Source organism: Marinobacter sp. PE14, assembly GCF_053566155.1.
In genome coordinates this window covers 394,212-451,175 of record NZ_JBQXNY010000002.1, presented here as the reverse complement: position 1 = coordinate 451,175, position 56,964 = coordinate 394,212, and the positions used below count along the sequence as shown (strand labels likewise).

Annotated in this window: 52 protein-coding genes (1 of these 52 cut by a window edge); 33 read left to right on the top strand and 19 right to left on the bottom strand. The window is 59.1% G+C overall.

Going from position 1 to position 56,964, the window contains the following annotated elements:
* Positions 1–201: 201 nt before the first annotated feature.
* Positions 202–1,530 (bottom strand): MATE family efflux transporter, encoded by a 1,329-nt coding sequence (locus ACWJ62_RS08000; protein WP_449285703.1) that lies wholly within the window; start codon positions 1,528–1,530, stop codon positions 202–204.
* A 203-nt stretch (positions 1,531–1,733) separates the two neighbouring features.
* On the opposite strand from ACWJ62_RS08000, the gene coxB reads away from it, so the two are divergent.
* Genes coxB through ACWJ62_RS07980 form a run of 4 tightly spaced genes read left to right on the top strand, consistent with a single transcriptional unit; the run spans position 1,734 to position 6,021 of the window.
* Positions 1,734–2,858 carry a cytochrome c oxidase subunit II gene (gene coxB / locus ACWJ62_RS07995; protein WP_449285702.1) on the top strand — a complete coding sequence of 375 codons (1,125 nt, stop codon included), beginning with the start codon at positions 1,734–1,736 and terminating at the stop codon, positions 2,856–2,858.
* Positions 2,859–2,915: 57 nt separating this feature from the next.
* Positions 2,916–4,499, top strand: a complete 1,584-nt coding sequence (ctaD, locus tag ACWJ62_RS07990; RefSeq protein WP_449285701.1) for a cytochrome c oxidase subunit I — start codon at positions 2,916–2,918, stop codon at positions 4,497–4,499.
* Positions 4,500–4,514: 15 nt separating this feature from the next.
* Positions 4,515–5,117: a cytochrome c oxidase assembly protein gene (locus ACWJ62_RS07985; protein WP_449285700.1), complete on the top strand. Its 603-nt coding sequence runs from the start codon at positions 4,515–4,517 to the stop codon at positions 5,115–5,117.
* A gap of 16 nt (positions 5,118–5,133) precedes the next feature.
* On the top strand, positions 5,134–6,021 hold the full coding sequence (locus tag ACWJ62_RS07980; RefSeq protein WP_449285699.1) for a cytochrome c oxidase subunit 3: 888 nt from the start codon (positions 5,134–5,136) through the stop codon (positions 6,019–6,021).
* Between the two features lie 11 nt (positions 6,022–6,032).
* Here ACWJ62_RS07980 and ACWJ62_RS07975 read toward each other — a convergent pair whose 3' ends face one another.
* Entirely contained in the window at positions 6,033–6,236 is a 204-nt protein-coding gene (locus ACWJ62_RS07975) for a twin transmembrane helix small protein (protein ID WP_449285698.1), read from the bottom strand.
* Positions 6,237–6,316: 80 nt separating this feature from the next.
* On the opposite strand from ACWJ62_RS07975, the gene ACWJ62_RS07970 reads away from it, so the two are divergent.
* The 6 genes from ACWJ62_RS07970 (at position 6,317) to hrpB (ending at position 12,984) form a co-directional block, all read left to right on the top strand.
* Positions 6,317–7,054, top strand: coding sequence for an SURF1 family protein (locus ACWJ62_RS07970; RefSeq protein ID WP_449285697.1), 738 nt, complete (start codon positions 6,317–6,319; stop codon positions 7,052–7,054).
* Positions 7,047–7,685 (top strand): hypothetical protein, encoded by a 639-nt coding sequence (locus tag ACWJ62_RS07965; protein WP_449286159.1) that lies wholly within the window; start codon positions 7,047–7,049, stop codon positions 7,683–7,685. The genes ACWJ62_RS07970 and ACWJ62_RS07965 overlap by 8 nt, the downstream gene beginning before the upstream one ends.
* 49 nt (positions 7,686–7,734) lie before the next feature.
* Positions 7,735–8,811 (top strand): COX15/CtaA family protein, encoded by a 1,077-nt coding sequence (locus ACWJ62_RS07960; protein WP_449286158.1) that lies wholly within the window; start codon positions 7,735–7,737, stop codon positions 8,809–8,811.
* A complete protein-coding gene (gene cyoE / locus ACWJ62_RS07955; protein ID WP_449285696.1) occupies positions 8,808–9,728 on the top strand; it encodes a heme o synthase in 921 nt (306 codons plus the stop codon). Before ACWJ62_RS07960 ends, cyoE begins: the two co-directional genes overlap by 4 nt.
* A gap of 81 nt (positions 9,729–9,809) precedes the next feature.
* Complete coding sequence (locus ACWJ62_RS07950) at positions 9,810–10,481, top strand: SCO family protein (protein ID WP_449285695.1); 672 nt, start codon at positions 9,810–9,812, stop codon at positions 10,479–10,481.
* Between the two features lie 22 nt (positions 10,482–10,503).
* Entirely contained in the window at positions 10,504–12,984 is a 2,481-nt protein-coding gene (gene hrpB, locus ACWJ62_RS07945) for an ATP-dependent helicase HrpB (protein WP_449285694.1), read from the top strand.
* On the opposite strand, the gene ACWJ62_RS07940 is transcribed toward hrpB, so the two are convergent.
* Positions 12,938–13,792, bottom strand: a complete 855-nt coding sequence (locus ACWJ62_RS07940) for a translation initiation factor eIF-2B (RefSeq protein ID WP_449285693.1) — start codon at positions 13,790–13,792, stop codon at positions 12,938–12,940. The genes hrpB and ACWJ62_RS07940 overlap by 47 nt on opposite strands.
* 140 nt (positions 13,793–13,932) lie before the next feature.
* On the opposite strand from ACWJ62_RS07940, the gene ACWJ62_RS07935 reads away from it, so the two are divergent.
* Complete coding sequence (locus ACWJ62_RS07935) at positions 13,933–14,751, top strand: hypothetical protein (RefSeq protein ID WP_449285692.1); 819 nt, start codon at positions 13,933–13,935, stop codon at positions 14,749–14,751.
* A gap of 3 nt (positions 14,752–14,754) precedes the next feature.
* Here ACWJ62_RS07935 and ACWJ62_RS07930 read toward each other — a convergent pair whose 3' ends face one another.
* A complete protein-coding gene (locus tag ACWJ62_RS07930; RefSeq protein WP_230706017.1) occupies positions 14,755–14,967 on the bottom strand; it encodes a YjfB family protein in 213 nt (70 codons plus the stop codon).
* A gap of 225 nt (positions 14,968–15,192) precedes the next feature.
* On the opposite strand from ACWJ62_RS07930, the gene ACWJ62_RS07925 reads away from it, so the two are divergent.
* Positions 15,193–16,368 carry a type III PLP-dependent enzyme gene (locus tag ACWJ62_RS07925; protein ID WP_449285691.1) on the top strand — a complete coding sequence of 392 codons (1,176 nt, stop codon included), beginning with the start codon at positions 15,193–15,195 and terminating at the stop codon, positions 16,366–16,368.
* Between the two features lie 169 nt (positions 16,369–16,537).
* On the opposite strand, the gene ACWJ62_RS07920 is transcribed toward ACWJ62_RS07925, so the two are convergent.
* From ACWJ62_RS07920 to ACWJ62_RS07905, 4 genes are read right to left on the bottom strand one after another with little or no spacing between them, the layout of a single operon-like run.
* Complete coding sequence (locus tag ACWJ62_RS07920) at positions 16,538–17,740, bottom strand: MFS transporter (protein ID WP_449285690.1); 1,203 nt, start codon at positions 17,738–17,740, stop codon at positions 16,538–16,540.
* A gap of 12 nt (positions 17,741–17,752) precedes the next feature.
* The gene (locus ACWJ62_RS07915; RefSeq protein WP_138439788.1) at positions 17,753–18,148 is read right to left on the bottom strand and encodes an ectoine synthase; all 396 of its coding nucleotides are present in this window, start codon (positions 18,146–18,148) and stop codon (positions 17,753–17,755) included.
* A 49-nt stretch (positions 18,149–18,197) separates the two neighbouring features.
* Positions 18,198–19,628, bottom strand: a complete 1,431-nt coding sequence (locus tag ACWJ62_RS07910) for a GTPase/DUF3482 domain-containing protein (protein ID WP_449285689.1) — start codon at positions 19,626–19,628, stop codon at positions 18,198–18,200.
* Positions 19,625–21,034: a DUF2868 domain-containing protein gene (locus tag ACWJ62_RS07905; protein WP_449285688.1), complete on the bottom strand. Its 1,410-nt coding sequence runs from the start codon at positions 21,032–21,034 to the stop codon at positions 19,625–19,627. The genes ACWJ62_RS07910 and ACWJ62_RS07905 overlap by 4 nt, the downstream gene beginning before the upstream one ends.
* A 97-nt stretch (positions 21,035–21,131) precedes the next feature.
* Between ACWJ62_RS07905 and ACWJ62_RS07900 the strand changes: the two genes are divergently transcribed.
* On the top strand, positions 21,132–21,494 hold the full coding sequence (locus tag ACWJ62_RS07900; protein WP_449285687.1) for a DUF6164 family protein: 363 nt from the start codon (positions 21,132–21,134) through the stop codon (positions 21,492–21,494).
* Positions 21,495–21,505: 11 nt separating this feature from the next.
* Here ACWJ62_RS07900 and ACWJ62_RS07895 read toward each other — a convergent pair whose 3' ends face one another.
* The gene (locus tag ACWJ62_RS07895) at positions 21,506–22,417 is read right to left on the bottom strand and encodes an alpha/beta fold hydrolase (RefSeq protein ID WP_449285686.1); all 912 of its coding nucleotides are present in this window, start codon (positions 22,415–22,417) and stop codon (positions 21,506–21,508) included.
* Between the two features lie 354 nt (positions 22,418–22,771).
* On the opposite strand from ACWJ62_RS07895, the gene ACWJ62_RS07890 reads away from it, so the two are divergent.
* The 8 genes from ACWJ62_RS07890 to ACWJ62_RS07855 all read left to right on the top strand — a co-directional run bounded on the left by ACWJ62_RS07890 (position 22,772) and on the right by ACWJ62_RS07855 (position 35,454).
* Positions 22,772–24,877, top strand: coding sequence for a 3-hydroxybutyrate oligomer hydrolase family protein (locus tag ACWJ62_RS07890; RefSeq protein ID WP_449285685.1), 2,106 nt, complete (start codon positions 22,772–22,774; stop codon positions 24,875–24,877).
* 142 nt (positions 24,878–25,019) lie between these two features.
* A complete protein-coding gene (locus ACWJ62_RS07885) occupies positions 25,020–26,432 on the top strand; it encodes a sigma-54 interaction domain-containing protein (RefSeq protein ID WP_449285684.1) in 1,413 nt (470 codons plus the stop codon).
* 324 nt (positions 26,433–26,756) lie between these two features.
* On the top strand, positions 26,757–27,809 hold the full coding sequence (locus ACWJ62_RS07880) for a TRAP transporter substrate-binding protein (RefSeq protein ID WP_449285683.1): 1,053 nt from the start codon (positions 26,757–26,759) through the stop codon (positions 27,807–27,809).
* Between the two features lie 116 nt (positions 27,810–27,925).
* A complete protein-coding gene (locus ACWJ62_RS07875; RefSeq protein ID WP_449285682.1) occupies positions 27,926–28,564 on the top strand; it encodes a TRAP transporter small permease subunit in 639 nt (212 codons plus the stop codon).
* Positions 28,564–29,928 (top strand): TRAP transporter large permease, encoded by a 1,365-nt coding sequence (locus ACWJ62_RS07870; protein WP_449285681.1) that lies wholly within the window; start codon positions 28,564–28,566, stop codon positions 29,926–29,928. Before ACWJ62_RS07875 ends, ACWJ62_RS07870 begins: the two co-directional genes overlap by 1 nt.
* 13 nt (positions 29,929–29,941) lie before the next feature.
* Positions 29,942–30,721, top strand: a complete 780-nt coding sequence (locus ACWJ62_RS07865; protein ID WP_148608369.1) for a 3-hydroxybutyrate dehydrogenase — start codon at positions 29,942–29,944, stop codon at positions 30,719–30,721.
* A gap of 16 nt (positions 30,722–30,737) precedes the next feature.
* The gene (locus ACWJ62_RS07860) at positions 30,738–32,726 is read left to right on the top strand and encodes an acetoacetate--CoA ligase (RefSeq protein ID WP_449285680.1); all 1,989 of its coding nucleotides are present in this window, start codon (positions 30,738–30,740) and stop codon (positions 32,724–32,726) included.
* A gap of 484 nt (positions 32,727–33,210) precedes the next feature.
* Complete coding sequence (locus tag ACWJ62_RS07855) at positions 33,211–35,454, top strand: NADP-dependent isocitrate dehydrogenase (protein WP_449285679.1); 2,244 nt, start codon at positions 33,211–33,213, stop codon at positions 35,452–35,454.
* Positions 35,455–35,549: 95 nt separating this feature from the next.
* Here ACWJ62_RS07855 and ACWJ62_RS07850 read toward each other — a convergent pair whose 3' ends face one another.
* Positions 35,550–36,743 (bottom strand): cation:proton antiporter, encoded by a 1,194-nt coding sequence (locus ACWJ62_RS07850; protein WP_449285678.1) that lies wholly within the window; start codon positions 36,741–36,743, stop codon positions 35,550–35,552.
* Between the two features lie 3 nt (positions 36,744–36,746).
* Complete coding sequence (gene ybaK / locus ACWJ62_RS07845) at positions 36,747–37,217, bottom strand: Cys-tRNA(Pro) deacylase (protein ID WP_449285677.1); 471 nt, start codon at positions 37,215–37,217, stop codon at positions 36,747–36,749.
* Between the two features lie 222 nt (positions 37,218–37,439).
* Between ybaK and ACWJ62_RS07840 the strand changes: the two genes are divergently transcribed.
* Entirely contained in the window at positions 37,440–38,627 is a 1,188-nt protein-coding gene (locus ACWJ62_RS07840; RefSeq protein WP_449285676.1) for a sensor domain-containing diguanylate cyclase, read from the top strand.
* Between the two features lie 125 nt (positions 38,628–38,752).
* Positions 38,753–40,039 (top strand): serine hydrolase domain-containing protein, encoded by a 1,287-nt coding sequence (locus ACWJ62_RS07835; protein ID WP_449285675.1) that lies wholly within the window; start codon positions 38,753–38,755, stop codon positions 40,037–40,039.
* 10 nt (positions 40,040–40,049) lie between these two features.
* On the opposite strand, the gene ACWJ62_RS07830 is transcribed toward ACWJ62_RS07835, so the two are convergent.
* Complete coding sequence (locus ACWJ62_RS07830) at positions 40,050–40,394, bottom strand: hypothetical protein (RefSeq protein WP_008176786.1); 345 nt, start codon at positions 40,392–40,394, stop codon at positions 40,050–40,052.
* A 196-nt stretch (positions 40,395–40,590) separates the two neighbouring features.
* Between ACWJ62_RS07830 and ACWJ62_RS07825 the strand changes: the two genes are divergently transcribed.
* A complete protein-coding gene (locus ACWJ62_RS07825; RefSeq protein ID WP_449285674.1) occupies positions 40,591–40,842 on the top strand; it encodes a hypothetical protein in 252 nt (83 codons plus the stop codon).
* Here the strand turns inward: ACWJ62_RS07825 and ACWJ62_RS07820 are convergent.
* Entirely contained in the window at positions 40,839–41,909 is a 1,071-nt protein-coding gene (locus tag ACWJ62_RS07820; RefSeq protein WP_449285673.1) for a hypothetical protein, read from the bottom strand. The two genes, ACWJ62_RS07825 and ACWJ62_RS07820, sit on opposite strands and share 4 nt — an antisense overlap.
* Positions 41,910–42,111: 202 nt before the next feature.
* Here ACWJ62_RS07820 and ACWJ62_RS07815 point away from each other — a divergent pair, with 202 nt between their 5' ends.
* Genes ACWJ62_RS07815 through ACWJ62_RS07805 form a run of 3 tightly spaced genes read left to right on the top strand, consistent with a single transcriptional unit; the run spans position 42,112 to position 46,588 of the window.
* Positions 42,112–45,570, top strand: a complete 3,459-nt coding sequence (locus ACWJ62_RS07815; RefSeq protein WP_449286157.1) for a response regulator — start codon at positions 42,112–42,114, stop codon at positions 45,568–45,570.
* A gap of 32 nt (positions 45,571–45,602) precedes the next feature.
* A complete protein-coding gene (locus ACWJ62_RS07810; protein WP_449285672.1) occupies positions 45,603–46,160 on the top strand; it encodes a hypothetical protein in 558 nt (185 codons plus the stop codon).
* Between the two features lie 14 nt (positions 46,161–46,174).
* Positions 46,175–46,588, top strand: coding sequence for a response regulator (locus ACWJ62_RS07805; protein ID WP_449285671.1), 414 nt, complete (start codon positions 46,175–46,177; stop codon positions 46,586–46,588).
* A 25-nt stretch (positions 46,589–46,613) separates the two neighbouring features.
* On the opposite strand, the gene ACWJ62_RS07800 is transcribed toward ACWJ62_RS07805, so the two are convergent.
* Positions 46,614–46,886, bottom strand: a complete 273-nt coding sequence (locus ACWJ62_RS07800) for a hypothetical protein (RefSeq protein ID WP_449285670.1) — start codon at positions 46,884–46,886, stop codon at positions 46,614–46,616.
* Positions 46,887–47,432: 546 nt separating this feature from the next.
* Between ACWJ62_RS07800 and ACWJ62_RS07795 the strand changes: the two genes are divergently transcribed.
* Entirely contained in the window at positions 47,433–47,672 is a 240-nt protein-coding gene (locus ACWJ62_RS07795; protein ID WP_449285669.1) for a hypothetical protein, read from the top strand.
* 15 nt (positions 47,673–47,687) lie between these two features.
* On the opposite strand, the gene ACWJ62_RS07790 is transcribed toward ACWJ62_RS07795, so the two are convergent.
* A complete protein-coding gene (locus ACWJ62_RS07790) occupies positions 47,688–48,221 on the bottom strand; it encodes a 3'-5' exonuclease (RefSeq protein WP_449285668.1) in 534 nt (177 codons plus the stop codon).
* 185 nt (positions 48,222–48,406) lie between these two features.
* Between ACWJ62_RS07790 and queC the strand changes: the two genes are divergently transcribed.
* Complete coding sequence (queC, locus tag ACWJ62_RS07785; protein ID WP_449285667.1) at positions 48,407–49,072, top strand: 7-cyano-7-deazaguanine synthase QueC; 666 nt, start codon at positions 48,407–48,409, stop codon at positions 49,070–49,072.
* Positions 49,072–49,728, top strand: a complete 657-nt coding sequence (gene queE / locus ACWJ62_RS07780; protein ID WP_449285666.1) for a 7-carboxy-7-deazaguanine synthase — start codon at positions 49,072–49,074, stop codon at positions 49,726–49,728. Before queC ends, queE begins: the two co-directional genes overlap by 1 nt.
* On the opposite strand, the gene ACWJ62_RS07775 is transcribed toward queE, so the two are convergent.
* From ACWJ62_RS07775 to ACWJ62_RS07760, 4 genes are all read right to left on the bottom strand, one after another.
* Complete coding sequence (locus ACWJ62_RS07775) at positions 49,729–50,796, bottom strand: AraC family transcriptional regulator (protein ID WP_449285665.1); 1,068 nt, start codon at positions 50,794–50,796, stop codon at positions 49,729–49,731.
* 156 nt (positions 50,797–50,952) lie between these two features.
* Positions 50,953–51,840 carry an alpha/beta fold hydrolase gene (locus ACWJ62_RS07770; protein ID WP_449285664.1) on the bottom strand — a complete coding sequence of 296 codons (888 nt, stop codon included), beginning with the start codon at positions 51,838–51,840 and terminating at the stop codon, positions 50,953–50,955.
* A gap of 128 nt (positions 51,841–51,968) precedes the next feature.
* The gene (locus ACWJ62_RS07765) at positions 51,969–53,729 is read right to left on the bottom strand and encodes an ExeM/NucH family extracellular endonuclease (RefSeq protein WP_449285663.1); all 1,761 of its coding nucleotides are present in this window, start codon (positions 53,727–53,729) and stop codon (positions 51,969–51,971) included.
* Between the two features lie 9 nt (positions 53,730–53,738).
* Positions 53,739–54,641 (bottom strand): helix-turn-helix transcriptional regulator, encoded by a 903-nt coding sequence (locus ACWJ62_RS07760; protein ID WP_449286156.1) that lies wholly within the window; start codon positions 54,639–54,641, stop codon positions 53,739–53,741.
* 271 nt (positions 54,642–54,912) lie between these two features.
* Between ACWJ62_RS07760 and ACWJ62_RS07755 the strand changes: the two genes are divergently transcribed.
* The 3 genes from ACWJ62_RS07755 to ACWJ62_RS07745 all read left to right on the top strand — a co-directional run.
* Positions 54,913–56,196, top strand: coding sequence for an MFS transporter (locus tag ACWJ62_RS07755; RefSeq protein WP_449285662.1), 1,284 nt, complete (start codon positions 54,913–54,915; stop codon positions 56,194–56,196).
* 162 nt (positions 56,197–56,358) lie between these two features.
* Complete coding sequence (locus tag ACWJ62_RS07750; RefSeq protein ID WP_449285661.1) at positions 56,359–56,784, top strand: MarR family transcriptional regulator; 426 nt, start codon at positions 56,359–56,361, stop codon at positions 56,782–56,784.
* Positions 56,785–56,787: 3 nt separating this feature from the next.
* Positions 56,788–56,964: the start of a DHA2 family efflux MFS transporter permease subunit gene (locus ACWJ62_RS07745; RefSeq protein ID WP_449285660.1), read on the top strand. 1,215 nt of this gene lie beyond the right edge of the window; the window shows 177 of its 1,392 coding nt (coding positions 1–177); the start codon lies at positions 56,788–56,790; its stop codon lies beyond the right edge, outside the window.

Here is a 56,964-nt window from a genome sequence, read left to right as displayed (position 1 = left end):
GAGAAGCCAATGTCTGAACGAATTGAGGTCGCAAGGCGCCTCCCGTTGTTAGCAACTGATAGCAACGAGTTCCGGGGCAGGAGAAGAGGGCTGGCTACCACATCGTGCCTGCCTGTTCAGACAAGTGTAGCCGAGATTTTTGGGGCTGCTTTTCCGCTGTGGTGAAAATACCCGGCTGTAATGTTACAGATTGAATCTGGATCACTGGCTCTGGAACCAACGATCGTTTCTGGTGTGGGACCAGCAGAGCCACCCCATGCTCAGGGCCCGAGCCACCATAAGGGAGATCAGTGCGAACCAGAGCCCGTGGTTGCCCCAACCGGTGGTCAGCCACCATACCGGTGCAAACACGGCCAGGGCCGAAAACAGCATGGTGTTCTGCATGTCCCGGGTCCGGGTTGCTCCGATAAAAATACCATCGAGAAGAAAGCCCCAGACTGCGGCAAAAGGTAGCAGCCAGAGCCATGGCAGGTAACGCCAGGCGGTGCTTCTTACCTCTTCGATACCGGTCAACAGTGCAATGAGCCAATGTCCGCCGGCAACGAAAACAATAGTGAGTAACAGGGCGCCCCAGAGTGACCATCGCAGGGCACTTCGAAAGACGACCCGGAAACGCCGTCGGCTGCCTTTGCCGATGGCCTCGCCAATCAGCGCTTCGGCGGCATTGGCAAAACCGTCCAGGGCGTTGGAGATCAATAGAAGAAAGGTGATCAGAACGGCATTGGCGGCGAGGATGGTGTCTCCCTGGCGGGCGCCCTGGGCAGTAAAGAATGCCAGCACCAACAACAGCGCGATGGTGCGAACCATGATGTAGCGGTTGACCCGGAGGATCTTCAGGTAATCCTCGAGCTTGCCGAACAGAGCCCTCGTCAGCCCTTGTCCCTCAGGCATTCGCCCTAAAACGATCAGGAAACCGATGGTGGCGGCCCCGTATTCGGCGATCACAGTGGCAATGGCCACGCCCCGGCTGTTCCAGCCAAGCACAGTAACAAAAAGGATATCCAGCACGATGTTCAGGCCGTTTGCCGCAATCAGCATGATCATCGGGCCCCGCGGAAACTGGGTGCCGATGAGCCAGCCAACCAGCGTGTACTGGCAAAGAACGGCCGGCGCGCTCCAGATCCGCATCCCCGCATACTCGGCCGCCAGTTCCGTAACGTTGTCGCTGGGGTTCATCAGGCTCAGGCCGGTCTGGATTAGTGGCTGGTGAAACAGAATCAGTAGCAGGCCGATACCGGTTGCCAACAGGATCGAGCGAAGTAGCAATGCCACCTGGCTGAAGCTGTCCCGCTTGCCCCAGGCCTGGGCGGCCAGGCCGGTCGTGCCCATGCGCATGAAGCCAAAGGTCCAGTACAGGATGCTGAACAGATTGGCGCCGACAGCAACGGCCCCCAAAAACTCGGGACTTTCCAGGTGGCCGAGCACGGCAGTATCCACCAACCCCAGAAGAGGAACAGTGAGGTTGGTGAGCATCAATGGCCAGGCCAGAGCCCAGAGACGCCGGTCGGTTGTCGGCAGGTTAAAAGTCATATTCTTTTTAAGTCTTAAAATTCCGCGGTTAGCTTTTTTGGATTTAGCCGATTTTTTAGTCTTTTTTTGATCTGTGTCTATACTCGAATCTGAGGTATCCGTAAGCAGGCTTCCACTCTGGTTTTTCCGGTGTATGCGAGCGCCAGTCAGGCCGGTGGGATAACGCAAAATCCGACAAGAATAACACTCTGTGGAGACACAGTATGCGCGTGCACGCTCAGCGGGCAGGTGCCCTTTTAGGCGGTCTGATGTTCCCCGCCTGGTCCATGGCGGACTGGACACTGAACATGACCCCGGGGGTGACCGGCACCAGTAACGAAATTTTCAGCCTTCACATGACCATACTCTGGATCTGCGTCGTCATTGGCGTCGTGGTCTTCGGAGTCATGTTCTGGTCTATTTTTGCCCACCGAAAATCCCAGGGCGCCAAACCGGCCAACTTTCATGAAAATACTCTGGTAGAGATTCTCTGGACCATCATACCGTTTGTAATCCTCGTTGTTATGGCGATTCCTGCCACCGCAACCCTGGTCGATATGTATGACACCACCGAATCGGAGGTCGACATAAAGGTCACCGGGTATCAATGGAAGTGGCAATACGAATACATCAATGAAGACTTTGGCTACTTTTCCAACCTGGCGACACCACGAGACCAGATTGAGAACCGACAGGCCAAAGGTGAAAACTACCTTCTCGAGGTGGACAACCATCTCGTGATTCCGGTCGGGAAAAAGATCCGTTTTCTGGTGACGGCCAACGATGTTATCCACTCCTGGTGGGTGCCTGACTTCGGCGTCAAGAAAGATGCGATTCCGGGCTTCATCAACGAGACCTGGACTCGGGTCGACAAGCCCGGCATTTATCGCGGTCAGTGCACCGAGCTTTGTGGCAAGGACCATGGCTTCATGCCGGTGGTTGTCGAAGCCGTTCCCGAGGAGGAGTACAACGCCTGGGTTGCGGAGAAGAAGGCAGCTGCCGAGCGCGAGCGCCAGTTGACCCAGAAAGACTGGACCATGGCCGAGCTGATGGAACGGGGCGAAAAAGCCTATCAGACCGCTTGTGCTGCCTGCCATCAGGCCGACGGCAGTGGTGCTCCCCCGGCATTCCCGGCGCTCAAGGGCAGTCCGATTGCGACCGAGGACATGGCGGCGCACATCGATATTGTCGTGAATGGCAAGGCCGGCACCTCTATGCAGGCGTTTGGCAGCCAGTTGAGCGAAGTGGACCTCGCCGCGGTGATTACCTACGAGCGGAACGCCTGGGGTAACAACACCGGTGAAATGGTCACTCCGAAAGAAATTTTTGATTACAAGAACCAGCAGTAATCAACGCCAGATAACAGATATCACCAGCCACAATAAATGGCGGTAACGGGGGTTTTCATGAGTGCGGTTGCAGATACCCACGCCCAGGATCATCATCACGGCCCGGCAAAAGGCATCAGCCGCTGGCTGCTGACCACGAACCACAAGGATATCGGGACCATGTACCTGATATTCAGCTTCGCCATGTTCCTGTTGGGCGGGAGCATGGCCATGGTCATCCGGGCAGAACTCTTCCAGCCCGGGCTGCAAATCGTGCAGCCGGAATTCTTCAACCAGATGACCACGATGCATGGTCTGATCATGGTCTTTGGTGCGGTCATGCCGGCGTTTGTCGGCCTTGCCAACTGGATGCTGCCGCTGATGATCGGCGCCCCCGACATGGCGCTGCCCCGGATGAACAACTGGAGCTTCTGGCTGCTGCCCTGCGCGTTCCTGATTCTGGTTTCCACCCTGTTCATGGAAGGCGGCGGTCCCAACTTCGGCTGGACCTTCTACGCGCCCCTGTCCACAACCTATGGGCCGCCGAGCACTACCTTCTTTATTTTCGCTGTCCACATCATGGGTATCTCTTCGATCATGGGCGCGATCAACGTGATCGCCACCATCCTGAACCTCCGGGCGCCGGGCATGACCCTGATGAAGATGCCCCTGTTCGTCTGGACCTGGCTGATTACGGCGTTCCTACTGATTGCTGTGATGCCGGTCCTGGCTGGTGTTGTGACCATGATGCTGATGGACATCAACTTCGGTACCAGCTTCTTTGACGCCTCCGGCGGCGGCGATCCGGTACTGTTCCAGCACGTGTTCTGGTTCTTCGGGCACCCCGAGGTATACATCATGATCCTCCCGGCCTTCGGAGCGGTCTCCCATATCATTCCGGCATTTTCCCGCAAACCCCTGTTTGGCTATGCCTCCATGGTCTATGCGGTCGGTGCCATTGCCCTGCTGTCTTTCGTGGTCTGGGCACACCACATGTTCACCGTTGGTATTCCCATCGTTGGCCAGCTGTTCTTCATGTACGCCACCATGCTGATCGCGGTGCCCACCGGGGTGAAGGTGTTCAACTGGGTGGCGACCATGTTCCGGGGTTCTCTTACCTTTGAGGCGCCCATGTTGTTTGCCGTGGCCTTTGTGATCCTGTTTACCATTGGAGGTTTTTCCGGTCTGATGCTGGCCATTGCGCCGGCTGACTTCCAGTACCACGACACCTATTTCGTGGTTGCCCACTTCCACTATGTGCTGGTGCCGGGCGCCATCTTCGGGATCTTCGCTTCGGCTTACTTCTGGCTGCCCAAGTGGACCGGTCACATGTATGACGAAACCCTGGCCAAGACCCATTTCTGGCTGTCTTTTATTGGCATGAACCTGGCGTTCTTCCCGATGCACTTCCTGGGACTCGCCGGCATGCCACGCCGGATTCCGGATTACGCGCTGCAGTTCGCTGATTTCAACATGGTTTCCAGTGTCGGGGCCTTCATGTTCGGTGCCACACAGCTGTTGTTCCTGTTTATCGTGGTCAAGTGCATCAGGGGTGGCAAAGAGGCGGCTGCCAAGCCATGGGATGGTGCAGAAGGTCTCGAGTGGACTGTGCCCTCACCGGCGCCTTACCACACCTTCTCGACACCACCGGAAGTGAAGTAACCGGAGGCCGGCACCATGTCGAACCAGCAGGCAAACAAGGCAGGCGCATCCCGTAGCACCAACCGTGTTGTCGGTTGGTGCCTGGCCGGGGTGGTTGGCATGTTTGCCTTCGGCTTTGCCATGGTGCCGCTCTACGACGTGTTCTGTGAGATTACCGGGATAAACGGCAAAACCGGCGGGCGATACGAGTCCACCGAGGTGGCCGAAGCGGACATGAGCCGGACGGTGAAAGTACAGTTTCTTGCGTCCAATGGCCCGGGAATGACCTGGAAGTTTCGCCCGGTTGTGCGTTCCGTGGAGGTGCACCCCGGTGAGCCGACAACGGTGAATTTCTACGCGGAGAACCCCACGACCGAGCCTATGGTCGGGCAGGCGGTTCCCAGCCTTGCGCCCTCGGAGGGCACGCTCTACTTCCACAAGACCGAGTGCTTCTGCTTCAACCAGCAACCACTTCAAGCCGGCGAGAGCACTGAAATGCCTCTGATTTTTATCGTCGATAAAGACCTGCCGGCGCACATCACCAAACTCACCCTGTCCTACACGCTTTACGATCAGGGCAAGCAGCCGGCGGTAACGCAAACTTCCCGGAAAGACACAACAACAAACGATAACGGATAAGCCATCGGAGACTGTCATGGCGGAAAACCAGACCTACTACGTTCCGGAACAGAGCAAGTGGCCCATCATTGCGACCGTTGGCCTCGGCGTGACCCTCTACGGGGTTGCGGCCATCATGGTCAACGGCAAGCAGGGCGAGAGCACCACCGGTGCCTGGATCATGTTCATGATTGGCGCCATCATCATGGCGTACATGTTATTCGGCTGGTTCGGGAACGTCATAAAGGAAAGCCAGGCCGGGCTATACAGTCCGCAGATGGACCGATCTTTCCGCTGGGGGATGAGCTGGTTTATTTTCTCGGAAGTGATGTTCTTCGCCGCCTTTTTCGGGGCCTTGTTTTACGTTCGCGTGTTCGCTGTGCCCTGGCTGGGTGGCGAGGGCGACCGGGGTTCCTCCAACATGCTGTGGGAAGGCTTTCAGTCGAGCTGGCCTCTCGTCAATAACCCTAGCCCGGAGGCCTACCCCGGACCCAAAGAGGTCATCAGTGCCTGGGGTCTGCCGTTAATGAATACCATTCTGCTGGTGACATCTTCCTTCACGGTAACCGTGGCTCACCATGCCCTGAAGGCCGGCAATCGGGCGAAAACCAAGCTCTGGCTCGCCTTGACCATCGCGCTGGCCATCGTGTTCGTGTTTGTCCAGGGCTACGAGTACATGCACGCCTACCAGGACCTCGACCTGACTCTGCAATCCGGGATCTACGGCAGCACCTTCTTTATGCTGACAGGCTTCCACGGGGCGCATGTGATTCTCGGGTCACTGATGTTGATCATCATGCTGATTCGCATAAACAAAGGCCACTTCACGGCCGATAATCACTTCGGGTTTGAAGCGGCGGCCTGGTATTGGCACTTTGTGGACGTGGTGTGGCTTGGTCTCTTTGTCTTTGTCTACATTCTCTGAAAAAAGGCTGATCAGGGCGTCGGGTTCAATGTCAGGGCGCCCTGCCACAGCGAAATCAGAATGACCGCCAGGAGCAGTATGCTGAGTGTGACCCGAACCGCCAGGGAGTTCACCACCCGGTTGGTTTTGCCTCCATCCTTGATGAGAAAGAACAGTCCACTGAACAGACTCACCACGACGGCAAGCATCAGAAAAACGATAAAGCCCTTGAGCATGGGAGTTCCTGTTTTTGTTGGTGCAGTGAATGTACGGGCAGGAACAGGTTCCAGACCCGTTGAGGTCACTATAGCAGAGCATGTCTGATTCGCAGGGCCAACACCGTCAATGGCACTTTGACTGGCGATTGCTGGTTTTCAGCGGCGTCTTCCTGCCCATACTTATAGGCCTCGGTGTCTGGCAGCTGAATCGGGCGGAAGAAAAACAGCTTCTGCTGAACCAGTGGCAGCAGGAAGCGGAAAACCGGGCCTGGCAGGACGTGGTGTCCGGTGATCTGACCCGTGGTCGGCCTTTGACACTGACCGGGATGTACGGAAGCCGAAACTGGCTGCTGGATAACCGGACCCGTGATGGCATCCCGGGTTATGAAGTCCTGACAGAGTTTCGTCCTCTGGACGGGCCGCCGGTGGTGGTTAATCGCGGTTGGGTTCAGGCGCCGCGAACCCGGGATCAGCTCCCGCAGCTGGAAACGCCGGAAGGGATTTTTACCCTGGAAGGACGGGTCAGTGACTATCCGGTGCCGCCGGTGCTGGTGGATCAGCCAGAGGCAGGCGGTCAGTGGCCCCGGCGGGTACAGAGTCTGTCCGAGGAGGCCGCTCGAAAGGAGATTCCGGATCTTCCCGGTAGAATCGTCCGACTCGCCGGCAATCGCCAACCGGGCGCTTACCGGGCTGACTGGGAACCTGACCTGATGGGGCCACAAACCCATTACGGATATGCCACGCAATGGTTTGCGCTGGCCGTGGCGCTGACTATATTGACTATAGTGGCGAGTTACCGAAAGACAGGAGCCAATAATGACAATGACAATGGCTAACCGGATATCCGACGAGGAACAGAACGAAGGGCCCACACCCGAGCAGGCCCGTCGCGGTCGCCGCACGGCGTTCCTGCTGTTTGCGCTGGGTTTTGGCCCGATGATTGTTGCAACCATCATGTTTTACACCGGCTGGCTGAACCCGGCTGGCCACACCAATAACGGCGTTTTGCTTCAGCCAGTGGCCCCGGTCTCAACGCTCAATCTCGAAACGGCTTCCGGTACTCCGCTGGCAGAACGCTTTGGCCCGGACAAAATCGATCCGGACTGGCTTATGATTGTGGCTGCCGGCCAATGTGGCAGTCAGTGTGAAGAGCTGCTCTATCTGGCCAGGCAGGTGAATATCGCCCTTGGCAAGAACGCCAACCGAGTCTCCCGGGCTGCCGCACTGGGTAGTGTGCCCTCCGATCTGCAGGCGCGTTGGTCTTCCGAATACAGCTCCATGGAGCGCCTTGTTCCTGCGGCGGGTACCCGGCCTGACTGGCCATCCGGTATCAATCCGGAAGCGGAGCCGCGCATCCTGCTGGTTGATCCGTTCGGTAATGTGATGATGCATTACGGTTCCGAGCATACCGGTAAGGATATGCTGGAGGACCTGAAACACCTGCTCAAACTGTCGCAGATCGGTTAATGGCCAGAGCGGAGAGTCAGCCTTGAATCAGTCATCTGTTTCCCCAACCATGGCAGCCCACAAGATGGCAAAGTGGGCAACCTTTGCCGTTCTGCTGGCGGTTGTCGTGATCATGCTGGGTGCCTGGACCCGCCTGGTGCACGCGGGGCTCGGGTGTCCTGACTGGCCCGGGTGCTACGGTTTCCTCACGGTGCCCCAGAGCGAATCAAACATTGCCATCGCGAATGCCCGTTTTCCCGACACGCCGGTGGACGTGCAAAAAGGCTGGCCCGAAATGATCCACCGGTACGCCGCCGGCACCCTGGGGCTGGTGGTGTTCGGCCTGGCGGCCTACGCGGTTCGTAACCGGCGCCAGGGTGTTCCGGTAAAGCTGCCTTTGTTTATCGCCGGTTTCATCATTCTTCAGGGCGCTTTCGGCATGTGGACAGTGACTCTGAAATTGTGGCCCCAGGTAGTGGCGCTGCACCTGCTTGGCGGCTTTACCACCCTGAGTCTCCTGACGCTGCTGGCCTTCCGGTTGCGACGTAAGGCCACACAGGCAACGGATCGGGAACCACCGCCATCAAATGCCCTGTCCGGTTTCCGGCCATGGCTCTATGGCGGGCTGCTGTTAGTGGTGATGCAGATCGCCCTGGGCGCCTGGACAGCAGCCAATTACGCGGCCGTTGCCTGTACCGATCTGCCTACGTGCCAGGGCCAGTGGTGGCCTGAGGGCATGGATTTCCGGCACGGCTTTGACGTGACCCAGCACGTGGGCCCGAACTACCTGGGTGGCCAGCTGACGGCGGATGGCCGGGTGGCCATTCATGTCACTCACAGACTCGGTGCCATGCTGGTGCTGGTCTATTTCACCGCTTTACTGGCGTTGATGTGGCGGCGACGTGGTGATTCCGGCCTGGATAACGCCATTCGGCTGGTGGCGGTCCTGCTGGGTGTTCAGATCCTGCTGGGCCTCGCCAACGTTATTTTCCATATTCCGCTGTCCATCGCCGTGGCCCACAACGCCATGGGCGCAGGTCTGCTTCTGTCACTCATTCACCTGATCTGGCGGCATCAGCTATTACTCAAACCACATAGCATCCCGTCAACACACACAACAACAATGAACCAGGAGGTTACGGCATGAGCGAGCAAGTGGAAGCACTGCCGGCCCAGGCAATTGCGAGCGACTCCAGAACAACCATTTCCTGGCGTGACTACCTGGAGCTGACCAAGCCCAGGGTTGTCGCGCTGATGATCCTCACATCGGTTATCGGGATGCTGCTGGCGGCGCCAGGCGTGCCTGGTTGGAGCGTGTTGGTCTGGGGCAATCTGGGTATCGCCCTGTTGGCCGGCGCGGCTGCGGTGGTCAACCATGTGGTAGACCAGAAAATTGACACCGTCATGGCTCGCACCCGCAAGCGCCCGGTGGCCACAGGCAAGATCTCGCCTCTGGATGCGGTCCTGTTCGCAACGATACTCGCGTGTGTTGGTATGGCCGTGCTGATGTGGCAGGTGAACCACCTCACCGCCTGGCTGACCCTCGCGTCCCTGGTGGGCTATGCCGGTGTCTATACCCTGTTCCTCAAGCGGGCTACGCCTCAGAACATCACCATCGGTGGCCTTGCCGGTGCCATGCCACCGCTGTTGGGCTGGACCGCTGTGACCGGCCAGGTTGAGGGCCACGCTCTGCTGCTGGTGCTGATCATTTTTGCCTGGACCCCGCCGCATTTCTGGGCTCTGGCTATCCATCGCAAGGAAGAGTACGCCAAGGCGGGCATTCCCATGCTGCCGGTCACCCATGGCAACAAGTTCACCGAGCTGCACATCCTGCTCTACACCCTGATGTTGCTGGCGGTCAGTCTGCTACCTTTTGTCACAGGCATGTCCGGCGGTATCTACCTGGTGGGCGCGCTGGCCCTTGGCCTGCGCTTTCTACAGTATGCGGTAAGGCTGTTGAAGGGTGACGATCGGCGGGTGGCCCTGAATACCTTCAAGTATTCCATCACTTACCTCATGGCCCTGTTTGTGGTATTGCTTGTGGATCATTTTGTATTCTTCTGAGTCAGAGAGTTGACGCAGGCGGGGATGGCTCTGTGAAAAGCCATCCCCGCCTGCTTATCTGACTATCGAATTGGACGATCCATGAAAACATCCAGCTCTGTTCGCCTTACCCTTTTTTTCCTGCTGTTAATCGTCGTTCTGATCTTCGGACTGGTTGTCGGCCGCCAGGTGTTCCTGGTGGGCAACGAGGAACCGATTCCGGCGCCGGAGCTGACGGATTTCAACACCTATGTTTATGACCAGCCACGGCAGCTGGCGGAATTTACGTTGACGGACGAGAACGGTGAAACGGTCACAAGGGATAGCCTGAGGGGTCGCTGGACCATTGCATTCGTGGGCTACACCAATTGCCCGGATATCTGCCCGGCGGCCATGGCCAATTTGCGCCAGACCGACAAGCTGCTGTCGAAGGAATTGCCCCAGCCTGACTATCTGCTGGTCAGCGCTGACCCGGAGCACGATACGCCGGAGAAACTCAAAGCCTACACGGACTTCTTCGGTGAAAATTTCCATGGTCTGACCGGAGATCTGGACACCCTGCGGGAATTGGCCAAGAGCCTGAACGCCGTGTTTGTCCAGCGCGAGGTGGACGGCGAGCTGCTGGTGGACCACAGCGGCCACTTTGCGCTTCTGAACCCCGACGGGGAACTAGCTGCCGTGATCCAGCCGCCCCATAATCCGCACAACCTGGCCGAGGCCTTTGAGCGGATTTACCAGTGGGCAAAGGCCAATCGTGAACGGGCGAGCTCCTGACGCTGCAGAAACACGGAATCCGATGCTCCCCATTGATGCCATTCTTCCAGACCTGAAAGTGGCCCTGGAAAGCACGACTACCCTACTTCTGCAGGCTCCGCCCGGTGCCGGTAAAACCACCCGTGTGCCTGTTGCCCTTCTGGATGCGCCCTGGCGCGGTGACCGCAAGATCCTGATGCTGGAGCCCCGTCGGCTTGCAGCCCGCTCTGCCGCCCGGTTCATGGCCAGGCAACTCAATGAAAAGCCCGGCCAGACGGTAGGTTATCGCACAAGGCTGGATACCCGTGTGTCCGGGGCCACCCGGATCGAAGTCGTGACCGAGGGCATCCTGACCCGGCTGATCCAGGCCGATCCGATGCTGGAGGAGTACGCGGCGGTCATCTTTGATGAGTTCCATGAGCGCTCACTCCAGGCGGACCTGGGCCTGGCCCTGGTGCGGGAATCGCAGCAGGCGTTGCGGGAGGATCTGCGGTTGCTGGTGATGTCCGCGACCCTGGATACAGGGCCGATTGCGCAAGTGCTTGGAGACGTACCCGTCATAACCAGTGAAGGACGGGCGTTTCCGGTCGATGTTCATTATCGGCCGTTGCCGCGCAGTGGCCGCATGGTGGATCAGGTCACCTCTGTGGTCCAGGAGGCATTGAGTGATCAAAGCGGCTCACTGCTGGTGTTTCTGCCCGGTGTGGGTGAGATACGTCGGGTTGAGCAACAGCTCCGTGCAAACCTGCCGGACCGGGTGATGCTTGCTCCGCTCTACGGCAATCTGAAATCGGAGCAGCAGGACCAGGCAATCTCTCCGGCTCCTGAAGGCCAGCGTAAGGTGGTGTTGGCCACGGCTATTGCCGAAACCAGCCTGACCATTGAAGGAGTGCGGGTTGTTATCGATTGTGGTCAGCAGCGTCGGGCGGTGTTTGACCCCAACAGTGGCATGACGCGACTGGTGACTGGCCGGGTGTCCAAAGCCTCGGCGGAACAGCGGAAGGGGCGCGCCGGGCGGATTGAACCGGGCATCTGCTATCGATTGTGGAGCGAATCGGAACAGTTCGGATTGGCCGATTACACTCCGCCCGAAATTCTGGAGGCCGATCTGGCACCCTTGGTGCTGGAATTGGCCCAGTGGGGCGCGCGGGAAGCCGATGCCGTTGCCTGGATTGATAAGCCCCCCGCCGCTCATTGGCGGCAGGCTGTGGCCCTGCTGCAGTGGCTCGATATGCTCGATTCAGACGGAGCTATTACGGACCACGGCAAAGCGGCCCGGGAACTGGGGATACACCCGCGACTGGCCCATATGGTGCTGAAAGGCCGCGCCGTAGGGCTCGGGGGAGCGGCTGCGACTGTGGCCGCCTTGCTGGAAGAGCGAGATCTCCTGGGCCCCGGTGCTGGTGCGGACATGCACGAGCGGGTTCGGGTGTTCTTCGGTGAACGGCGGGATCGCACGCTGGATGTCGCTCGCCTGAAGGCTGTACGCCAGTCGGCCCGACGCCTTTCCGGGCCCGGGCCGACTGACGCACCTCTGCCCTCGGAGACCGAGATCGGCCGATTGCTTGGCCTGGCCTATCCGGACCGTATTGCCAGGCGGCGATCAGGTAAGGCGGCAAGGTATCAACTCAGTAATGGCAAAGGTGCAGTACTGAGAGAGGATGATCCCCTGGCCCGGCACGAGTGGCTGGTGGCGGCCGAGCTGGATGGCCGTGCTCGCGAAGCCTCGATTTACCTGGCCGCGCCGGTAGACATCCCGGATCTGGAACTTGATCTGGCTGACCATATACAGGAGATCGAAGAGGCGCTGTGGGACGAAAGCCAGGGTAAAATTCTGGCGAGACGTGCGCGGAAACTGGGTGCACTCGTGCTTCAGGAAAAGCCGCTTGCCCGGGTGGATCCGGAGCTGGCCCGGCAGGGGCTGCTCAGTGCCATTCGAAAAAAGGGCCTGGAGAGTCTGCCGTGGAGTGATGACAGTCGCCAGTGGCGTGCCCGAATGAAGTTGCTTGCCAGAACCTTCCCGGATTCCGGCTGGCCGGACACAGATGACGCGGCGTTGCTGGATAATCTCGAGGTTTGGCTGGGCCCGTTTCTGGTCGGTATGGTCCGATGGTCTGATCTGGCCCGGATCGACCTGCTGTCGGCCCTTAACAGCCTGATTGATTACCCGGCCCAGCAGCAGCTTCAGAGTCTGGCGCCAACACACCTGACCATACCGACCGGCCAGCGGGTGAGTCTGGATTACACCGCCGACAATGGCCCGGTTCTGGCGGCCAAGCTCCAGGCGCTGTTTGGCTGGAAAGAAACCCCTGCCGTTGCCGGCGGGCGGGTACCGGTGGTGCTTCATCTACTGTCCCCCGCGCAACGGCCTCTGGCGGTCACCGCGGATCTGGCCAGTTTCTGGCGTAACGCCTACCCCGAGGTGCGCAAGGATATGCGTGGACGGTATCCCAAGCATCCCTGGCCGGAAGATCCGTTTACCGCCGAGGCTCAGCAGGGCACGAAAAAACGCCCAACTCGCTGATGCGTTTGCTGACCAGCGCGTGTGGCACCCGCTCAAAGTAGATATTCCGTGGCGTTATCCAGTCTCCCGCCGGTGCGTTGAGTTCTTCCGCGGGCATTTCCTCGAGTTCAACCGACCCGGGGTCGGCGTCGCTGTTCCGGAAGCTGTCGGCAAGAACCCAGAGGGGCTTCCCGGCCGCATGGGCCGCCAGAGCCAACAAGTGTGTACCGCTTTTGTTGATAAAATGCCCATTGGTAAGCCAGGTATCGCACCCGGTGATCACCAGGTCAGCCTGGGGCACAAACAGCCCCATCTGCGCATCGGTGATCAGGGTGACGGGTATGGCTAGCTCGTTCAGCGCCCGTGCCAGGGAGTGGCCCTCTAAGCCCGGGCTGCTCTGGGTGCAGATGACAGAGAAGGCCTGGCCCTGTTCCGCCATGTTCCGAAACAGCGCCAGCACCGCGGAGCTGGCGCTATGGGTCAGTATCACCGGGGAGCCTGACAGATGATCAAGGGCGTGCCGGGCAATGGTTCCGGTGGCGTTTTCCAGCTGGTCTCTGATGCCCATGACGGCCTGCCGTGCAATCTGAGTACCACTGGATAGCCGCTGCTCGATCATGGACAGTGCATTGCCAATCACGATCATGCTGGGGCGTGCCGCCTGGAGTTCTGCCAGAAGCCTCAGAAATGTCTGGTCCTCTGGCTCGACATCGTCCAGGTAAGATAGCAGTTGATTGAGGGTGCTCAGTGCCAGCTGTGTAGCGCCTGACTGGGAGTCCGCTTTCAGTGCTGCCAGAAGAGACTCTGCCCTCGCATCAAGTTCCTGCATTCCGCCCTCCCATGCTTTTTTCTGCTTCAAGGGTAGCACCTGTGAGGTCTTTTCCTGATGACTGGTCGTGAAAATACCGCTTGCCTGAATGTCATCCCTGTATAAAATACGCGCAATTCAACCCCGAGTGCGCAGTATCCATGCACCTTGTTTCCTTCGATATTTTCCGAACCCTGGGCTTTCCCAGCACCACCGTTCTCAAGCCGGACCAGTTTCTGCGTCATAAAGAACTGTTGCGGGAAGCGGATTGGGTCCTGTTCCCCGAATACTGGCAGTTAAATGCCCTGGTTCACGGTCTCAAGTGCCGGGTGTTTCCAAGCGAAGCCAGCTATCGCATCGGCCACGACAAGGTGGAGATGACTCGTGCATTCCAGGCGGTGGCCCCGGAACACACGCCCTGGACCATGATTGAGGCCAACGGCCCGGTGGAACGTGACATGATCTGGGATGCCATGGTGCATCCGTTCGTGGCAAAGCTCCCCAAGGCCAGCATGGGCGAAGGCGTCTGGCTGATTGAATCCCGTGAGGACTGGCGTCGCTATTGCGAACGCACCGACGTGCTCTACGCCCAGGAATACCTCCCTCTGGACCGGGATGCGCGAGTTGTGGTGGTTGGCGATCGGGTGCTGACGGCTTACTGGCGAACCCAGGCCGATCAGGGCTTCTACAACAATGTGGCCCGGGGTGGCCGCATTGACAACAGTCCGGTTCCCCCGGCGATGACGGAGCTGGCGTTGCGGCTGGCTCGGGATCTGGGTGTTAATCACGCAGGCTTTGATATTGCGATGGTGGATGGCCACCCTTACGTACTGGAATTCAACCGGCTGTTCGGAAACAAGGGATTGGGCCAGGGCACGGAGCTCCAGGAGGCGATTCTCGGCTATCTCCGGGAACAGACCGAACCGGAAGACCCGGACGGCCCCACCGAACCACCGCCGATATGGCCGGTGGCGGTCTGAAGGCTAAGCGCGGACGTCGATCAGACTACCGACGCTGTCAGACGGATTAGCGCCGGCGGTCGCTACTGCCGTTTCCGTCACGCCTTCAAGCAGCTGCAGGGCGCCCTGCTGGGCCATATCGAGGGAGGCTTTCAGGACAGAAAGCTGTGCCTGCTCCTGCACGCGCTGCTGATTCAGTTGAGTGCTGGCGGCGGCAATTGAGCTGATGTCCGACATATAAAAACCATACAGTTCTGATCAAATTATGTTCAGTTTAACATGAGTAGAATAGCCCTCAACGCTCCTTTTCATTCGGTAACAAATTCTCTTCTTTTTATGGGTAAAAGTGCTCATATCCGGGCCCTTAAAAAAGCCCGATGATCGCGCCATCTAACGGGTGCTGCAGCGTTGCTGTAGTGCCTTTTTTTATGCCTGTTTGCCCTGTGGAGGGACACACCACCCATGACCGAAGCCGCTAACGCCAATATTGCCGATTACTACGAAGCCGATACGTTCAAGCGCATCAAGGACTTTGCCGACGGCAAGGAAACTCCATTTGTGGTGATCGATACCGCAACGGTTGATCGTCAGTACGACGAGCTGATCGAGGGCTTTCCCTACGCCAAGGTTTATTACGCGGTAAAAGCCAATCCGGCCCCGCAGATCCTGACTATGCTGCGCGACAAGGGCGCCTGTTTCGATATCGCATCGGTGTACGAGCTGGACAAGGTGATGGCTCTGGGTGTGACCGGTGAGCGGATCAGCTACGGCAATACCATCAAGAAGGCGAAGGACATTCGTACCTTCTACGAGAAGGGCGTTCGTATGTTTGCCACGGACTCGGAGGCAGACCTTCGCAACATCGCCAAGGCGGCACCGGGCTCGAAGGTGTACGTGCGTATCCTGACCGAAGGCACCCTGACCGCGGACTGGCCACTGTCCCGCAAGTTCGGCTGCCAGACCGACATGGCCATGGACCTGCTGATTCTTGCCCGTGACCTGGGACTGGTGCCCTACGGCGTGTCGTTTCACGTCGGTTCCCAGCAGCGCGAGATTGGCGCCTGGGATGCAGCCTTGAACAAGGTGAAGGTCATTTTCGAACGTCTGAAGGAAGAAGACGGTATCGAGCTGAAGATGATCAACATGGGCGGTGGTTTCCCGGCCAACTACATCACCCGCACCAACGAGCTGAAGGTGTACGCCGAGGAGATTTCGCGCTTCCTGCACGAGGATTTCGGCGCGGAGCTGCCGGAGATCATCATCGAGCCGGGCCGATCGCTGATTTCCAACGCCGGTGTTCTGGTGAGCGAGGTGGTTCTGATTTCCCGGAAATCCCGCACGGCTCTGCACCGCTGGGTGTTTACCGATGTGGGCAAGTTTTCAGGCCTGATCGAGACGCTGGATGAGGCGATCAAGTTTCCGATCTGGACAGAAAAGGTGGGCGAAGGCGAGGACTGTGTGATTGCCGGGCCGACTTGTGACAGTGCCGATATCATGTATGAGCATCACAAGTATCCGTTGCCGTTGAATCTGGCGATCGGGGATCGGATGTACTGGCTGTCTACCGGAGCCTATACAACGACGTACAGCGCCATTGAATTTAACGGGTTTCCTCCGTTGAAGGACTATTACATCTGATCCGGTTTTAGTTCGGAGTCTGGCCGCGGGGCGGGGGTGTCCTTTCCTCTGGGAAAAACAACTCGCTTTGCTCAGACATTTTTTCCCGGCGGAAAGGACACCCCCGCCCCACGGCCGTTCTGGCTGGATACGTGGGGGCCGCGATGGAAAATTGGTATTCAGAAAAGGATCAGCTTTCGGGCTGGTCCTTTTTTCGTTCCAGATTCAGGGTAAAGGCTAGGGGCAAGACCAGCAGGCCATAGGTGATCATCAGCATCAGGGCGTGGCGGGCATCGCCGGTCCAGTCGGCGACGACACCGCCAAGCATGGGCACGCAAAAAGCGACGGTGTAACCGACCAGGAAGGTGCCGGCGGAGAGGCGGCCGGTTTCGGCGGCGGAGACCACCAGAGGGGGTATCGCGACGAGCAGGATCAGCAGCATGCCGGCGACCAGGCTCATGAGGGTGGCGCTGACGATGGACCACCAGCCGGTAAGCATGACCGCGCCAATGGCGCCGAGCAGGCTGATGCTGGCCAGGGTGGCGATGACGCCACGACGGCCGACCCAGTAGCGCGCCATTTTCAGCATGATCAGGGAGGCGAAGACCTGCGCAAGGTTGTACCAGAACAGGGCGTCCGGCAGTTTGTCGAACTGGCCCTGATGCTGCAGCAGGTTGCCCATGTACGCGTTGAGGCCAAAAAACAACGAGCCGGAGAGGCCGAGCAGTAGACCGATTCTCAGGGTCAAAGGGTTATGCCAGTCCGGTAGCCAGGCGACTTTTCGCACCGGTTTGGCCCGGTCCCGTTTGGGCAGGAACAGTGCCGCAGCAATCAGCAGCGCCGGGAGTGACCAGGCCAACAGGGTGGCGCGCCAGCTGTTGTCCAGCAGGGGCATGAGCACAGGCAGCGTGATGCCGGCACCGATGAACTCTCCCATCAGCATGCCGTTCATGTAGATCGCCGAGCCTAACGCGAGGTGGTGGGGTTCCAGCCACCGGGGCAGTAGTGCCGGCAGTGACGGTTGCATCATGGAGACGCCGATGCCCATGACGGCACTGGCGATCATCAGGGTCAGGGTGTCGGGCATCAGGCCGCGCCCGGCGGAGCCGATGACCATGATCACCATGGCGAGAGCCAGTGTATTGCGGGGGCCGATCCGGGCGATGGCCAGTGAGCCGGGCATGGAGCCGATGGCCAGCATCAGGATGGGCAGGGTGGTCAGTGCGCCGGTGAGTGCCTGGGTCAGTGCCAGTTCGTCGCTGATGAACGGCGCCAGGGGCGGCGCGACCAGCACTGGTATTCGCAGGTAAACGCCGGCCAGCCAAAGCAACACCGCCACCGGCAGCAGCTTCGCTGGCGGTGGCGGTGTGGTCGCGGCCTGGTGTTCAGCCACGGGCAAAACGATTCAGTCTTCGCTGGTATCCGGCAGATAGGCACCGTCTTCGTCGTGTACTTCGCGACCGGTTACCGGTGGGTTGAAGGAGCAGATCAGTCTCATGTCCTCGGTACCGCCGTACAGGGTATGCTGGTCGTGCTTGTCGAGTGCGTACAGGGTCCCGTCAGTAATCTCGTGAGTTTCCCCGGTCGCCTTATCCAGAATTTTGCCGTTGCCGGCCACGCAGTAGACGGCTTCCAGGTGGTGCTTGTACCAGAGGTTCAGAACCGCTCCTGCAGGAATGATGGTCTCGTGGAAGGAGAAGCCCATGCCATCTTTCTTGAGCAACATACGGCGGCTGGTCCAGCCCGGGCCGGTGACTTCCCGCTCGGTACCGATGATGTCTTGCACTCGTACGATTTTCATTCGCATTCCCCATTTGTGATGGAATAGCTTTCTAGTATAAACATCCCTTTCAGGTTCGGTTCAACCGCCAATCGTCGTAAACGATCATCGCCTGCTCAACCGCCGCGGTAAATGTCTCCCGCTGGCGTTGCTCGAGAGGTCGCCGTTTTCGGCGCTTGTCGAAGGCCCGCTGGATGTCCTGTCTGCTGGTTTTTCCAAGGCTTTCCAGCCAGTGATGGTCTGCTGGCTCCAGGTCCAGCAGGTCTCGTCCGGCGTGATTCCGGTGGCTAATGTGCCACCAATGATCCACGGCACGTCCCAATACAACATAGCCGAACTGACTGTCCTGTACAGGACCGAAGGTGGCTGTCTTCAATCCGTCACGAAGTACGCCGATGTTCAGCGCCGGCAGGGCCAGTCGGTCGCCGTATAAATAACTGCCGGCGGCGCCAATCAGTCCGCCCACCAGAGCTCCGGTTCCAAGGGATGAGCCGAAGGTCAGTGCGTCGATGCCGGCACCGCTGACAGCGCCCGCGCCGAAGCCGGCGGTGGCCAGATAGCGCTTGCTGACGGCCCAGGCTTGGCGGCTGTCTTCCGAGAACAGGTCGTGTTCGCTGTGCCACTCGAGTTCTGCTTCCTGGCGGCGGATGCGCTGGTGCTGGTACAGGTGCTCGATATCCACGCGCAGGGTCTGTTCCCGCTTGCGCTGGTGGCGATACCAGTGGTCCCGCAGCTGTTCGGCCAGAGAACCGTCGCTGGTTTCGACAGCCTGGCCGGCGGTGAGGGTGCGTTTCTCCTGGTAGGACATCATGTCCTCAAGCGCTCTGACGATCAGTGCTGCGGCCTGTTGGCGGCGCTGCTGTCGCTGGCCGGACAGGTAGTTGGTGGCCTGCTCCAGTGGCATTTCCCAGTCTGGCTCGAGCTGTCCGAAAGCCCGTAGAAGGCCGAGATGTTGCTCAAAACTGGCGCGAACGGCGTCGAAACGGCGGACAACCTGAAAGAACTGGCCCAGGGCGGCCTGCCAGGTATCACTGTAGTCGTCGGTACCGATGCTGTTGATCAGGGCCAGGCTCGGGCGGCCAGTCCAGCGCAGGATGGTCATTTCTGCCTCGTGCTCTGCGCTGTAGGGCACCGAGCCGTCCACAACGTAGATGATCCCGGCACCCTCGATCAGAGGCTTGAGGAGCTCACACTCATCAGTGAACCGGCCGTCCCCCTCATGCTGTGCCACAAAGGCTTTGACAGTGTCTGCATGATCAGAGGCGGAGACACTGTGGGCCTCCAGCCACTCCATTACCCGTCTCGGCCGCTGGAATCCGGGGGTGTCCACCAGAGTGTAGAGGGTCTGACCGTCCACCCTCAGCGGGTAGGCCTGATGCCTGCGTGTGGTGCCAGGTTCCAGGGCAATGGCGATGGCGTCGTTCTGGGACAGGGTCGCCACCACACTGGATTTACCCTTGTTCGGGTGTCCGACGACCGCAAACGTTGGTATCTGAGTCATGACCCGCCCTCGATGGCTGTATAGGGATCCTGAATCTGAAAGGGGGGCAGAGACACCTGGACAAACTCGCTGCCCACCCTATCGGCAAACCGCAGCCAGGGCTGGATCTGGTGGGCATCCGGTTGCTGATTGCTGTCCGGGGCCAGTGGGACCAGCGCGACCCTGGAGTCGTCTGGCCAGATGTCTCGGGCGGCCGACAGGAAGTCCTGAAGCTCGCCGGTGGGGGGTTGCCAGCAGCGAACCAGCAGGATGACCGCCTTGGCGCGGTTTTTCAGATGCTCGGCGATCCGGTTCAGGGCCTGATCATCGTCCGAAAGGCTGGCGCTGCCGCCGGCCCGAAGCACGAGCTGCTTGCCTGATCGAAGCGACTCTGGCAATTCCGGTTCACCGGCGCCGGCCCAACACAGCAGGATGTCGCTGTCGGGCAGTGGTAGCAGGTTGCCTCGAGTGTCGGTGTCCGGCAGGTCGTTGGCATCATGGTGGCTGTTGCCAGTGTCCAGGGCGGGCGTTTCCATGCGATACAGCAGGGCGTGCATGGCCGGATGACTGGTGAGCAGGCGTCGGGCTTTCTGCCGGGCCTGCAGGGACGCCCATACCCAAAGAAGTACCCTTGGCAGAAGAACCCAGGTTGCCCACATCATGGTCACAAACGGCCACCACTGGCCCCAAAGGGCCGGGTCAGGACTTGCCGTTGGGTTTCCGGCCCGGAAAAAACGCGTCGCCTCGACCAACGCCAGATCCGGGGCCGCAGCCGGCCAGAGCCAGGCCCAGGGCGTCGCAATGGCCTTTACCAATCCGTGATAGCTGGTGGCAGCAGTGTTCAGCGTGGTGCTCCAGCCGAAGGCGAGGTCCTGCATGACGACCATGGTCAGCAACGTAAACAGCCCTGCGATGGCGAACGCAATACCGCCCAGGTGAGCGGCCCTGGCCATGAGGACGGGCTGCAGACGATTGAAGGCGCCGTTCCCCGGGTTGACCCCCAGCCGCCGCGCCAGCCAGCGCCAGGGCTGCCACCCGGCCATGGCTTGCAGGGTAGTTAGCAGGGCAAATGTCAGGTTCAGCAACACGAAGGCCAGAAAAACCGTGACGTTGATGCGCTGGCCACCGTCGTAAAACAGCAGCCCGGCCATCGCCAGCATGCCCGCGACCAAGCCCAACGCTGCAAAACCGCCGTTGATTCGGCGCCAGGATGCCAGTGTCTGGTCCGCGGATGTCGGGGTTGTCCGGGGACCACTGAGTCGGTTCAGATGGGCCAGCCAGCGGGCAGCGTCCGGAGCCGCACCCTGCTCTTCACAGACGAGTGCGAACTTGCGGTCCCGTCGATGCAGGAAGGTAGGCGGTTGTGATCTGTCCCGTTGCGCCTGGCTGTCGAACTCCAGCAGCAATCGGAGGGGGTTGTCGGTCATTCAGGGTTCCGGTGTCGAATTCGGGCTGTCGGGCCCCGTCGGGCTTTAGTGCTAGGATATAGGGATACCCGCACCTGATACCAGACAACGAGAGTCCATGCCCCACCATCTGATGAACCTGCGCCATGTACCCGATGACGAGGCCGAGGAAATCCGGGCTCTGTTTGATTCCCATGAGGTAGCCTATTATGAGACGCCACCAAGCCGCTGGGGCATCAGCATGGGCGGTTTCTGGGTCCACGATGACGAGGAGGCGGCCCGGGCCCGGGCGTTGCTGGATGAGTATCAGCGGCAACGTTATGAAACCCAGCGGAGGACCTACGAGGAGCACCTGGCCAGGGGCGAATCCGGCGGTTTCTGGTTCATGCTCAGGCAGCGGCCAATCCGGACTCTGGCAGCCTGCATTGCCATTCTGGTAATCATGGGCCTGAGCCTACTGCCGTTCATCCGGATCGGATAACAACCCGGCAATCAGCGACCATTCTGGCGGTCGAGGAACGCGATCGCCTCGTCAACCGCATCGCCGGCCGTCAGAAAGCTGGTGACATGCCCTCGAAGATGCATTTCATAGAGTTCGCTGTATACCTGATGACTCGCCAGTACGTCCCTGAAACGTTCAGCCTGGCTGAAGGGCACGAGCATGTCCATGGCGCCGTGAAACAGGAAAAAGGGCGGTGCATTGGCGGTCACATGGCTGATCGGTGAGGCATTGCGATAGGTGTCCGGCATCTCTTGCTGCTCAGCACCCAGGAACTGCCGGATCAGCTTGCCCGAACCAAACGCCATGAGGTCGGACGGCAGTCCGCCGGCGACAACAGCTTGCAAACGGGACTCCGGCCCCCCAAAGGGCTGGTTCAGCTCGCTGTCGGAACTTGCCACCAGGGCCAACAGGGCAATCAGATGGGCGCCGGATGAGAAACCGAAACCGCTGACTTGCTTGCGGTCGAGGCGGTACTCGTCGGCATGCTCGTTCAACCATTGGCGGGCGAGCTGGAGATCGTGCAGCTGCGCCGGGAAGGTGTATTCCGGTGCGAACCGGTAGTCGATGTTCAGCACCGCGAAGCCGTGGCTGGCCACATCTTCCGCGATCCAGGCCATGTCTTCACGGGACCGTCGTTGCCAGCCACCCCCGTGAACCATCAGGACCACCGGATGACGATGCTCTGAAACCTCATTTTCCGGCAGGTAAAGGTCGGCAAACAGGCGTTCTGGCCAGTTGTCGGGGGAGAACTGTAAATTGCTCTTTACCTGAAAGGATTGCTCTCCCGGCAAGGCCTCGTTCTCTGGTCCATCGTGATGGGTCGCGCATCCGGCCAGCACCAGCAGGCTGCCAATGATGCCGGCCAGTCCACGCCATCTGGCCCCTGTTCGGTAACCGGGCACTGGGATCTCCTTTTTCAGGCGGATTACAATCTTCTAACGAATTTACGACAGGCTGATATTGATGGATGTCGGTACGGTTCGGATTGCCTTATCCAGACTCCATTGTCCGACATTCAGTACACTGTCCGGATTCGAGGACAACCTGTTCAAGGCTCGCAATGGGCGGGTTTTTCGATGATTGCCGGGCCCAGGGCTGTCCGGAAATCCGGAATTATTCTCCCAAGTTCAATTCATAGGCACATTTAATATATATAAATCAGCTATATAACTAATTGGCACAGGATACGCATGGCGTTCCCGGGGCCCGGCTTGAGGCCTGGTCTGTTCGTTTACAACAACAAACAAGGAACGATCATGAAACGAATAATGCTCTGCGCCCTGATCGGCGCCACGGGGTTGACCCTCTCAGCTTGCAAGGATAATCCACCGTTTAACGAAATCCCTGGCTTCATTCAGGGCGATATCAGTCAGACCAGCTATGACGGTATTACCGATGACCTGCTCACTGCGGGCCTGGGTGCCAGCGGTCTGGCCAGTGCGCCCGGGCCTGCATTCGCAGACCCTTTGAATCCTGCCGCTGCAGAACTCCGACGGTTGGCGATCTATAACAACTACCGTGCACTGGTGGATACCGCACCCGGAGGCGGTTATGGAACCTTCTTTGGTCCGCAGGTCAACGCCAGCGGTGAAGGCCTGATTCCGGGAGATGAATTCATCGCCTACATGACGGTGCCAGGGACCGACGTGCCGGTAACCGTGATGGCCCAGGTGCCCGATAGTTTTGATCCTGATCGACCCTGCATGGTCACGGCGCCTTCCTCCGGCTCCCGGGGCATCTATGGTGCTATCGGCACCGCTGGCGAGTGGGGCCTGAAAAAAGGGTGCGCTGTCGTTTACACCGACAAGGGCACGGGAACCGGTTCCCATAATCTGGCCACAAACACCGCCCAGCGGATTGATGGCACGCTCACCTCCGATGATGAACCAGTGCAGTTCCGGGCCGACCTGACCGATGAGCAGCGAGCGGATTTCGACAGCGCCTGGCCGGATCGCCTTGCCTGGAAGCATGCCCACTCCAAAGCCAATCCTGAAGCCGACTGGGGCCAGCATGTACTGCAGTCCATCGAATTCGGGTTTTACGTGCTGAACGAGAAGTTTGGCCGGGAACTGGGCAACGGCGAAACGCTTCTGACCATCAAACCCAAAAACACCGTGGTCATTGCCTCCAGTGTCTCCAACGGTGGTGGTTCTTCCGTCCGTGCAGCCGAGCAGGATACGAAGGGCCTTATCGATGGCGTGGCGGTGTCCGAGCCCAACGTGAACCCGCAGGTGGACCGAAGCTTCACCATACGCCAGGGCGAGGGCCCGGAGATTACCGAGCACAGCCGCAGCCTGCTGGATTACACCACGGCCCTTGCCGTCTATCAGGGCTGTGCCAACCAGGCGCCGGCGATCCGGGACGATGCGCCATTGAACGCCACCTTCAATCCCCCGGCAATCGGCGAGAATATCTGTAACTCCCTTGCCAACAAGGGTCTGGTGAGCGGTGCCACTCTGGATGACCGAGCCACAGACGCGCTGCGCATCCTGAACGAGGAGTTTGGTATTCAGCCGGAGCAGAATCTTCTGGCGCCGGTGCACTTCGGGCTCGCCGTAGCCCAGAGTATTTCCATGACCTATGCCAATGCCTATGGTCGGGCCGGTGTCGAGGATCGTGTCTGTGATCTCAGCTTGGCGGCAGTGGATGGCGCCGGGGCAGTGACTCCGATAGCGCCGGGGGTAGAGGCCGCTCTGTTCTCTGTCAGCAATGGCATTCCACCGTCTGCCGGAGTGAACATCGTGTACGACAGTGCCGATGGCCAACCCACCAACCTTCCTGCCAGCGCGTCACCAAGCACCAATCAGCTGGACTATGGCCTGGATGCCCTGCTGTGTCTTCGGAGCCTTGCCCAGGGTAGTGACGCCATCAGCGGGAGTGCACTGGCTGGTTCTGACGCCGAGCTGGCAACCGCCATTGCCGAAGGTATTTCGGAGGTGCGTGCTTCCGGTGACCTTCAGGGCAAGCCCACGGTGTTCGTGACCGGTCGTGCCGACGCGATTCTGCCCATCAACCACACCTCCCGGCCCTATTTTGGTCTGAACCAGCGAGTGGAGGGAAAGAAAAGCAATCTGCGGTACTACGAAATCCTGAACGCCCACCATTTGGACGTGCTCAATGGCTTCCCTGGCGTTGCCGACCGTTATGTGCCCTTGCACCACTACTACTTCCAGGCGTTGGACCTGGTCTGGGCCAATCTGACCGAAAAGCAGGCGTTGCCGCCAAGTCAGGTAGTCCGGACTGTGCCACGGGGCGCAATTACAACACCGCTGGCGGAGGCCAACCTGCCGGCGATCGACCCCGCGCCGGATGCCGCCGACCGGATTGTCTTTGCTGACGATCAGGTCCGAATCCCGGAATAAGCGTGACGCATGCCGGCCCGTCGTAGGGCCGGCTTCGTTTGCCCCCGGTCCGGGGGCCCCATATACTTCCGTCACTGCACCCGGCCTGTCGGGTGCAAGGGTTATCAAGATGAACGACATTCGACCCGTTGGTGCGCGGTACATGACACAGCTGTTTTCTGACAACAATAAAAGTGGCCTGACCAGAGACCTGATCGAAGCCCTGTTTCCCATGTTCGAGGAAGCCAGCGCCGGTGCCATCGCCGTGGACTGCGATGCACGGATTACCTGGATTAACAGCAGCTATTCCCATCTGCTTGGCCTGGGCGATCCGTCCACAATCATCGGCAAACCGGTGCGCCAGCTGATCCCTCACACCCGAATGCCCGAAGTGGTTGAAACCGGTAAACCCCTGCTGCTGGACATCATGGAGCACAACCAGCAACAGTTGGTGGTAACGCGCCTGCCGTACTACGACGACGATGGAAAAATCGTAGGTGCCGTGGCCTTTGTACTTTACGACGACCTTCAGCCCCTGACGCCACTGGTGTCGAAATACCGTCGGCTCCACCAGGATCTGGCGGCCGCGCGCAAGGCGCTGGCGAAAAAGGCGCGGGGTACTCGCTACAGCCTCGGTGATTTCGTTGGTGCCAGCCCGGCAGCGCTGGAGGTCAAGCGTCGTGCTCGTTTGGCGGCCGGTCGCGACATGCCGGTTCTATTGCTCGGTGAGACAGGCACCGGCAAGGAAGTGCTCGCCCAGGCGATTCATACGGTCTCGGGACGTGCGGAGAAACCTTTCGTGGGAGTGAATGTGGCTGCCATTCCGGACAACCTTCTTGAGGCCGAGTTTTTTGGCGTTGCACCCGGCGCTTACACCGGTGCCGATCGTCGAACCCGTGATGGCAAGTTCCAACTGGCCAACGGTGGCACTCTGTTTCTCGATGAGGTGGGTGACATGCCGTTGCCGCTGCAGGCCAAGCTGCTGCGAGCCCTGCAAGAGGGGGAGATTGAACCGCTGGGCTCCAACAAGGTGGTTTCCGTGGATGTGCGGGTTATCGCGGCCACCAGCCGAAATCTCGAAGTCATGATCTCCGAAGGAACCTTCCGCTCGGATCTTTATTACCGCCTCAATGTCCTGGAAATCCCCATCCCGCCCTTGAGGGATCGCCTGGCGGATCTTGGTGTGCTCTGCGAAGCACTTCTTGAAGAGATATGCGAGGGTCTGGAGTTGCGGGGTGAGATTACGGATGCCGGCGTCTCGGCGCTGGGCAGTTATGACTGGCCCGGCAATATCCGTGAGTTGCGCAACGTTCTCGAGCGGGCAATGACCATGGGTGAGGAAGGTGGCTTGCTGGATGCCGACGCGATTTTCAAGGTGTTGCCCCGCGGAGGGACCCGTCCGGTATCTTCTCTCGCGCCGCAACCGGTTAGGCCGTTGTCCCAGACTCTTGCTGAGGCAGAGGCCCAAGCCATCGAAGAAGCCCTGGTGGCAAGCCGTGGCAACCGCACCCGGGCTGCCAAGCTGTTGGGCATATCCCGATCCGTTCTTTACGAGAAACTGGCCAGGCTGTCCTGAAATCCGGACGACTGTCTGTTCATCCGTACAATCCCTTACGACTGATGTCTAAGACTGTCCCGAAATCCGGACATTCTTTGCTCGATCGATTCACGCACGAATTCCTAACGTTCTGAAAAATATAGATAAAGTTAATCTGGCATGGAGCCTGCTATATCCGAGGTGCAGGACGTCAGAACAATGCAGAGAACAAGACTGACGCGAACTGTTGGACCCCCATGATTAATCCTGTCCGTCTGTTCCTGCATTCTCTGACTATACTCAGATCAGGCCCCGGCTATCCGCGCCAGGCCAGATACAATAACAAAGCTAGGAGACTTGCCAATGAAACTTCTCAAGGCTCTCACCGGTGTGGCCGGTGCGATCGCTCTTACCACGGGCTCCGCGTTTGCAGACGACCTGCGCTGGAAAATGCCCGTAGCCTTCGCTACCAACCTTCCGGGCCTCGGTTCCCCCGCCGCCTGGGTTGCAGACAACCTTACGACCGCTTCCGATGGCAGCATCCAGGTCCGTGTCTACGAGCCCGGAAAGCTGGTTCCGCCATTTGATATCCTTCAATCCGTCTCGGACGGCAAGGTCTCTGCCGGCTACACCTGGATCGGCTACGACCAGGGCAAAGTGCCTGCAATTCCCCTGTTCGCCGCTGTTCCCTTCGGCATGAAGCCCCCTGCCTACATTGGCTGGTATTACTTCGGTGGCGGCCATGAGATGCTGCAGGAAACCTATGCCAACAAGGGCTTCAACGTTCACGCACAGCTGTGCGGCATCATTGGGCCCGAGACAGCCGGTTGGTATTCCGAGCCCATCAAAACACTGGAAGACTACAAAGGCCTGAAAATCCGCTTCGCAGGTCTCGGTGGTAAGGTTCTCGAAAAACTGGGCGCCTCTGTCACCATGATGCCGGGCGGCGAGCTTTATCAGGCGCTGGAAAAGGGCACCATTGATGCCACCGAATTCTCCATGCCCGCCATCGATCAGATCCTCGGCTTTAACCAGGTGGTCAAGTACAACCTGTTCCCGGGTTGGCACCAGCAGTTCACAGCCCAGTACATGCTGATCAACAAGGACGAGTGGGCACGAGCCACCGAGGCACAGAAGGCGCTGGTTGAGGCTTCCTGCACCGCGGCAACCACTCGTGGCCTGGCCGAGGGTGAGTACAAGAACGGCAAGGTTCTGGCCGAGTTCCAGGACAAGGGCGTTCAGGCCGACCAGATCCCCCGCGACGTTCTGCTCAAGCTGAGGGAAGTAACCGAGGAAGTGCTTGAAGAAGAAGCCTCCAAGGATGCCGACTTCAAGCGTGTCTATGAAAGCCAGCAGGAGTTCATGGAATCCTACAAGATCTGGGATACCCGCGCCTATGTTCCGGCGGACCTTTAAGGTTCGGGGCTGACCCTGGGCACCGGATGCAATTCCGGTGCTCTTCGATCTAGTCTGGATGGCCCTGCGGGGCCATCCTTGTTTCACGGCAGGCTTTCTGAACGAGGAACTGTTGTATGACAGTGTCTGATAAAGGCTCACCACCCGATGTGCATGCATCGGCGTCGGACGCCGGTCAATTTATTCATCATCACACGGAGTTTCCAACCACCTGGTTAAGCCGGGCTCTGGACGCCGTGATTTCTGCAATAGGCAAGAGCGCTTCCTGGCTCTGGATTGTGGTCACGGGGGTGATTATCTACGCAGTGGTGGGGCGCTATGCCTTTGGCATGGGGTCGGTCACCCTGGAGGAAGTTCAATGGCATCTGGCCGGCGCGGGCTGGTTGTTGGGGCTGGGCTACACCCTGGTAACCGATGATCATGTCAGGGTGGATGTGATCCATGAGCGTCTCTCGCTCAAAGGCCAGGCCTGGATTGAACTGTTTGGACTGGTGTTCCTGTTGTTGCCATTTCTCGTGCTGGCGGTCTACGAAATGATTCCCTATGCCGTCAGTTCCTGGGAGCAGGGAGAGACCAGCCAGGCACCGGCGGGCCTTCCCTACCGCTGGATTCTCAAGGGCGTTCTGGCACTGTCTTTTGTGCTCCTGATTACCGCTGCCCTGTCCCGTCTGCTGAAAGTTACTGCCCTGCTTTTCGGCTTTCCGAAGCCAATCCGGGTCGAGTCCGGTGAGAACAAGAAAGAGGATGCGTCCTGATGGAGCTTGAAACCCTTTTTGTAATCGGCATGTTCCTCACGTTCGGGGCGCTGTTGATGACCGGTTATCCGGTTGCGTGGGTGTTGGGCGGCACCGCGGTTATCTGGACCGTTGTCGGTGTTGTCGCCGTTGAGAATTTTGGTGCCAACCTGTGGTTCGACTATTCCTCGTCCATGGGGCTTGTGCCCGAGCGGATATGGAAAGTCGTCAGTAGCGAAACCCTTGTTGCCCTGCCCATGTTTATCTTCATGGGCATCATGCTTGACCAGTCCGGTGTGGCCGAGCGGCTGATGAACAGCATGGTCAAACTGTTTGGCGCCGTTCGCGGGGGCTATGCGGTTACCGTAATCGTTATCGGCGTACTGTTGGCCGCGACCACGGGGATCATCGGTGCTTCCGTGGTACTCCTCGGCATGTTGTCCCTGCCAGTGATGATGGAGAACAAGTACGACAAGGGCTTTGCGGTGGGTACGGCGTGTGCCACCGGGACCCTGGGTATTCTGATTCCGCCCTCCATTATGCTGGTTCTGATGGCTGACCGCCTGGCGGTTCCCGAGGCGTCAGTCGGTGACCTGTTCATGGGCGCCTTCTTCCCCGGCCTTATGCTGGGTGCCATGTACGTCGCCTACGCGATTATCCGTCCGATGCTGCAGCCGAACATTGCGCCGGTGCCGGAAGGTACCGAAAAAGTAAGCTGGGCCATCGTCTGGGAAGTGGCAAAAGCCGTAGTGCCAACCGCCGCGTTGATTCTGGGCGTATTGGGTTCCATCTTTGCCGGCATAGCGACTCCAACGGAGGCTTCCGGTGTGGGCGCCCTGGGCGCTCTCCTGCTGGCACTGATGTCTGGCCGATTGAACCTGAACGTGCTGAACTCATCCATGCAGCAGACGACGCGCACGGCCGCGTTCATCTTTGCCATCTTCCTCGGTGCCACCGCGTTCTCAGTGGTCCTGCGGGGTCTGGGCGGCGACCAGGTGATCGAAGACGCCCTGTTAGGTCTGCCGTTCGGTCCTTATGGCGTGATTCTGACCATTCTGTTCGGTGTATTCCTGCTCGGCTTCTTCCTGGACTGGGTGGAAATCACCCTGATCATCCTGCCGCTGGTTGCCCCGGTTGTGCAAAGCCTTGGCTTTGATCTGGTCTGGTTTACCATCCTGTTTGCCATGTGCCTGCAGACCTCTTTCCTGACGCCACCGGTCGGATTCGCGCTGTTCTATATCAAGGGTGTAGCGCCGCCGGAGATCGCCGTTACCGACATCTACCGTGGCGTTATACCGTTCATCATTATTCAGCTGGTAGCGCTGGCTATTGTGTTCGTGGTACCGGAAATCGCGACCTGGCTGCCCAGCGTGGCTTACGATTAAGGAGAAACTAACCATGCGTCTGGAAAACCGGATTGCTTTGATTACCGGTGCCGGCCGTGGCATCGGCCGGGCCATTGCTGAGGCCTACGGCCGCGAAGGCGCCAAGGTCGCTGTGGCGGATCTGACACTCGAGGCGGCACAGGACACCGTAGCTGCCATCGAGCAGGCCGGCGGCACTGCCATCGCCCTTGAAATGGATGTGACTGACGAAGATGCAGTTGACGTAAACGTCAATTTTGTGGTTAAACAGTGGGGTGGTCTGGACATCGCCATTGCGAACGCCGGCATCCAGCACATTGATCCGGTGCACAAGCTGGCTTATTCCGATTGGCGCAAAGTTATGAATGTGCATCTTGATGGCGCTTTCCTGGTGACTCGCGCGGCACTCAAGCACATGTACGAGAGTGGCGGTGGCACCATGCTCTACATGGGGTCGGTGCATTCTCTGGAGGCCTCTCCCCTGAAAGCGCCTTATGTGGCGGCCAAGCACGGCATGCTGGGGCTGTGTCGGGCGGTGGCAAAAGAGGGAGCGGAACACGGAGTGCGAAGTAACATCATCTGCCCCGGGTTTGTGCGCACGCCACTGGTGGACAAGCAGATTCCGGAACAGGCCAAGGAGCTGGGCATTTCCGAAGAGGAAGTGATCAGCAAAGTTATGCTCAAGAACACTGTGGACGGGGAATTCACCACCCTGGAAGACGTGGCAGAGTTGGCCGTTCATCTGGCTGCATTCCCCTCTGCGGCTTTGACTGGCCAGTCCATCGTGGTCAGTCACGGCTGGCATATGCAGTAACATTCAGGAGATATGGATGAGCAATGAAGAACAATCACCGGTAGTCTGGTCTCCGTCGGAAGACACCCTGGCGAATTCCCGCATGGGCCAGTTCGAGACATGGCTTGAGCAGCAGGGCTTCGGCCCGTTTGCTGACTACCACGCACTGCACCAGTGGTCCATTGATGAGCTGGAAACCTTCTGGCAGAAAGTCTGGGATTACTGTGGCCTTGTCTGCGATACATCGGCTCAAAAGGTACTGGGCAAGCGTGAAATGCCGGGCGCCGAATGGTTCCCCGGGATGAAGCTGAATTTTGCCGCCAACCTGCTGAGGCTCGCGGATGGTGAGCACCGCGATCGTGAAGCGGTCGTGGCCTACTGTGAAACCCGTCCGGTGCTGCGTCGCACCTATGCCGAGGTCAAGGCAGACGCGGGTGCCCTGGAAGCCTTTCTGCGTGACAAAGGCGTTCAACAGGGTGATCGAGTAGCCGGTGTCGTCACCAATGGCTACGAAGCCCTGGTTGGTATGCTGGCTGCGACGAGCCTTGGCGCCATCTGGAGTTCCGCGTCTCCCGATTTTGGCATCGGTGCGATTCTCGACCGCTTTGGCCAGATCGAACCGGCAGCACTGATCGTGGTGAATGGTTATGGCTACGGCGGTAAAGTCTTTGCTCGCCAGCAGGATTTCGCCGAGCTGATTGCCGGCCTGCCGACCCTCAAATCCGTCGTCAGTGTCCAGCAACTGCCGGACGATGCCCCAATTCCTGGTGACCTGGTCACCACCTGGGAAGATGCACTGGCCTTCGGTGAAGGCAAGGCGCCCTCGTTTACGCCGCTGCCACCGGACCATCCGGTCTATATCCTCTATTCCTCGGGTACCACCGGCAAGCCCAAGTGCATCGTCCACGGCAACGCCGGTCTGCTGGTCAACCATGCCAAAGAGCTGATGCTGCATGGTGACGTTGGCCCGGATGACCGGTTCCTGTATTTCACCACCTGTGGCTGGATGATGTGGAACTGGCAGGCTTCCGCCCTGATGACCGGTGCCGCCGTGATTACCGTTGATGGCTCTCCGGGTTACCCGAGTCTGAACTTCCTGTGGGACACCGTGGCGGAAGAGAAGGTCACCCACTTCGGAACCAGCGCCCGCTTCATCGCCGGCTGCCGCAAAGGCGAGCTCAAGCCCGCAAAAACCCTGGATCAGAGCAAGCTGCGAGTGGTGTTCTCTACCGGCTCACCGCTGTTGCCGGAAGATTATGACTGGGTTTACAGCGATGGCGCTCCCGACGCCCTGCTTGGCTCCATTGCCGGTGGCACGGACATCTGCGGCTGCTTCGTCGGCTCAACGCCGCTGCTGCCTGTTCGTCGCGGCGAAATCCAGTGCCGTTTCCTGGGTGTCGACGCTGTCGCCTACGGCGACGACGGCCAGCCGGTCACCGAAGGCCGCGGCGAGCTGGTCTGCCGCCAGCCGTTACCATCCATGCCGGTCAGCTTCTGGCAGGATCCGGACGGCGAGCGCTACCGCGACGCCTACTTCAACACCTTCCCGGGCGTATGGGCCCACGGTGATTTCATCGAGTTCACCGAACACGGCGGTGCCATCATCTATGGCCGCTCCGACGCCACCCTGAACCCGGGCGGCGTTCGAATCGGTACCGCGGAAATCTACCGCCAGGTCGAAACCGTGGCCGAGGTGAAGGACAGCCTCGTCGTCGGCCGCCAGATCGACGGCGACGTGGAAGTGGTTCTGCTGGTGGTTCCGGCCGACGGCCAGGAAATCACCGACGACCTGCTGAAACAGCTCAAGAGCCGAATCCGCGAAGGCGCCAGCCCACGGCACGTGCCCAAGCACATTGTGGAGGTGAACGACATTCCGTACACCCGCAGTGGCAAAAAGGTGGAATTGGCAGTGGCCCGTCTGATCAATGGTTCGAAGAAGGCGGATAATCGGGATGCTTTGGGGAACCCCGAAGCGTTGGATCACATTCGGGAGCGGTTGGCCGAGGTTGGGCTGTTGCCCAGTTGAGGGTCTGAAATCTGATGGAGGCTGTCGGTTTATGCTGTGTTAATCCGACTTACTCTCTTGATTTTGTCGACAAAAATGCTTCCGAGAATGGCCTTGATTGACCGCGCGGAGGCACACCGAGAGGCCCGGTGAGCGGCAGAAGAACCCCTTTCCAAAACTGTGCGGAGCCAGGGATGGCGGAGCCCAAGCGTCACAGGGATGTGCCGTTAGGAGCGTGTTTTGGAAAGGGGTTCTTCTGCCGCTCTACCCGAATGTCCGATGTTAGAAAGTTTCGTAAATTCCCGCCATTTCATCGTCTTGTAACCGAAGATCAGGCATTTTTAGTCCGTTCTTATACTAAGATCGTAACCAAAATTAACGAAAAACTGGTATCTTAGTAGGTCTATCAAAAGTTCCTAATCAGTCATTGCTCAGGTCGGACGTTCAAAAGACGCCTGACCCCGCCATGACCGTCCTGAACCCACCCATTAGCCTGAGGACGAAAATGACATCATCCAAAGCCAAGATTGTCTACACACTGACCGACGAGGCACCAGCCCTCGCAACACGGTCGCTTCTTCCCATCCTGGAAACCTATGCCAAGCCGGCTGGTATTGAATTCGAAACCAGCGACATCTCTCTCGCGGCGCGTATTCTGGCGAACTTCCCGGATTATCTGGAGGAAGATCAGCGGGTTCCGGATGCCCTGGCCGAACTGGGTGAATACACCAAGGACCCAGACGCCAACATCATTAAACTGCCGAACATCTCAGCGTCTATTCCGCAGCTACGGGCGGCTATCACAGAGCTGAACGAGCAGGGATACAAGCTTCCCGAATACAAAGAGAATCCTGAGACAGACGAAGAGAAAGAAATCCAGTCCCGTTACGCCAAGGCTCTGGGCAGTGCCGTTAACCCGGTGCTCCGTGAAGGCAACTCCGACCGTCGTGCCCCGGCTGCGGTAAAAGCGTTTGCCCGGAAATACCCGCACACCATGGGTGAATGGAGCCCGGCATCGCGTACCCACGTGGCCCACATGCGTGGCGGCGATTTCTACTCCAGCGAGCAGTCCGTAACTCTGGACAAGGCTACCAAAGCCAACATCGTGTTCGAGAACAAGCAGGGTAAGCAGACCGTTCTGAAATCCGAACTGCCGCTGCAGGAAGGCGAAGTACTGGACGGCATGTTCATGAGCAAGAAGGCGCTGGTGAAGTTCTTCGAGGACGCCATTGCCGATTGCGAGAACACCGGTGTCATGTTCTCTCTGCACGTGAAAGCCACCATGATGAAAATCTCCCACCCGATCGTCTTCGGTCACGCGGTGAAGGTTTTCTACAAGGACCTGTTCGACAAGTACGGTGAGCTCTTCGACGAGATTGGCGTGAACCCGAACAACGGCCTGTCCAGCGTGGTCGAGAAGATCAAGCAACTGCCGGAATCCAAGCAGGAGCAGATCCAGGAAGACCTGCACGCCTGTTACGAGCACCGTCCGGAAATCGCGATGGTGGATTCGGTCAAGGGCATCACCAACCTGCACGTCCCCAGCGACGTGATTGTTGATGCCTCCATGCCGGCAATGATCCGTAATTCCGGCAAGATGTGGGCACGGGACAACAAGCTCAAGGACACCAAGGCGGTTATGCCCGAGTCCACCTACGCCACCATCTACCAGGAAGTGATCAACTTCTGTAAGACTCACGGTGCCTTCGATCCCACCACCATGGGTACCGTGCCGAACGTTGGTCTGATGGCGCAGAAAGCCGAAGAGTACGGCTCCCACGACAAGACCTTTGAAATCAAGGAAGAGGGTGTTGTTCGCGTTGTTGCCGAAGACGGCACCGTGCTGACCGAGCACAACGTCGAGAAAGGCGACATCTGGCGCGCATGCCAGACCAAGGACCTGCCGATCCGTGACTGGGTCAAGCTGGCGGTCAACCGTGCCCGTGCCACCGGCATGCCGGCGGTGTTCTGGCTGGACGACGAGCGTGCCCACGACGCCCAGCTGATCAATAAGGTGAACACCTACCTGAAGGATCACGACACGGAGGGTCTGGATATCCGTATCATGTCTCCGGTTCGCGCGATTCGCTGGACCATGGAGCGCCTGATTCGCGGCCTGGATACCATTTCAGTGACCGGTAACGTACTGCGTGACTACCTCACCGACCTGTTCCCGATCCTCGAGCTGGGTACCAGTGCCAAGATGCTGTCCATCGTTCCGCTGCTGAATGGCGGTGGCCTGTACGAGACCGGTGCCGGCGGTTCAGCGCCCAAGCACGTGCAGCAGCTGATCCAGGAAAACCACCTGCGCTGGGACTCCCTGGGTGAATTCCTGGCCACTGCCGTCTCCCTGGACGAGCTGGGCGAGAAGCAGAACAACGAGCGAGCGCGCCTGCTGGGTCAGACCCTGGACAAGGCCACTGAGCGTCTGCTGGAAAACAACCAGTCTCCGTCCCGGGTTACCGGCGAGCTCGACAACCGCGGTTCTCACTTCCACCTCGCCCGTTACTGGGCAGAAGAGCTGGCCAACCAGGACAGCGACAAGGAGCTGAAGGAGTTCTTCACCAAGCTGTCTTCACAGCTGGAAGAGAACAAGGACAAGATCCTGGAAGAAATGACCGTGGTTCAGGGCAACCCGGCGGATATCGGTGGCTACTACCACCCGCCGATGGAGAAGGTCTGCGAAGTGATGCAGCCGAGCGCCACGCTGAACAAGATCCTTACGGATGCCCAGGCATCGGTGAAGTGATCCAGCGCCAGAGTATCCGGGCTTGATGCCCGGATGCCGATAAAACCGGACAGCCTCAGCAGGTTCTCCGGTTTTTTTGTGGCCGCGCCGGGCAATCAGTCTTCGTCTGGCTCGTCCTGATAGCCTTTGCCGGTTTCACCGGCACGCCTCAGCTGGATCAGAGTGAGCGGCGGCCCGACCAGTTCAAAGGTCACCGTTGCACCGATCACCAGGGGCAGAACATAGGTCAGCTCCGGCAGCCGTTCCGTTGCCAGCAGTGCCAGGCCAAGGGCAACACCGGCCTGGGGCATCAGGCAGGCGCCGATCCGTCTGCGTGTATGCGGCGCGGAACCGGCCAGGTAGCCGCCCAACCGTCCACCAGCCAACCTGCCGCCAATGCGAGCGGCCACGTAAGCGAGACCCAGGGCACCCAGAGTTGGCAGCATGGACCATTCAAGCTGGTAGCCGGCCATGAAAAAGAAAAGGGCCAGGAACGGCTCGGAAATACCTTCAATTGAACGGAATGGGCGCACGTGATGCCTTGCCCGGTTGGCGACCACTATGCCCAGGGTCATGCAGGTAAGCAGATAGGAGAGACCAAGAAACGACGCAATGCCGGCGGCCACGAAGACGAAACCGGCAGACTCCAGCAACATCGGTTCGCCGGGCCGCAGCCGGCCGGTGAGCCAGGCCATGGGCAAGCCCAGCACAAGGCCCAGCAGAACCGCCCCTCCCACATCCAGAAACCCGATCACAAGGGTCGAAAGTCCGGTACCGTCCTCGCCCAGCAGCAATTGCGCGCCGACCAGGCAGACGCTGAACAGGATGGCGCCCCAGGCATCGTCAATGGCGACTACCTGGAAGACCAGCCGAGTCAGCGGGCCGTTGGCACCGGCTTCCTTAAGAGTGTCCAGTGTCGCTGCCGGTGCTGTAGCCGTTGCGATGGAGCCAAGGAGCAGCGCAGCGGCAAGATTCCAGGTCACCAGCCAGACCGCGGCGGCAACGAATGCGGCTGTTACCAGAGTGACCGCGAGACTGACGATCACCGCCTCCCGGCCTTCTGCCAGGTTCTTCACCGCCATGCGTTCGCCAAGCAGGAAACCAACCATGGCCAGGGTTAGCTGGGTAATGAATCCGAAGTGGGCGTCGGCGCCCGTTGGCAGAAGGTCCAGAAGTTCCGGCCCGGCAATCGCGCCGAGCAATAGCAACAGCGTGACCCTGGGCACATGTATGCGTTGGCCGATGCCGTGTGCTGCCAGGGCCAGCAGCATGGTGCCGCCAATCAATAACAGGTCCGTTGCGTGATTCAAGGCTTACTCCTGATGGAGTGGGAAAAAGCCGCCGTTTACCAGTGCTGCCAGGTCCCGGGGCGCGAGCTCAATCTCCAGGCCGCGTCGCCCGGCACTCACGAAAATGGTATCGAAGCCCAGGGCTGAGTCGTCGATAAAGGTTTTCAGCTTTTTCTTCTGTCCAAGGGGGCTGACTCCGCCCAGGACATAGCCGGTTGTTCGTTCAACCGCCTGTTTGTCAGCCATGGCGGCTTTTTTACCCTGAGCCGCCCGGGCAATGAGTTTCATATTGAGCATGGTGGTCACCGGGACAATGGCAACCACCAGCTCCTTGCCGTCGATGGCCACAACCAGTGTCTTGAAGACCCGGGCGGGATCCACACCGGTTTTCTCGGCGGCCTCGGTGCCATAGCTCTCGCTGGCCGGGTCGTGGTCGTACTCATGGATGGTGTGGGGTACAGCGGCTTTGCGCGCAGCGTTGATGCCAGGCGTCATGCTCGGCTCCTGAAAGACGGCAGAAACCGGGAATTAAAGCAGCTAAGCGGCATCACAACAACTGTCTGGTATGGAAGCAAAACCCGATTCCTGGGCGGATTTTACCGGGCATGACATTTGACGCTCGACTTAACGCCCCGTTATGACTATTTTTCGTACATTGTAAATATTCAACCATCGATGGCTGTGTCCATGGAGCCTTCGTCGTCGAAATCTCAGGGAATGAAAAGCTTGAACGATAACCGCACACCCCTGCGGCGCGCTGGTTGGGCTGCCCTGGTCTATCTGATCGCCGGCTTTGCCTGGATTGCGTTTTCCGACACTCTCGCGGAGGCATGGTTTCCTGACCCGAAAACCCTCTCCGTCATCCAGACCTGGAAAGGCTCTTTCTTTGTGCTGATAACCGGGGTAATTCTGTTTTCTGTGTTGCTCCGCCAGCTCACCAAGGATCGGGCTCTTCTCAGTCTCCAACACAGACAACGGCAAGCACTCCGTGAACGCGAGCGTCAGCTCCAGATCCTGATGGACAATCTCCCGGGCATGGCTTATCGATGCCTGTATGATCAGGACTGGACGATGAAATTTGTCTCCCAGGGATGTACCAAGTTAACTGGTTATGAGCCCGATGAGTTGGTCAACAACCGAGTCACCAGTTATGCGGCACTGGTCAGCGAAGCTTCTAATCAGCAATTGTTCGAGCAAGTCAGAGTGGCCCTGGAAAAAGAAGAATCGTTTTCTCTGGAATATGAGGTCACCCGAAAAGACGGCAGTCGTATCTGGGTCTGGGAGCGGGGACGAGGCGTTCAAGAGGAAGATGGTTCGATCCACCTTGAAGGCATCATTCTGGACATTTCTGACCGCAAAGTGCTGGAGACAGAGCTTGAACAAATGGCCACTCGGGATCCCCTGACCGGTCTTCTGAACAGACGGGAAATGTCCCGGGTGCTGGATGAGGAACTTCAGAGGGCCCGGCGTTACCAGCGACCCATGGCGGTGCTCTGGGTCGATTTCGACCATTTCAAGGATGTGAATGACACCTACGGCCATGCTGCAGGTGACTCGGTTCTCAGGGGTATCAGCCGCCTGTTGCTGGGCAGCGTCCGCAGCGTCGATTCCATCGGTCGGTTTGGCGGCGAGGAGTTCGTGATTGTTTTGCCTGAAATGGATCTGGAGAAGGCCCAGGAAACGGCCGAGCGTTTGCGGCGCAAAGTGGCGGAAGAGCCACAGCCGTTGGGGAATGGCGAGGCAGTGCCCTTGACCATCAGTGTGGGCGTTGCGGTCTATCCGGATCACGGGCAGACTGCTTCGACACTCTGTGCCGCCGCCGACAAGGCCATGTACCTGGCAAAGGATCGGGGCCGCAACTGTGTCGCCATGGCGCACCTGCATGACCAGGTCCATAATCAGTAGTGAGACCCGTGTCCCGGCCGGGTGGAGTAGGTGACGTCCGCCTTGCCGCGGCCCGGCCAATGCGGACCGGGTAGGTTCTGTTGAACATAGAAAAACAACAATCGTACTGAAAAAGGTTTGAGCCGATGAACCGACTTGCCCGCCGTGCCCTCCATAGCAGCCAGATTCCCGAGGATCTCGAATCCGTCACCTTTCGGGATGAAGCCGGTGAAAACCCGGCTGCTGCCGGTGTCAGCCAGGAAACGGTTGATGCCCTGTGGCGCAGCGTCCAGAGCCTTTATCGGACCGGCGTGCACCCGGGTATCCAGATCTCCATCCGCCATAAGGGTGAGCAGGTGCTGCACCGGGCGATTGGCCATGCCAGTGGCAATGGCCCCCATGACCCACGAGACGCCGCCAAGGTTCCGATGAGGACCGATACCCCGATCTGCTACTTCTCCGCCTCCAAGGCGGTTACGGCGCTGCTTATGCACATGCTGGCGGAACAGGGCCTGGTCAACCTGATGGATCCCGTGTCTTACTACTGCCCGGAGTTCGGGGCGAATGGAAAAAGGACCATCACCGTTCACCAGGTTCTCTCTCACCGGGGTGGCATTCCCGCCATTCCGCGGGAAACGCCGATTGATGTGCTGTGGGATAACGATGAAATCTGGCGTCTGCTCTGTGCTGCACGACCGGTGGAAGTGGACGGCGCCAAGGTGGCCTATCACGCCATCACCGGCGGTTTTGTCCTGCAGCGGGTATTGGAACGCGTCACGGGCGACACCATTGAAAAATACCTCGACAAGCATTTGCGTCGGCCCATGGGCATGAAATGGTTTACCTATGGCATTGCCCCGGAGCATCTTGATGAGCTGGCCTGTAATTACGCCACCGGACCAACGCCGCGTTTCCCCGTTTCCTGGGTTGTTAACCGCGCGCTGGGTGGCGATATCCGGACAGTCGAGCGGGTTACCAACGACCCGAGGTTCCAGGAAGCGGTGATTCCGGCGGGCAATCTGTGCGGCACGGCCGAGGAAATGGGCCGCTTCTTCCAGATGATGCTGAATGGCGGGCTCTGGAACGGCCGTCGTATCTGCAGCGAAATCACCATCCGCCGGGCTATTCAACAGTTCGGTTCGCTACAGATAGACCGCACCATGATGATACCCATGCGCTTCAGTGCCGGCATGATGCTGGGTGGCAACCCGGTGGGCCTCTGGGGTCAGAACAGCCGGTTTGCTTTCGGTCACGTGGGTCTGATCAACAAGCTGTGTTGGGCGGATGCCGCCCGTGATATTTCGGTCAGTCTGCTGAACACCGGCATCCCGATCGTCGGTCATCACCTGCCGGCACTGGCGAAGTTCGTGTATACCGTGGGCAATCGTTTTCCGCTGATACCCGAGCACCGGCGACCGCTGATCGCCGCCTGAGGCGCAGGGTTCAGAGCGTCCTGAGCTGGGCTTCGAGTATGCCCAGCACGGAGGACAGAATGTCCCTGAAATCCGTCAGGGTCTGTGTGCGCTGGATGACGTCTTCCCGGTTTTCATCAAGTCGCTCAAGCTTGGGCACAACCCGGCGTATGCCTTCTGTAATTACCTCATAGGGGTAATGGTGGTCCTGGATACTGAGCTTGTTTATCTCGGCCACTTCCTGGCTGAAGATGCTGATGATGTCGTACAGCATATCCTTGTGGTGAATGCTGCTGGCTTCCCAGTAGGCATCGTCCAGCAGTTCCAGCAGCGACAGATATTCACGGAGGGTATCCGCCACGGATGTCTGGGTCATGGGAGCTCCTGTCGGTGGGCAATGTCGTCTCTACAGGGAACTATAGCAGGGGTTCTGTCGTCTGAATGACAGGAGGTCCGGCAGAGCTGAAAATAAAAATGAAACTCTATTCATTTTAATTGCACTATGTCGGACAGTTGTGCAGACTTGCGTGATGGGAAAAGGATCTATCACGACTCAATGGACGAGAAGCCGAATGGACAAGCCCACACCCCCCAGTCACCAGTTCGCCTCCCGTGAGGTAAAGCTGGATCATCACGACAGCGTTCGAAATCATGTGCACCAGCAGGTGCGCTCTGAAGTTGAACGGCTTGAACGCCGAATAGAAACCCTGCGTCTTGTCAAAGCACCCCACGCGGCCATCATGATCTCCACCTATGAACGCATGATCGACCGCAAGAAAGGCTTCCTGCAAAACTGGGATCTCAGGGATGGCGGCGCCGGCTAGCGCCCGGCAACAGGCACCGTTGCCCAGCTGGTCATCGCGTCGGCATCTTTCTGGTAGGTGCAATTGGCCGGATTCGGTATGGTGTCTTGCTCGTCAGTTGAGTCAGGGTTGTCAATGCGCGCTGGCTCGCCGTTCGAGGCAAAAATCCTGACCAGATCCATGTTGTAATCCAGCTCAACTCTCAGGCAGTCCGGGCTGTTGTCCCCAAGGCCATAACCCGGATAACGATCGAGCGTGATCACGTCGGATTCGTCATTCTTGATAAACAGCGTGTCGGTGTTTTCGTCAATGAAATCCTGGCGCAGTTCAATGCTGCCATGGCTCCGGCTCAGGTAGTCGGCGGTGGCGAATTCGGTGGGGCTGTAGCCCAGTGTCATGAAACTGTTGGCATCAAACCGGCTGCCTGCCAGCACACTGACCAGTTCCGGCTGGGCGGCCTGTTCCTCTTCCTCCACACTGCGGCTGACATACTGGATCGTGCGATAGACCTTGTTTTCGAGATCCGAGCCTTCCGGGCCATCCGGCAGGTAACGCCAGTCGAGCGTCGGGTAGATCCAGAGCTGGTCGTTCAGCGGCAAATTGGCAATCACCGCCGACTGGTCTGTGAACCGGATCTGCGCGCCGTTACCCCGGGTGTTGTAGGTACCGGCGACACCATCGGCAATCCGTTGGCTGATGTATCGCTTGCCTTCCTGGAAATTGGTGACTTCGCCTGAGGCCAGCACCTGGTTCATCAGGTCCAGGGGGTTGCGCACGCTGTCAAAACTGGTGCCCGCGTCCGTTGGCGTCGCACGGGCGAAAATCTCGATGTGGCTGCGTATTTCGCCGGTGGTTTCCAGGTCGTCGGAATCGTCTGCTGCGGGCTGGATGCCCCGGTAGAAGTCCCAGAAACGGGTGTTGCCGAGATTGTCCGGCGCCACCTCGGTGTTTTCCAGGTCGAAGCTTGAGAAGGTCAGATCAACATTGGTGGCTGGATTGAAGGCTGAAGGGCCAGTGTCCTCAAGTCCGCAGCCACTCAGGACAAGTGTGGTCATGGAAACAGCGGCGAAAATGCAGGAATGTCTCATTTCAGATGGCCCCGGGATGCGGAAAACGGTGTAAACGGCTAAAGTGAGTCACCGGGACGGTATAGCCCCGGCGTGGCTACTGACAGTAAAACAAAAAACCGGTATCTACCCTCGCGGAGATCACATTTTGCGGCAACGGCTTGAATTGGCGCTTCCAGCGGTGACGTCTTTGGTAGTGGCCCTGCTGTTCCTGGCCACGGCCATGATGCCGGCGTCGGCCAGTGCGGCCGGGCCCTGCCGTGATGGCGAGATTGTCCTGGACGGCGGTATCGAGAGTATCCGTGATCTGGGTGGCTGTATCTGGTATCTCGAGGACCCGGGTCAGGAACTGACCCTTGGTGAGGTTCGTGCTCTCGAATCGGGTGCCTTCACCCGCCACGAAGGTGGCGTGTTGAACTTCGGCTACACGGAATCCGCATACTGGGTGCGCCTGGATCTGCGCTCCGGTGGCAATCTGGACCAGAACGGATGGATCCTTGAGCTTGCCCTGCCACTGGTGGATGAGGTCACCCTCTTCATGGTCCGCGACGGGGATCTGGTTGATCAGCGACAGGCGGGTTACGAGGACAACTGGGTGGAACGGGACCTGGCTGTCCCCAACCCGACATTCCGCCTTGCCCTGGCACCGGATTCCCTCAGCCACGTCTACCTGCGGGTGGTCAACACCAATACTTTCCGTCTGCCGATCAGCCTCTGGCACCCGGACAGCTATATTGAAAAAGTCTCGGTGGATGAGCTGGTGCGGGGCATCCTCCTTGGTTCGGTGCTCGCCATTCTCGCCTACAACCTGTTCGTCGCGGTCTCGGTTCGCGAGCGGAGCAACATCTATTACGTGCTCTACCTGGTCTTTGCGGCCATCTTTATCTTCACCGAACAGGTTCACGGTATCCAGCTTCTCGATAGCCGGCCCGCTCTGTTCGACAAGCAGTTCCTGCACTTCCAGATCATTCTGACCTGGTTCTGGGGCCTGCTGATGGCGAGGTCGCTGCTCGAGACCCGAGAGCGGTCTGCCGATCTTGATCAGGTCATCCGCCTGTGTCTGTATTCGGTGGTCGCTACTTTTGTGCTGTCGCTGTTCCTGCCCTACCACGTGGCCATGGAATGGATTGTGGTTGGCTCCATTCTGCTGAGCCTGATTCTGATCGTGGTCAGTTACCTGTCCTGGCGCTATTACAACCCGGCGGCCCGTTCCTACTTTTTTGCCTGGACTCTGGCGCTGGTGGGCTTCGGCATATACGCCCTGACGGTAATGGGCATACTGCCATTGAATACTTTCACCGCCTATTCGCCTCAGTTCGGGCTCACCGCCCAGATTATTCTGTTCTCCTTTGCCCTTGCAGACAGGATCAAACAGGTTCAGGGCGAGGCACTGGGCTGGAGCCAACGAGCATTGTCGAACCTTCAGCGCTACCAGTCGCTGTTCGATAACGCCATCGAGGGGGTGTTCCAGATGTCGCCGGACCGGCGATTTGTCACGGCCAATCCGGCCATGGCTCGCCTGCTGGGCTATAACAGCAGCCGCGAGTTGCTCAAGCGGAACCCGGACGTACTGGAAACCTGCCTTGCCGACGAGCGGCTTCGGCGGCTGGTGATCGAGCAACTGGAGGCCCGGGGCACGGTCAAGGGTATTGAGGCCCGGTACCTGACCCGGGATGGTGACGAGCGCTGGGCGACCATCTCACTTCACACGGTGTATGACACCGAGGGTGAGCCGACCCATCTGGAAGGCACATGCATCGACGCCACCGAAAGTCACAACCGCTTGAGAATCGAGAGGGAGCGCGAGCAGGAGCGGCTCGAGAAGGAGCTTGCCCGCAATTCGGCGGAGGCGAAAAGCCAGTTCCTGGCCAATATGAGCCATGAGATCCGCACACCGCTGGCAGCCATCATCGGTTACGGTGAAACGCTGCTTGATCCGGATCTCAGCGAGCCGGAGAAAAGAAGCAGTGCCGAGACGGTGGTGCGCAGCGGCCGGCATCTGCTGGATCTGGTCAACGACATTCTCGACCATTCGAAGATCGACGCCAACAAACTGGATGTGGACATCGTATCGGTCAATCTTCCGGAACTTCTTGATGAAATTCGCGCCTTCTTTGCGCCAAGAGCCCGGGAAAAAGGCCTGGATTTCAGCATCATCTGCGAATACCCGTTGCCGGAGCAGGTGCGCACCGACCCCACCCGACTGCGTCAGATCATCATCAACCTGTGTGGCAATGCCCTGAAATTCACTGATAAGGGGTCCATTTCCCTGGTGGTCCGTTGTGATCGCGATCAGGAATTGCTCGTGGCCCGGGTTGTGGATACCGGCATTGGCATGAAGCCGGAGCAATTGGGGCGGCTGTTCGATCCTTTTGCCCAGGGCAGTGCCGCCATTTCCAGGCAATATGGTGGCACCGGCCTCGGGCTCAGCATTTCCCGTCGTCTGGCGGAAATGCTGGGCGGCAGTATCCGGGTGAACAGCACCTATGGTGAGGGCAGCGAGTTTGAGCTTTCGATCCGGACGGGGCCACTGGATGATGTGCATTTCCTGCGTGATGCCTCGGAACTGAGCCAGCGCCGCAGGACCATCCCCATGGTTGTCGCGCCGCGACTGTCCGGTCGTATCCTGTGTGCCGAAGACAACGAGGTGAACCGGCGGCTTGTTTCCCTGCTGGTGTCACGAACCGGCGCCGAGCTAGTCCATGTGAGCAACGGAGCGGAAGCCCTGGAACTGGCGATTCGCGAACCCTTTGATCTGATCCTGATGGACATACAGATGCCGGTGATGAACGGGCGTGACGCGACGGCGGCACTGCGGGAAGCGGGGGTTAATACGCCGGTAATCGCGCTCACCGCCAATGTGATGTCCGAGGACATTGCCGACTATCGCCTGGCCGGCTGCAATGAACACCTGGCGAAGCCCATCGACAAGCAGCGCTTCTATGAAACCCTGGGACGATACCTGTCGGTGACGCCGGAGTTCGCTCAGGGCCGAACCTCACGCTATCAGGGCAAGGTGCTGGTTGCCGAAGACAACACCGAAAACCGCCAGCTGGTAGAGCGTATGCTGCGTCGGGAAGGTCTGGACGTCGTGGCAGTTACCGGCGGCGAGGACGCGGTTCGGACTGCATTGTCCGATACCGTGCATCTGGTGCTGATGGACCGTCACATGCCGGGTATGGATGGTGTTGATGCCACCAGGTTGCTGCGCCAGGCCGGGTTTCGTCGGCCGGTGATTGCCTTCACAGCCGGCGATCAGAAGGAAACCGATGCATTGCTTGAGGCCGGCTGTGACGGCGTGCTGAACAAGCCCATTGATCAGTCCCACCTGACGGCCCTGCTGGATCGACTGCTGGGCACGGGGCGCGTTTCCGCCGCGGATACCGGCGAAGACGCCGAAATTGCCCACCTGGTGGCGCAGTTTCTTGATGGGCTTGCCTCGCGACGGGCCCGAATGGACGCCGCGCTGGCGGACGCAGATCGTGAAGCAATTAAAACCGAAGCCCACCAGATCAAGGGCACGGCGGGGGCCATGGGCTATCCGCTTATGACCCGACAGGCGGGTATACTGGAAGATCTGCTGAAAGTCACTGAGCCGGACTGGGACAGTGTTCGCAGCGAACTGAAGGGACTCGGTGAAATGATAGACCGTGCCCTCGTCGCTGCGAAAACGCCAGGCTGACGTGTGTGAGTATGACCAACAGGAAGAACCCGATGAGTGAGTTGCCGGAACGCCGAGAACACCATTCCCTGAGCATGATGTACGGTACCTATGCCGACATCCTGTTTGTGTTGTTTCCCTTTCTGATTATCGGCATGCAACGGCTGTGGGAAGGCCGGCTCTACGAAACCCTGCTTCGACCGGACCTGAGTATCGCTGCCGCTATTCTTGCCGGTCTGGCTATCGGCAAGTTCGTGCTCGGTCTCGTGACCAACCGGGATCTCGGGCGTTACAAGGAGCGCATCGTTTTCTTCATTGCCCTCACGCTTTTCGTGGTGCTGGGGCCGGCAATCATTCTGATCCTGAGTATACTGGGCAGCGCGGATGTACCTGGTTTTGTAACCTTTGTTCAGCCGATCCTTCTGATTATTGCGATCTCCCTCTACACAACCGCCGTGAGCATCAGCAATATACTGACACGGTTTGGCATGGAAGACGGGACGACGGCCAATCCGGAGGCCTCGCCACGTTCCGACTACAGTGACATAAGCGAGCCCCGACCAGCGCCGCTGGACCTGCCGCGGCGCACAGGCAACGACCCGACAGTTTGAGAGGAGCAACCCACATGACGGATCTGAAGGTGCTGGTAGTGGAAGATGAGCCAGTGATGCGAGAGCGGCTGGTGGATATGCTCTACAACGCTGGCGCAACCAAAGTGATCGAGTGTATTGATGCGGCTTCCGCCAGGACAGCTTTCAAGGCCGGAGAGTTTCACATCATCCTGCTGGATCTGGGGCTGCCGGACGGCGATGGGCATGAACTGATGCTGGAATTCAAGGGCGCCCGTGAGGAACAGCACATTGTGCTGGTGACGGCGGACGATTCGATCGAGAGTATTCAGCGGGCGATCAGTGCCGGGGCTAACGGCTACGTGGTCAAGCCTTACTCCCAGGAAAAAATACACGATGTTGTCAATAATTACGCCATGGTTCACGGCGGCGATATGGCGATGATGCAGGGTCTGAACCGGCGCCACTGACCGGTTCAGACAGGCAACTTCTGAATCAGGCGACCTGCCGGGCAATCCAGGAATTGTAACGGGTCGCCAGGGCTCTGACGTACCTTGCCTCGGCGTCGTTCAGATTGCCCAGAACGCCCTTGAAGATCCAGCCCCGCTCATACACGCCCAGCACCCGCTGTTCGTCATCCAGATTGACGCGCTGATTGAGTTTTTTGCAGATTGCATCCAGCAGCGGCAGCTTCTCCGGACGCTTGATCTGGCCCTGGCGACTGTTCATGGGCTGGTTTGCTGCCCGAGTTGTCGGATGTCTTTTCATGATGTTCTCCTTGTCGTTTTGCGGCTGCAAAAACAAAACCCCGGTGCCTGAAGCAACCGGGGTTTCGCGGAGAAGCTGACCCGGTCGCTACAAAGGCTCCCGGGACTGACCGAAAGCCGTTAGATGTCTTTCACCATCGCGCGAACAGACTGCCCTGCATGGCAACCTGCTGCTGTGTAAGCAATGAACTGTGGAATCATTCTGGTCATACCGGCTCTTGTGTTTCGGTTCGACTACCAGTGTATCGGCTAATGGGCCGTTTGCAATAGCCCTGCATCTTCGGCAAACCCCTACAGACGGCTTCCGGGGGCGCTTGGCATAATTTCATCCGTCACGTGTTTTACGTTGTGCAATCCTGACTGCCTGCCGCGCCAAGCAGTCTATGGATCTCTCCTTTCTACGCAGCCTTTAGGGCTGCGTTTTTTTTGGGTAGTGGAATCTTCGTAGCCATTACTTCTTACAGATTTCGTGGTCTGTCCCGGCGATAATTCGCACACTAATATTCGATTAATTGCCATCAATAGACAGAGGTTGAAACCTAGCAAAATGTCCGACAACGCCGGATCTGCCAGTAAAAAGTTCCGTTCCCACGCATTGATTGAGCTCGCCCTGATTGTTGCACTTGGTTTTTACCTTCTGGTCGCTCAGGAGCAGGTCGTGGGTGAGAATCTGGTGTTTACCGTGGCCGGAGCCGCGCTCATGGCCCTGGTGACCTACTGGACGCTGAATACCCTTCGGGATGGTCTCGAGGTCATCGCATTGCGTGTCCGTCACGCCAGGCACTGATCACCTGGAAATGCGTCAGGCCTGCCGGGTTTGACCCGTTAACGATGCCAGTTCGTCCTGTTCCGGGGCAATCCGTTCCCAGGTTTTGTGGAGAATCAGGGCATCGTTGGCGGCCCTATGCACAGGCAGGCCAAGCTCTGTAATTACCTGTTGGCGAAGTGCCGACCATTCGCGTACCTGCCTTGTGTCCAGCAGCGCTGAAATGGATTCAAGCTGAAATGTCGGCGTTATGCGGGCAGCCTTGAACAAACGGTGCAGCCAGAAACTGTCGAACGTCCAGGCATCGCAAAACACCTGTTCCGGCAGCAGTTCGTTGAGGGCACTGGCGACTTCGCTCACCGCTATACCATCCGCCTCAAGGGTCTGGCGGGTTATGCCGTGGATCTGCTCAGCGCTTTGTGACCAGTCCTGCCAGAGCACATGGGGGCTGATCAGCCAGCTGTGGAGAGTGCCATCCGGCATGCAGATTCCCACCTCGATGGGGTAGCTCGCGATCAGATCAAGGCTTGATGCCTCGAAATCGATGAATGCCGGCTGGATAGTGGTCATGGAGTCAGTGTAGCTGATGAGTTGTTTTTCGCTGAGTTTACCCGCCCCGCAAGCGAGACGCGAACCCAACCTGTTCCTGCACTGTTACAATATGTCCATTCATTGTAAAAGCCCGATGACAGCAACAGGCCTCGGGCGCGACAGTAAACCAGCCAAAACCGAACCGCACCATACGGGGAGCCCGAATGACAGACACCGTGGTCGTTATCTATTCCGGAGGCATGGACTCCTACACCCTGCTGCATCTGGCCCGGGAGCGTGGTTACCAGGTTCATGCCCTGTCCTTCAACTACGGGCAGCGCCACGTCCGGGAGCTTGAGTGCGCGCGTTCGGTATGCGAAGCGCTGGGTATTCCCCACAAGGTGATCGATATCCGCGCCATGAGCGAGGTGATGGCCGGCTCATCGCTGACCTCGGATATCGAGGTTCCGGAAGGTCACTATGAAGAAGACAGCATGAAAGCGACTGTGGTGCCTAACCGAAACATGATTCTCCTGTCCCTGGCGACCGGTTACGCGGTGAACGCGGGAGCTGGCGCCGTCTGGTACGGAGCTCATGGTGGCGACCACGCCATCTACCCGGACTGTCGCCCGGGGTTCGTGGAGAAAATGGACGCAGTCTGCCGCGTGGCCAACTACGAACCGGTCGGCATTGAGGCGCCCTTCATGACCATGGATAAGGGTCAGATCCTGGCCGAAGGCCTGCGTCTTGGACTGGACTATTCACAGACCTGGACCTGTTACAACGGCCTGAAGCAGGCTTGTGGACGCTGCGGCTCCTGCGTTGAACGACTCGAAGCCTTCGCTGCCAATGGTGTAGAGGATCCCCTGGATTACGAGGCGGCAAGCTGATGTATCGGGTCAAGGAAGCCTTCTACACGTTGCAGGGCGAAGGCGCCCAGGCCGGGCGCGCTGCCGTGTTCTGTCGTTTCAGCAAGTGCAATCTCTGGACCGGTCGCGAGAAAGACCGTGCCACTGCCGTATGCAATTTCTGTGATACCGATTTTGTCGGCACTGACGGTCAGAATGGCGGCCGTTTTGAAACCCCGGAGGCGTTGGCCCGTCACATACGCAATCTTTGGCCGGACGCGCCAGGCAAGCCCTACGTGGTCTGCACCGGTGGCGAGCCCCTGCTGCAGCTGGATGTTCCCCTGATTGAGGCATTTCACCGGGAAGGGTTCGAGGTCGGGGTAGAGACCAACGGTACCCTGCCCGCGCCCGAAGGCATCGACTGGCTCTGCGTCAGTCCGAAAGCCGATGCCCCGGTGGTGCTTGAGGCCTGTGACGAGCTGAAGCTGGTTTATCCCCAGCCTATGGCGATGCCGGAGCGATTTCTGGGCATTCGCGCGAGCCATTACTTCCTGTCGCCGATGGCCTCTCCGTCGATACCGGAAACGGCGGTGGATGAGATCAAACAAAGCAACACCCGTCGCGCCACCGATTATTGTCTCGCGCACCCCCAGTGGCGCCTTACCCTGCAGATGCACAAGATTATCGGCATCGACTGATTACCCCGTGGCCAGTGCCCGTCTGGCGTTGGTCAGCTCGGGGCCGGGCGGCGAAATTCGGTAATGGCTGGGGCTGCTGCCGGTCCAGCGCTTGAAAGCCCGGGTGAAGTTCGCCGCATCGGCGTAACCGAGGGCATCGGCAATGTGGCTCAGATTCATGGTGGTACTGCGGAGCAGATCCTGTGCCCGTTCCAGGCGGACCTGGTCTACCAGCTGCTGGAAACTGGCGTCTTCTTCCTGCAGCCGCCGCTTGAGCGTTCTCTCGGACACAAACAGGGTAGCCGCTACCCGCGCCAGTTTTGGCGGGAAGGGGTGGCTGGTCTCGATCACCCGTCGGACGCGACAGGCAAATCCGGCGTCTTCGGTCAGCTGCCGCAGCGCTTCCTCGCACTGGGCTTTGGACGAGGCCGCCAGTTGATCATCGGTGAAGCGCACGGGCAGGCTCAGACGGCCAACCGGAATCACCAGGGCATTCTCCGTGGCGCCGAATTCCACCGGTACCGGGATCTGTGAGCGGAAACGCTGGAAATAGGCTGGCTCCGGCCCCCGGCGAACAATCCGCAAACCGTCAATGACGGAGCCCGTCAACTGTGCACCCATGGAAACGCAACCGAACAGCATGGCGTCCATGATAAAGCCGTGCAGGGGGCCGAGGTCGATATCACAATTCACAACGTACCAGGCCAAGTTGCCGGTCTCCCGTTTGCAGACCCGAAGATGGGGCACCCGGAGCGTCAGGTATCGCGTCATCAGCTCCATGGCATCGCCCAGAGTACGGCTGCTCATGACAGCCGTGCCCAGGGCACCGTGCAGGGGCAGTTTCAGCTCCCTGGCGAGCATGATCCCGAGTCCAGGTTCGCCGCTCTCGATAATGGCCCGAGTGACGAATTCGCTGGCCTGGGTCTGGCTCACCCGCCGATCGGTGGATTGCAGGCGGACCGGGTCAAGACCGACCCGGAGGAGAAGGTCCTGTTCGTCAACACCGATGGTGTTCAGCAGTTCGGCCAGAAGATGCAGGTAGATGGCCGGCATGCCCAGGTCCTGTGCCGTTGAAACTGAGGCGCGCATGGGATTTCCTCGTCTGATTCTGTTCTTGTTATGTCGCAGAACGCTTGGTTTCGACGATTATGGCGCCTCGCGGCTCGTTGCCCCATGACTTCGGTGACGGAATAAATGGCCTGAAAGGCCAATCATCGGCCGGTTGGCAGGAAGCATCCGGATCGATCACTGGCCATGACGGCGGACGAAGTGTTCCAGAACTGCGGCAGATCGCCCGGGCGTTTCCAGCATCGGAAGATGCCCGACGCCCCGGAACATGTGGATTTCTGCCTGAGGCGTGGCCGAGCGGAACCAGTCAACGCAGCGGGTCGGGGTAATCACGTCACGGTCGCCCCACTGAACCTGCAGTGGCGGTGTCTCGGGGCCCAGGTAGCGGGCCGGTGCCAGCGCGTCTGCCACCATGTCACTGAAGATATGCCGGAGGGCCTCGGTGCGGCCCAGGAGGTCCGGCCCGAGAAGGCCGGCCATCGCAAGCCCGGAGACCGTGGGCTTGCCGGTGCCGACACTGTTGAACATGCGGTAGACGCCTTTCCAGTCCCGTGGAATCAGGATGCCGTCCCGGTCAGACTTCAGCGGGGCGTGGATGTCGACCTCCTTATGTTCGGGGATGCCGGCGCTGTTGAGCAACGTCACCGAGCGGGGCGCCGGACCCAGTGTGTGAGCCAGGACTGCCACAATCGCGCCACCCATGGAGCTGCCGGCCAGATGGATGTTGTCGGTTTCAAAGCTCTCGAGCCACTGAGCCAGTCGACGGGCCTGGGTTTCATAGCGGTAGCAGGCCTCCGGCCGGTAATCACTCTCCCCGAACCCCGGCAGATCCGGCGCCAGAAGATGCCAGTGTCTTGGCAGTCGTTGCAGCCACAGCCCCCAGTTTTCCTTCATGGCGGCAAAGCCATGAATCAGGACGATCGTCGGGCGGCGGACATCTGGCGATCCCCGTTCCAGGAAAACCATCTTGTGCCCATCGACCAGGGCTTCACGGCGGCGGGCCTGGAGAAGAAATCGTTGTCCCGTGCGGGCAGCGGGCCAGAAGTTGGGGGCAGGGATTCTCATGGTTGTCAGCGATCACCGGTTTTGGGTCTGAACGCCAGTCTACCGGGACCAGTATCCGGAGCCTTGGCCACAGTGCCCGTGGACGTCGGCGAATGGGCAACAGATTGCCCGTGACGGGGCGTCGAAAGTCAGAGCTTTAGGTCCACAATCACCGGATTATGGTCGCTGGATCGCCAGGGTCCCCGGCCAGATGCCGGGTGATCGCTCCGGTAGTCGAGTACCCGGGGCTCATCGGCGTTCACCAGCCAGCTCCAGGCGCCCGTAACCCTTGGTTTCAAGGTCTCGGAGGCGAGAGCGAAATCCAGCGAGCCCTTCTGACCACGGTAACGGTAGGTGTAGTGACCACAGGTCTTTTCGGTGCAGGGATGGAAATGGTGCACCATGCTGGTAAAGCCTGCCTGCTCCATCGCCGCGATGGGTTGTTCGCGGGCATAGCTGTTAAGGTCGCCGATTATCAGGGTGCCGACTGAATGATGCCCTCGGGGATCGCTCCCGGACCAGGCGGCCAGTGTTGTCGCTTCGTTGGTCCGTCGGTTCGCGTAGCAGCCCTGGCCATCGGCCTGGTCCTGATCATCGCCACGGGCGCCCCGACAGGATTTCGATTTCAGGTGAGGAACAATTACCCGAACGGTGGCATCACCCTCTGTTCGGCCGAAATCCTGAGCCAGGGGAGGCCGGCCTCCCGATTCAAATGGCCCGTTGGCAAGCCGTTCTGGCGGGCCAACCGCGCTAATCCGGTCGCTGCGATAGAGCAGGCCGGTCCGGATCTCGTCATCGCCGTCCTGGTTGGGCGTGCTGACGAACCGCCAGGTGCCGCCCAGTGCCTTTGCAAGTTCGGCTATGGAACTTGCCGGTCCATAGCCGTCGTTCTCAAGTTCGGTCAGCGCAAGAATGTCCGGATCGGGGGCCAGAAGTATGTTCACCAGCTGTTGTTGCTGGCGCCGAAACTCTGCCGGTGTCCTGGCACCCCGACTCGTTGGAAACTCGCCGCCCCGACCATCTCCGTTGAAGAAATTACCAAGGTTCAGAGCCATGACCCGCACCGAAGCCTCACGCCGCGGCTCGGGCGCGGTCTCTCTGGGATTGGTGGCGAGGAAAACCGGCTCTAGCGCGGGCTGAATCCGCCAGGCATCGAAGCGGAAATCCAGCACACCGACGAGCCCTTTAATCTGATCCCCGGCCCTTACGGTTGCTGAAGACAGGCCGCCCGGGGGCCAGGGTACGGGCCGCGGGTCTCTCAGGGACCCGTTGTCATCAAGCAGCACGCGGTTTGCCCGGTTATGGGTGAATGCCCTGTGTGCTTCCTTGCCGGGAGGCAGGTATTCCGTGGGCTGGACCTGGTCTGAGGCCGCCAGCGCCAGCTCGCCGTAGCGAGCCAGGTTGTAGTTGTCCACCACTGTCAGGGACTGACGAAAGGTAACTCTCATGTTCTCCAGATGTTCCGGATCGACGGTCCAGGGCAGGGTTATCGGAACCGGCGCTGGTAGCGCCTCACGCCCGCAAGTCCGGATGCTCCGAATCGACACCAGTTCGGTCAGTCCGTGGTATTCCTTCACCTTTCCGATTACCCGCAGTCGCATGCCGACATCGGCGATATCACGATCGGTGTAAATAAACAGTGCTTCGGACGTGGCGGGATTCCCGTCGGTCTGATGGTCGGCCTGCTGCAGGTAAAAACCACCAAAGCCGCCCTTTGCCCGGGAATCCTGGGTCAGGATGCCCTCGACGGTGACGGTATCTCCTGCAATGGGCGAGGCCGGGCCAGTGCCCTGGACCCGGGAAATGGGTGTTGCGGGATCACCACAGACAGATTCTGCCGTCGCTGCTGCGGGCAGGAACGACAGAATCAGGACGCAGAGAAAGAAATACCGCCAGGTCTCAGAGCTCACACTGGCAGTTTAGCTGAGGCCGGCAACGGCTTTGAGGGCCTGTTCGCGTTTGCTGCCAAATCCCAACTGGTCCGGATTGGCCAGTTCAAGCTGTTGCACAAGAGGATCCGGGTGCTGATTGTCGAAGGTAATACCGAGCCGTGACAGTGCGTAGGGGGCAAGCGCGGCACGGGTAGCAACCTCCAGACGACCATGTTCCATGCCATAGTCCCGGGCAATGATCGCTTGCTGGGCTTCGGTCAGGCGCTGATCCGGGGTGACCACCAGGGTAACCTGCCGGTTCCAGTGCTCGTCCTGGTCCTGACTGTGCTTGGCGCGCTGCCGGAGGGCCTCCGGCGAGGTGCGAAATCGGCTCAGGGCGAAATCCCGGAATTCCCGGTTTGAGTCGCACCAGGCTCGCAAGTGCCAGCTGTTGCCGGCACAAACCAGAGTGTGCGGCTCGAGTATGCTTTCCACCGCTTCCGGTCGGCTCAGGGAGGCATAGCTGGCGCGCAGCTGTCTGCCCTGTCGTGTTGCCGTCACCACGGCACGCATGGTTTCCGGCGCGATGACTCGGTTCGGGCCCTGAACCACTGTGCTGTCCGGCAGACCAATGTTCAGGGATTCGAACGTGTTGCTCAGGTTCTGCTGGCGGGCAAGCAGGTCCAGGTATTCATTGACCACGCCACGAGTGACCACCGGGCGAAATCTATCGGCCGGCACATAGCCTTTCAGATGACGGTCGTAAACCAGATTGCCCGGCGCCAGTTCGCGCAGATAAGTGTTGATATCCTTGGACGCCTGCTGACGACCGATACCGAAACTGTGGCAGATGTGGTTGGTAGTCAGACGACCTTCCCACAGGGCAATCGTTTCGATGAGTCGATAGCGAAGCAGCAGATCCCAGCGGATGGGCCAGTCCGTTTTTTTCATAACCAGGCGCTCACGGTCCAATGAATAGCTCGTTTTCATGTTACCTGCTCCGGCACTCATGGTCTGTTACGGCACATTAATGTAAAACCCTGTTAAACCGCTACACGGCAGCCTTTGCGGGTTTTTGTGATGCAGTTAACAGGTTTCGGGAAGTGCCTAGTGGTTTCACTTCCCGCTCCTGATCTAATACGCGGCCGGCAAAGTCCGGGACTTGTTGCTATTTTCTTTGTCATCGAAGCGAAAATACCCTGTAACGCCCGGAGCCGCTGTAATGACCCGAATGGTCACTTCTCTGTCTGCCCTGATTCTGAGCATCATTCTGCTGGTCAGCGGCAATGCATTCCTGATGACGCTGCTGGGCATCCGTCTGAGTATCGAGGCGATATCACCGGATATTATCGGCTGGATTCTGGTCTGCTATTCCATCGGTTTTGTATTGGGTACGCTCTACGTTCACCGGATTATCGGTCGGGTCGGTCACATCCGGGCGTTCGCCGTGTTTGCCGCGGCTGCCGCTGTTACGGCGCTACTTTATCCGATGGCCGTTTCCGAGATTTTCTGGGCCGTGTTGCGGGTACTTTCCGGGTTCAGTGTTGCCGGTGTGCTGGTGGTCATCGAGAGCTGGTTCTCCAGTCGGGCGACCAATGCCAACCGCGGCGCGCTCTTCGCGGTGTACCAGATTGTTTTTTACTTGTCCGCCGCCGGCGGCCAGCTCATCGTAAATATCGGCGACCCTGCCAACTTCATGCCTTTCTCGATTGCCGCGATCCTGTTGGCGCTGGCCCTGATGCCGCTTGCACTGACCAAAATGGAGGCGCCGGTTATTGACCAGGTTCAGCGTATCTCTATCTTCACTCTGGCCAGAGAATCCTTTACCGGTGTTGCCGGCGCTCTGACCTGTGGCGTCATGATTGGCGGCTTTTATGCGCTTGGGCCGGTGTACGCAACACTGGTCGGGCTGGACGTTGCCCGGACATCCACGTTCATGGCCAGTGCCATTGTTGCGGCCATGATTCTTGCCTGGCCGCTGGGCCGGCTCTGCGACCGTTTCGATCGACGCCGGGTGATGTTCTGGATCGCGTTATTAGCCGCCTCAGCCGCAGGCGGTGTGGGAGTTCTTGGGGCCGGCAATGCGTGGCTGTTGACGCTTCTGGTTGGTGTGTTCACGGGGCTTTCAGCCGCTTTGTACCCGGTAGCCGTGGCCATCACCAATGACCGCATGGAAAGCACCCGTATTGTTGCTGCCAGTGCCACGCTGTTGCTGAGTTACGGGGTTGGCAGTGTCATCGGGCCGATTGTTATGGCTGAGCTGATCAACCTCCTGGGGCCGAAAGGCCTGTTCTTCGGCAATACCGGATTCCTGCTGCTGTTGGCTGTGATTACCAGTTACCGGATCAGTCATACCGAGGACGTTGCCGTCGCAGATCAGGAGCATTTCGTGCCTGCCATGCCGGAAGCGTCGCCGGTTCTTGCCGAGATCGATCCGCGAAATACCGAGTTTCAAGAGTCTCCTGAAGTCGAGGAGACGCACGAAGAGCAGCGTCAGGCGAGCTGACGCTGCTCTCGGTTTTCCCCGATTTTGTTTTTACTTCCGTATCTGTTTTTATCTCAATGGTTAGCATACTATTGGTGACTTTCCGATAATGTGATTAATTGGCCGAAGGCGCGGCAGCGCCCGGCCCGGGCCAAGCCCTCTTTTGATATGGAGTGACGACAAATGAGAGACCAGTTTCCTTTTGCGGTAGCGCGGGTTACCCGGCGCTGGAGAAAAATGCTTGATGAGCGCTTGAAGGATCTGGGCGTCACCCAGGCGCGCTGGAGCACGATGGTATACCTGGAAAAAGGCGGTGAGGGCCTCACCCAGCGGGAGCTGGCAAGCCTCATGGCGATCGAGAATCCGACCCTGGTCCGTTTGCTGGACAGTCTCGAGCAGCAGGGTCTGATCGAGCGTCGACCCTGCCCGAACGATCGCCGGGCCCGACGGCTGCATCTGACCAACGCCGGCCGGGCGTTTATGGATGACCTGTCGGGGCGAGCCGAGCTGCTGCGCGAGGAAATGCTTGACGGCATCAGCGATAAAGAGATCGAGTGCACCGTGAAGGTGTTCCACAAAATCCTGGAAAACGCTGAAAAGCAGAAATAACCCTTGGCTGATAACTCAGTTGAGGGCCTGAAAGCCCGCTATGGGGATCGCTGGCGCTGGCTGGCAGTGGCCACGGTGATGATAGGCACCATGGCCACCGTGCTCAGCGCCACCGTGGTGAACGTGGCGTTGCACGATATCATGGTGGAGTTCGGCATTCGCCAGGGCCAGGTTCACTGG

Coding starts and splice junctions, on each gene's coding strand:
- ACWJ62_RS07860 (WP_449285680.1), top strand. CDS start 30,738: ATGAGCAATGAAGAACAATCACCGGTAGTCTGGTCTCCGTCGGAAGAC.
- ACWJ62_RS07810 (WP_449285672.1), top strand. CDS start 45,603: ATGAGTGAGTTGCCGGAACGCCGAGAACACCATTCCCTGAGCATGATG.
- ACWJ62_RS07870 (WP_449285681.1), top strand. CDS start 28,564: ATGGAGCTTGAAACCCTTTTTGTAATCGGCATGTTCCTCACGTTCGGG.
- ACWJ62_RS07800 (WP_449285670.1), bottom strand. CDS start 46,886: ATGAAAAGACATCCGACAACTCGGGCAGCAAACCAGCCCATGAACAGT.
- ACWJ62_RS07960 (WP_449286158.1), top strand. CDS start 7,735: ATGGCAGCCCACAAGATGGCAAAGTGGGCAACCTTTGCCGTTCTGCTG.
- ACWJ62_RS07965 (WP_449286159.1), top strand. CDS start 7,047: ATGGCTAACCGGATATCCGACGAGGAACAGAACGAAGGGCCCACACCC.
- ACWJ62_RS07805 (WP_449285671.1), top strand. CDS start 46,175: ATGACGGATCTGAAGGTGCTGGTAGTGGAAGATGAGCCAGTGATGCGA.
- ACWJ62_RS07770 (WP_449285664.1), bottom strand. CDS start 51,840: ATGAGAATCCCTGCCCCCAACTTCTGGCCCGCTGCCCGCACGGGACAA.
- hrpB (WP_449285694.1), top strand. CDS start 10,504: ATGCTCCCCATTGATGCCATTCTTCCAGACCTGAAAGTGGCCCTGGAA.
- ACWJ62_RS07875 (WP_449285682.1), top strand. CDS start 27,926: ATGACAGTGTCTGATAAAGGCTCACCACCCGATGTGCATGCATCGGCG.
- ACWJ62_RS07980 (WP_449285699.1), top strand. CDS start 5,134: ATGGCGGAAAACCAGACCTACTACGTTCCGGAACAGAGCAAGTGGCCC.
- ACWJ62_RS07905 (WP_449285688.1), bottom strand. CDS start 21,034: ATGACCGACAACCCCCTCCGATTGCTGCTGGAGTTCGACAGCCAGGCG.
- ACWJ62_RS07940 (WP_449285693.1), bottom strand. CDS start 13,792: ATGCAGGAACTTGATGCGAGGGCAGAGTCTCTTCTGGCAGCACTGAAA.
- ACWJ62_RS07970 (WP_449285697.1), top strand. CDS start 6,317: ATGTCTGATTCGCAGGGCCAACACCGTCAATGGCACTTTGACTGGCGA.
- ACWJ62_RS07855 (WP_449285679.1), top strand. CDS start 33,211: ATGACATCATCCAAAGCCAAGATTGTCTACACACTGACCGACGAGGCA.
- ACWJ62_RS07915 (WP_138439788.1), bottom strand. CDS start 18,148: ATGAAAATCGTACGAGTGCAAGACATCATCGGTACCGAGCGGGAAGTC.
- ACWJ62_RS07760 (WP_449286156.1), bottom strand. CDS start 54,641: ATGAAAAAAACGGACTGGCCCATCCGCTGGGATCTGCTGCTTCGCTAT.
- ctaD (WP_449285701.1), top strand. CDS start 2,916: ATGAGTGCGGTTGCAGATACCCACGCCCAGGATCATCATCACGGCCCG.
- ACWJ62_RS07840 (WP_449285676.1), top strand. CDS start 37,440: ATGAAAAGCTTGAACGATAACCGCACACCCCTGCGGCGCGCTGGTTGG.
- ACWJ62_RS07950 (WP_449285695.1), top strand. CDS start 9,810: ATGAAAACATCCAGCTCTGTTCGCCTTACCCTTTTTTTCCTGCTGTTA.
- queC (WP_449285667.1), top strand. CDS start 48,407: ATGACAGACACCGTGGTCGTTATCTATTCCGGAGGCATGGACTCCTAC.
- queE (WP_449285666.1), top strand. CDS start 49,072: ATGTATCGGGTCAAGGAAGCCTTCTACACGTTGCAGGGCGAAGGCGCC.
- ACWJ62_RS07930 (WP_230706017.1), bottom strand. CDS start 14,967: ATGTCGGACATCAGCTCAATTGCCGCCGCCAGCACTCAACTGAATCAG.
- ACWJ62_RS07755 (WP_449285662.1), top strand. CDS start 54,913: ATGACCCGAATGGTCACTTCTCTGTCTGCCCTGATTCTGAGCATCATT.
- ybaK (WP_449285677.1), bottom strand. CDS start 37,217: ATGACGCCTGGCATCAACGCTGCGCGCAAAGCCGCTGTACCCCACACC.
- ACWJ62_RS07890 (WP_449285685.1), top strand. CDS start 22,772: ATGAAACGAATAATGCTCTGCGCCCTGATCGGCGCCACGGGGTTGACC.
- cyoE (WP_449285696.1), top strand. CDS start 8,808: ATGAGCGAGCAAGTGGAAGCACTGCCGGCCCAGGCAATTGCGAGCGAC.
- ACWJ62_RS07815 (WP_449286157.1), top strand. CDS start 42,112: ATGATGCCGGCGTCGGCCAGTGCGGCCGGGCCCTGCCGTGATGGCGAG.
- ACWJ62_RS07900 (WP_449285687.1), top strand. CDS start 21,132: ATGCCCCACCATCTGATGAACCTGCGCCATGTACCCGATGACGAGGCC.
- ACWJ62_RS07880 (WP_449285683.1), top strand. CDS start 26,757: ATGAAACTTCTCAAGGCTCTCACCGGTGTGGCCGGTGCGATCGCTCTT.
- ACWJ62_RS07830 (WP_008176786.1), bottom strand. CDS start 40,394: ATGACCCAGACATCCGTGGCGGATACCCTCCGTGAATATCTGTCGCTG.
- ACWJ62_RS07825 (WP_449285674.1), top strand. CDS start 40,591: ATGGACAAGCCCACACCCCCCAGTCACCAGTTCGCCTCCCGTGAGGTA.
- ACWJ62_RS07790 (WP_449285668.1), bottom strand. CDS start 48,221: ATGACCACTATCCAGCCGGCATTCATCGATTTCGAGGCATCAAGCCTT.
- ACWJ62_RS07820 (WP_449285673.1), bottom strand. CDS start 41,909: ATGAGACATTCCTGCATTTTCGCCGCTGTTTCCATGACCACACTTGTC.
- ACWJ62_RS07865 (WP_148608369.1), top strand. CDS start 29,942: ATGCGTCTGGAAAACCGGATTGCTTTGATTACCGGTGCCGGCCGTGGC.
- ACWJ62_RS07985 (WP_449285700.1), top strand. CDS start 4,515: ATGTCGAACCAGCAGGCAAACAAGGCAGGCGCATCCCGTAGCACCAAC.
- ACWJ62_RS07775 (WP_449285665.1), bottom strand. CDS start 50,796: ATGCGCGCCTCAGTTTCAACGGCACAGGACCTGGGCATGCCGGCCATC.
- ACWJ62_RS07750 (WP_449285661.1), top strand. CDS start 56,359: ATGAGAGACCAGTTTCCTTTTGCGGTAGCGCGGGTTACCCGGCGCTGG.
- ACWJ62_RS07935 (WP_449285692.1), top strand. CDS start 13,933: ATGCACCTTGTTTCCTTCGATATTTTCCGAACCCTGGGCTTTCCCAGC.
- ACWJ62_RS07835 (WP_449285675.1), top strand. CDS start 38,753: ATGAACCGACTTGCCCGCCGTGCCCTCCATAGCAGCCAGATTCCCGAG.
- ACWJ62_RS07925 (WP_449285691.1), top strand. CDS start 15,193: ATGACCGAAGCCGCTAACGCCAATATTGCCGATTACTACGAAGCCGAT.
- ACWJ62_RS07795 (WP_449285669.1), top strand. CDS start 47,433: ATGTCCGACAACGCCGGATCTGCCAGTAAAAAGTTCCGTTCCCACGCA.
- ACWJ62_RS07885 (WP_449285684.1), top strand. CDS start 25,020: ATGACACAGCTGTTTTCTGACAACAATAAAAGTGGCCTGACCAGAGAC.
- ACWJ62_RS07910 (WP_449285689.1), bottom strand. CDS start 19,628: ATGACTCAGATACCAACGTTTGCGGTCGTCGGACACCCGAACAAGGGT.
- ACWJ62_RS08000 (WP_449285703.1), bottom strand. CDS start 1,530: ATGACTTTTAACCTGCCGACAACCGACCGGCGTCTCTGGGCTCTGGCC.
- coxB (WP_449285702.1), top strand. CDS start 1,734: ATGCGCGTGCACGCTCAGCGGGCAGGTGCCCTTTTAGGCGGTCTGATG.
- ACWJ62_RS07975 (WP_449285698.1), bottom strand. CDS start 6,236: ATGCTCAAGGGCTTTATCGTTTTTCTGATGCTTGCCGTCGTGGTGAGT.